The organism is Acinetobacter sp. SwsAc2 (genome assembly GCF_013391465.1).
Lineage (GTDB): Bacteria > Pseudomonadota > Gammaproteobacteria > Pseudomonadales > Moraxellaceae > Acinetobacter > Acinetobacter johnsonii.
In genome coordinates this window covers 1-57671 of sequence record NZ_JACBEZ010000020.1, presented here as the reverse complement: position 1 = coordinate 57671, position 57671 = coordinate 1, and the positions used below count along the sequence as shown (strand labels likewise).

52 protein-coding genes, 5 tRNA genes, 1 other RNA gene and 2 pseudogenes (1 of these 60 running past the window's edge) are annotated in these 57671 nt (G+C 41.8%); 33 read left to right on the top strand and 27 right to left on the bottom strand.

The genetic code is table 11. The features are described from left to right. The 3 genes in view from lldD to lldP are tightly spaced (at most 32 nt apart) and all read right to left on the bottom strand, a layout consistent with a single transcriptional unit that may run on beyond the window. A protein-coding gene (lldD, locus tag HYI04_RS10335; protein WP_005399760.1) for an FMN-dependent L-lactate dehydrogenase LldD crosses the window boundary here: on the bottom strand, positions 1 to 974 show its 5' portion. Its footprint begins 181 nt before the window's first position; 974 of the gene's 1155 nt are visible here — the first part of the coding sequence; it begins with the start codon at positions 972 to 974; its stop codon lies beyond the left edge, outside the window. Between the two features lie 2 nt (positions 975 to 976). Beyond that, entirely contained in the window at positions 977 to 1720 is a 744-nt protein-coding gene (gene lldR, locus HYI04_RS10330; RefSeq protein ID WP_010326372.1) for a transcriptional regulator LldR, read from the bottom strand. 32 nt (positions 1721 to 1752) lie between these two features. Beyond that, a complete protein-coding gene (gene lldP / locus HYI04_RS10325) occupies positions 1753 to 3420 on the bottom strand; it encodes an L-lactate permease (protein ID WP_171056716.1) in 1668 nt (555 codons plus the stop codon). A gap of 626 nt (positions 3421 to 4046) precedes the next feature. Between lldP and argG the strand changes: the two genes are divergently transcribed. Continuing rightward, on the top strand, positions 4047 to 5390 hold the full coding sequence (gene argG, locus HYI04_RS10320) for an argininosuccinate synthase (RefSeq protein ID WP_004694013.1): 1344 nt from the start codon (positions 4047 to 4049) through the stop codon (positions 5388 to 5390). Between the two features lie 56 nt (positions 5391 to 5446). Here the strand turns inward: argG and HYI04_RS10315 are convergent, their stop codons facing one another. Next, complete coding sequence (locus HYI04_RS10315) at positions 5447 to 6709, bottom strand: GGDEF domain-containing protein (protein ID WP_010326369.1); 1263 nt, start codon at positions 6707 to 6709, stop codon at positions 5447 to 5449. Positions 6710 to 6860: 151 nt separating this feature from the next. On the opposite strand from HYI04_RS10315, the gene pyrC reads away from it, so the two are divergent. The 10 genes from pyrC to HYI04_RS10265 all read left to right on the top strand — a co-directional run bounded on the left by pyrC (position 6861) and on the right by HYI04_RS10265 (position 13665). Continuing rightward, a complete protein-coding gene (gene pyrC, locus HYI04_RS10310; protein ID WP_010326368.1) occupies positions 6861 to 7895 on the top strand; it encodes a dihydroorotase in 1035 nt (344 codons plus the stop codon). Then, on the top strand, positions 7880 to 8539 hold the full coding sequence (rnt, locus tag HYI04_RS10305) for a ribonuclease T (protein WP_010326367.1): 660 nt from the start codon (positions 7880 to 7882) through the stop codon (positions 8537 to 8539). Before pyrC ends, rnt begins: the two co-directional genes overlap by 16 nt. A gap of 20 nt (positions 8540 to 8559) precedes the next feature. After that, positions 8560 to 8635, top strand: a tRNA-Glu gene (locus HYI04_RS10300). 409 nt (positions 8636 to 9044) lie between these two features. Further along, positions 9045 to 10475 carry an amino acid permease gene (locus tag HYI04_RS10295; RefSeq protein WP_010326366.1) on the top strand — a complete coding sequence of 477 codons (1431 nt, stop codon included), beginning with the start codon at positions 9045 to 9047 and terminating at the stop codon, positions 10473 to 10475. 175 nt (positions 10476 to 10650) lie between these two features. Beyond that, positions 10651 to 10726 (top strand) — tRNA-Glu (locus tag HYI04_RS10290). Between the two features lie 109 nt (positions 10727 to 10835). Beyond that, positions 10836 to 12248 (top strand): amino acid permease, encoded by a 1413-nt coding sequence (locus HYI04_RS10285; RefSeq protein WP_058952081.1) that lies wholly within the window; start codon positions 10836 to 10838, stop codon positions 12246 to 12248. Between the two features lie 80 nt (positions 12249 to 12328). Then, a complete protein-coding gene (locus tag HYI04_RS10280) occupies positions 12329 to 13234 on the top strand; it encodes an alpha/beta hydrolase (RefSeq protein ID WP_058952526.1) in 906 nt (301 codons plus the stop codon). A 132-nt stretch (positions 13235 to 13366) separates the two neighbouring features. Continuing rightward, a tRNA-Glu gene (locus HYI04_RS10275) sits at positions 13367 to 13442 on the top strand. A gap of 24 nt (positions 13443 to 13466) precedes the next feature. Next, a tRNA-Glu gene (locus HYI04_RS10270) sits at positions 13467 to 13542 on the top strand. A 47-nt stretch (positions 13543 to 13589) separates the two neighbouring features. Continuing rightward, a tRNA-Glu gene (locus HYI04_RS10265) sits at positions 13590 to 13665 on the top strand. A gap of 77 nt (positions 13666 to 13742) precedes the next feature. On the opposite strand, the gene HYI04_RS10260 is transcribed toward HYI04_RS10265, so the two are convergent. Next, positions 13743 to 14351 carry a YiiX family permuted papain-like enzyme gene (locus tag HYI04_RS10260; protein ID WP_010326364.1) on the bottom strand — a complete coding sequence of 203 codons (609 nt, stop codon included), beginning with the start codon at positions 14349 to 14351 and terminating at the stop codon, positions 13743 to 13745. Between the two features lie 61 nt (positions 14352 to 14412). Here HYI04_RS10260 and HYI04_RS10255 point away from each other — a divergent pair, with 61 nt between their 5' ends. Then, positions 14413 to 15078 carry a glutathione binding-like protein gene (locus tag HYI04_RS10255; protein ID WP_010326363.1) on the top strand — a complete coding sequence of 222 codons (666 nt, stop codon included), beginning with the start codon at positions 14413 to 14415 and terminating at the stop codon, positions 15076 to 15078. A gap of 8 nt (positions 15079 to 15086) precedes the next feature. On the opposite strand, the gene HYI04_RS10250 is transcribed toward HYI04_RS10255, so the two are convergent. The 6 genes from HYI04_RS10250 to HYI04_RS10225 form a co-directional block, all read right to left on the bottom strand. Continuing rightward, the gene (locus tag HYI04_RS10250) at positions 15087 to 16331 is read right to left on the bottom strand and encodes an NADH:flavin oxidoreductase/NADH oxidase family protein (protein ID WP_010326362.1); all 1245 of its coding nucleotides are present in this window, start codon (positions 16329 to 16331) and stop codon (positions 15087 to 15089) included. A gap of 118 nt (positions 16332 to 16449) precedes the next feature. Beyond that, a complete protein-coding gene (locus tag HYI04_RS10245) occupies positions 16450 to 18039 on the bottom strand; it encodes an ABC transporter ATP-binding protein (protein ID WP_010326361.1) in 1590 nt (529 codons plus the stop codon). Further along, positions 18014 to 19027 carry an ABC transporter permease gene (locus HYI04_RS10240; protein ID WP_010326360.1) on the bottom strand — a complete coding sequence of 338 codons (1014 nt, stop codon included), beginning with the start codon at positions 19025 to 19027 and terminating at the stop codon, positions 18014 to 18016. The genes HYI04_RS10245 and HYI04_RS10240 overlap by 26 nt, the downstream gene beginning before the upstream one ends. Next, entirely contained in the window at positions 19027 to 20088 is a 1062-nt protein-coding gene (gene yejB / locus HYI04_RS10235; protein ID WP_058952083.1) for a microcin C ABC transporter permease YejB, read from the bottom strand. The genes HYI04_RS10240 and yejB overlap by 1 nt, the downstream gene beginning before the upstream one ends. Positions 20089 to 20109: 21 nt before the next feature. Further along, positions 20110 to 21951 (bottom strand): extracellular solute-binding protein, encoded by a 1842-nt coding sequence (locus HYI04_RS10230; RefSeq protein WP_010326358.1) that lies wholly within the window; start codon positions 21949 to 21951, stop codon positions 20110 to 20112. A 35-nt stretch (positions 21952 to 21986) separates the two neighbouring features. Beyond that, positions 21987 to 25256 carry a LysM peptidoglycan-binding domain-containing protein gene (locus HYI04_RS10225; protein WP_010326357.1) on the bottom strand — a complete coding sequence of 1090 codons (3270 nt, stop codon included), beginning with the start codon at positions 25254 to 25256 and terminating at the stop codon, positions 21987 to 21989. A gap of 209 nt (positions 25257 to 25465) precedes the next feature. Between HYI04_RS10225 and dnaQ the strand changes: the two genes are divergently transcribed. The 3 genes from dnaQ to nudC all read left to right on the top strand — a co-directional run bounded on the left by dnaQ (position 25466) and on the right by nudC (position 29436). Then, the gene (dnaQ, locus tag HYI04_RS10220) at positions 25466 to 26890 is read left to right on the top strand and encodes a DNA polymerase III subunit epsilon (RefSeq protein WP_010326356.1); all 1425 of its coding nucleotides are present in this window, start codon (positions 25466 to 25468) and stop codon (positions 26888 to 26890) included. A 126-nt stretch (positions 26891 to 27016) separates the two neighbouring features. Continuing rightward, positions 27017 to 28660: a chemotaxis protein gene (locus HYI04_RS10215; protein WP_178896129.1), complete on the top strand. Its 1644-nt coding sequence runs from the start codon at positions 27017 to 27019 to the stop codon at positions 28658 to 28660. Then, on the top strand, positions 28660 to 29436 hold the full coding sequence (gene nudC, locus HYI04_RS10210; protein ID WP_178896128.1) for an NAD(+) diphosphatase: 777 nt from the start codon (positions 28660 to 28662) through the stop codon (positions 29434 to 29436). The genes HYI04_RS10215 and nudC overlap by 1 nt, the downstream gene beginning before the upstream one ends. A 42-nt stretch (positions 29437 to 29478) precedes the next feature. Here the strand turns inward: nudC and HYI04_RS10205 are convergent, their stop codons facing one another. Genes HYI04_RS10205 through HYI04_RS10195 form a run of 3 tightly spaced genes read right to left on the bottom strand, consistent with a single transcriptional unit; the run spans position 29479 to position 31504 of the window. Then, positions 29479 to 30363, bottom strand: coding sequence for an alpha/beta hydrolase (locus HYI04_RS10205; RefSeq protein WP_178896127.1), 885 nt, complete (start codon positions 30361 to 30363; stop codon positions 29479 to 29481). Beyond that, the gene (locus HYI04_RS10200; protein WP_005399779.1) at positions 30353 to 31036 is read right to left on the bottom strand and encodes a BON domain-containing protein; all 684 of its coding nucleotides are present in this window, start codon (positions 31034 to 31036) and stop codon (positions 30353 to 30355) included. The genes HYI04_RS10205 and HYI04_RS10200 overlap by 11 nt, the downstream gene beginning before the upstream one ends. 60 nt (positions 31037 to 31096) lie before the next feature. Then, positions 31097 to 31504 (bottom strand): YraN family protein, encoded by a 408-nt coding sequence (locus tag HYI04_RS10195; RefSeq protein ID WP_125281286.1) that lies wholly within the window; start codon positions 31502 to 31504, stop codon positions 31097 to 31099. Positions 31505 to 31838: 334 nt separating this feature from the next. Between HYI04_RS10195 and rsmI the strand changes: the two genes are divergently transcribed. Then, the gene (gene rsmI / locus HYI04_RS10190) at positions 31839 to 32684 is read left to right on the top strand and encodes a 16S rRNA (cytidine(1402)-2'-O)-methyltransferase (protein ID WP_178896126.1); all 846 of its coding nucleotides are present in this window, start codon (positions 31839 to 31841) and stop codon (positions 32682 to 32684) included. A 211-nt stretch (positions 32685 to 32895) separates the two neighbouring features. Here the strand turns inward: rsmI and HYI04_RS10185 are convergent, their stop codons facing one another. From HYI04_RS10185 to HYI04_RS10170, 4 genes and pseudogenes are all read right to left on the bottom strand, one after another. Beyond that, the gene (locus HYI04_RS10185; protein ID WP_178896125.1) at positions 32896 to 33825 is read right to left on the bottom strand and encodes a LysR family transcriptional regulator; all 930 of its coding nucleotides are present in this window, start codon (positions 33823 to 33825) and stop codon (positions 32896 to 32898) included. 95 nt (positions 33826 to 33920) lie between these two features. Next, positions 33921 to 34739, bottom strand: coding sequence for a peptidoglycan DD-metalloendopeptidase family protein (locus HYI04_RS10180; protein WP_178896124.1), 819 nt, complete (start codon positions 34737 to 34739; stop codon positions 33921 to 33923). Between the two features lie 153 nt (positions 34740 to 34892). Beyond that, a complete protein-coding gene (surE, locus tag HYI04_RS10175) occupies positions 34893 to 35663 on the bottom strand; it encodes a 5'/3'-nucleotidase SurE (RefSeq protein ID WP_004694062.1) in 771 nt (256 codons plus the stop codon). 472 nt (positions 35664 to 36135) lie between these two features. After that, a pseudogene (locus HYI04_RS10170) lies at positions 36136 to 36839 on the bottom strand (DUF1003 domain-containing protein). A 247-nt stretch (positions 36840 to 37086) separates the two neighbouring features. On the opposite strand from HYI04_RS10170, the gene HYI04_RS10165 reads away from it, so the two are divergent. Together HYI04_RS10165 and HYI04_RS10160 are read left to right on the top strand one after the other, a co-directional pair. Then, on the top strand, positions 37087 to 38241 hold the full coding sequence (locus tag HYI04_RS10165) for a catalase family protein (RefSeq protein WP_178896122.1): 1155 nt from the start codon (positions 37087 to 37089) through the stop codon (positions 38239 to 38241). An 8-nt stretch (positions 38242 to 38249) separates the two neighbouring features. Further along, the gene (locus HYI04_RS10160; RefSeq protein ID WP_010326346.1) at positions 38250 to 38525 is read left to right on the top strand and encodes a putative quinol monooxygenase; all 276 of its coding nucleotides are present in this window, start codon (positions 38250 to 38252) and stop codon (positions 38523 to 38525) included. 184 nt (positions 38526 to 38709) lie between these two features. Here the strand turns inward: HYI04_RS10160 and HYI04_RS10155 are convergent, their stop codons facing one another. Continuing rightward, a complete protein-coding gene (locus HYI04_RS10155; RefSeq protein WP_010326345.1) occupies positions 38710 to 39474 on the bottom strand; it encodes a membrane protein in 765 nt (254 codons plus the stop codon). 358 nt (positions 39475 to 39832) lie between these two features. On the opposite strand from HYI04_RS10155, the gene HYI04_RS16940 reads away from it, so the two are divergent. The 6 genes from HYI04_RS16940 (at position 39833) to HYI04_RS10130 (ending at position 43515) form a co-directional block, all read left to right on the top strand. Further along, on the top strand, positions 39833 to 40039 hold the full coding sequence (locus HYI04_RS16940) for a MerR family transcriptional regulator (protein WP_228127597.1): 207 nt from the start codon (positions 39833 to 39835) through the stop codon (positions 40037 to 40039). Positions 40040 to 40066: 27 nt separating this feature from the next. Next, positions 40067 to 40342: a hypothetical protein gene (locus tag HYI04_RS16935; RefSeq protein WP_224466827.1), complete on the top strand. Its 276-nt coding sequence runs from the start codon at positions 40067 to 40069 to the stop codon at positions 40340 to 40342. A gap of 321 nt (positions 40343 to 40663) precedes the next feature. Then, positions 40664 to 41038, top strand: a complete 375-nt coding sequence (locus HYI04_RS10145) for an MCR_0457 family protein (protein WP_010326344.1) — start codon at positions 40664 to 40666, stop codon at positions 41036 to 41038. A gap of 192 nt (positions 41039 to 41230) precedes the next feature. Then, positions 41231 to 41617 (top strand): MCR_0457 family protein, encoded by a 387-nt coding sequence (locus HYI04_RS10140; protein WP_010326343.1) that lies wholly within the window; start codon positions 41231 to 41233, stop codon positions 41615 to 41617. A gap of 117 nt (positions 41618 to 41734) precedes the next feature. After that, positions 41735 to 42883 carry a D-alanyl-D-alanine carboxypeptidase PBP5/6 gene (dacC, locus tag HYI04_RS10135; protein WP_010326342.1) on the top strand — a complete coding sequence of 383 codons (1149 nt, stop codon included), beginning with the start codon at positions 41735 to 41737 and terminating at the stop codon, positions 42881 to 42883. Between the two features lie 95 nt (positions 42884 to 42978). Next, positions 42979 to 43515, top strand: coding sequence for a gamma carbonic anhydrase family protein (locus tag HYI04_RS10130; RefSeq protein WP_010326341.1), 537 nt, complete (start codon positions 42979 to 42981; stop codon positions 43513 to 43515). A 78-nt stretch (positions 43516 to 43593) separates the two neighbouring features. Here HYI04_RS10130 and HYI04_RS10125 read toward each other — a convergent pair. After that, a pseudogene (locus tag HYI04_RS10125) lies at positions 43594 to 43776 on the bottom strand (LysR substrate-binding domain-containing protein); the annotation flags it as partial. Between the two features lie 144 nt (positions 43777 to 43920). Between HYI04_RS10125 and HYI04_RS10120 the strand changes: the two are divergent. From HYI04_RS10120 to HYI04_RS10100, 5 genes are all read left to right on the top strand, one after another. Continuing rightward, positions 43921 to 44406, top strand: a complete 486-nt coding sequence (locus tag HYI04_RS10120) for an NUDIX hydrolase (RefSeq protein ID WP_010326339.1) — start codon at positions 43921 to 43923, stop codon at positions 44404 to 44406. A gap of 4 nt (positions 44407 to 44410) precedes the next feature. Next, positions 44411 to 45544, top strand: a complete 1134-nt coding sequence (mnmA, locus tag HYI04_RS10115) for a tRNA 2-thiouridine(34) synthase MnmA (protein WP_010326338.1) — start codon at positions 44411 to 44413, stop codon at positions 45542 to 45544. Between the two features lie 13 nt (positions 45545 to 45557). Further along, positions 45558 to 46289 carry a high frequency lysogenization protein HflD gene (hflD, locus tag HYI04_RS10110; RefSeq protein ID WP_010326337.1) on the top strand — a complete coding sequence of 244 codons (732 nt, stop codon included), beginning with the start codon at positions 45558 to 45560 and terminating at the stop codon, positions 46287 to 46289. Positions 46290 to 46346: 57 nt separating this feature from the next. After that, positions 46347 to 47735, top strand: a complete 1389-nt coding sequence (gene purB / locus HYI04_RS10105) for an adenylosuccinate lyase (protein ID WP_010326336.1) — start codon at positions 46347 to 46349, stop codon at positions 47733 to 47735. Positions 47736 to 47832: 97 nt separating this feature from the next. Continuing rightward, positions 47833 to 48489 (top strand): DUF2238 domain-containing protein, encoded by a 657-nt coding sequence (locus HYI04_RS10100; RefSeq protein WP_010326335.1) that lies wholly within the window; start codon positions 47833 to 47835, stop codon positions 48487 to 48489. A gap of 129 nt (positions 48490 to 48618) precedes the next feature. On the opposite strand, the gene HYI04_RS10095 is transcribed toward HYI04_RS10100, so the two are convergent. From HYI04_RS10095 to HYI04_RS10065, 7 genes are all read right to left on the bottom strand, one after another. Beyond that, positions 48619 to 48870, bottom strand: a complete 252-nt coding sequence (locus tag HYI04_RS10095) for a hypothetical protein (protein WP_010326334.1) — start codon at positions 48868 to 48870, stop codon at positions 48619 to 48621. A gap of 175 nt (positions 48871 to 49045) precedes the next feature. After that, positions 49046 to 50290 carry an FAD-dependent monooxygenase gene (locus HYI04_RS10090; RefSeq protein ID WP_010326333.1) on the bottom strand — a complete coding sequence of 415 codons (1245 nt, stop codon included), beginning with the start codon at positions 50288 to 50290 and terminating at the stop codon, positions 49046 to 49048. Further along, a complete protein-coding gene (gene ubiH, locus HYI04_RS10085) occupies positions 50287 to 51495 on the bottom strand; it encodes a 2-octaprenyl-6-methoxyphenyl hydroxylase (protein WP_010326332.1) in 1209 nt (402 codons plus the stop codon). Before ubiH ends, HYI04_RS10090 begins: the two co-directional genes overlap by 4 nt. A gap of 375 nt (positions 51496 to 51870) precedes the next feature. Then, on the bottom strand, positions 51871 to 52260 hold the full coding sequence (locus HYI04_RS10080; RefSeq protein WP_010326331.1) for a tautomerase family protein: 390 nt from the start codon (positions 52258 to 52260) through the stop codon (positions 51871 to 51873). 92 nt (positions 52261 to 52352) lie between these two features. Further along, positions 52353 to 53279 carry a phosphotransferase family protein gene (locus HYI04_RS10075; protein WP_010326330.1) on the bottom strand — a complete coding sequence of 309 codons (927 nt, stop codon included), beginning with the start codon at positions 53277 to 53279 and terminating at the stop codon, positions 52353 to 52355. A gap of 355 nt (positions 53280 to 53634) precedes the next feature. Continuing rightward, positions 53635 to 54957: a Xaa-Pro aminopeptidase gene (gene pepP / locus HYI04_RS10070; protein WP_010326329.1), complete on the bottom strand. Its 1323-nt coding sequence runs from the start codon at positions 54955 to 54957 to the stop codon at positions 53635 to 53637. 80 nt (positions 54958 to 55037) lie between these two features. Continuing rightward, complete coding sequence (locus HYI04_RS10065; protein WP_010326328.1) at positions 55038 to 55670, bottom strand: UPF0149 family protein; 633 nt, start codon at positions 55668 to 55670, stop codon at positions 55038 to 55040. Positions 55671 to 55734: 64 nt separating this feature from the next. On the opposite strand from HYI04_RS10065, the gene HYI04_RS10060 reads away from it, so the two are divergent. The 4 genes from HYI04_RS10060 (at position 55735) to HYI04_RS10045 (ending at position 57571) form a co-directional block, all read left to right on the top strand. Further along, a complete protein-coding gene (locus HYI04_RS10060) occupies positions 55735 to 56286 on the top strand; it encodes a hypothetical protein (protein ID WP_010326327.1) in 552 nt (183 codons plus the stop codon). 2 nt (positions 56287 to 56288) lie between these two features. After that, entirely contained in the window at positions 56289 to 56573 is a 285-nt protein-coding gene (locus tag HYI04_RS10055) for a cell division protein ZapA (RefSeq protein WP_004694243.1), read from the top strand. Between the two features lie 99 nt (positions 56574 to 56672). Beyond that, positions 56673 to 56856: non-coding RNA, 6S RNA (gene ssrS, locus HYI04_RS10050), on the top strand. A 139-nt stretch (positions 56857 to 56995) separates the two neighbouring features. Further along, a complete protein-coding gene (locus HYI04_RS10045) occupies positions 56996 to 57571 on the top strand; it encodes an integrase arm-type DNA-binding domain-containing protein (RefSeq protein WP_010326325.1) in 576 nt (191 codons plus the stop codon). The last annotated feature ends 100 nt before the right edge of the window (positions 57572 to 57671 follow it).

Here is a 57671-nt window from a genome sequence, read left to right as displayed (position 1 = left end):
GTGTCCGCACCCAACGCCAGCATACGTACCACGTCTAAACCATTACGAATACCCGAATCCGCGAGGATTTTAATATCACCCTTCACTGCATCTGCAATTGGTGGAAGTGCACGTGCAGAAGATAAAACGCCATCCAGCTGACGACCACCATGGTTTGAAACCACAATCCCATCTGCACCGAAACGCACTGCATCTTTGGCATCTTCAGGATCCAAAATTCCTTTAATGACCATTGGCCCATCCCAAAACTCACGAATCCACTCAAGGTCTTTCCACGAAATAGACGGATCAAAGTTAGAACCTAACCAACCAATATAATCTTCTAGACCTGTAGGTTTGCCTAAGTATTTAGAAATATTGCCCAAGTCATGCGGACGTCCCATCATGCCGACATTCCATGCCCAATGTGGATGGAAACACGACTGCATATAACGACGCATTGCTGCATTTGGGCCACTCATACCCGAGTGGGCATCACGGTAACGCGCACCCGGTACAGGCATATCCACGGTAAATACCAAGGTTGAACAGCCTGCCGCTTTAGCACGTTCCAAAGCATTTTTCATGAAACCACGGTCACGCAGCACATAGAGCTGGAACCACATTGGACGCTGAATCGCAGGCGCCACTTCCTCAATTGGACATACTGAAACGGTAGAAAGCGTAAACGGAATACCCTTTTTATCTGCAGCGACCGCAGCTTGAACTTCGCCGCGGCGTGCATACATGCCTGTTAAACCGACAGGAGATAATGCAACAGGCATCGACAAAGTTTCATCAAACAGTTTGGTCTCTAAACTTAACTGTGACATGTCGTTCAGTACACGCTGGCGCAAAGCTATTTTTGATAAATCTTCTACATTACGCTTCAGGGTATATTCTGCATACGCACCACCATCGATGTAATGGAATAAAAATGGCGGTAAACGACGTCGTGCCGCTTCACGGTAGTCATTGGCAGAAGAAATAATCATGCTTATATCCTGTTTAATCGACTGGCGCGCTGACGACGAGCTTCTTCTTCATCAATCATTCGCACCTGTTGTACTACAAACTCAATGTGTCCACAGACTGCTTTACGTGCAGCTTCTGGATCACGACGTTCAATTGCATTCATGACTTGAAAGTGCTGATCATGCAATTGATCAAACCGGTGTGCTTCGCTATAGACTTTTCGGCGTCCCAAAGCGACGTTGAACTGCAACAAATCAAACAGACCACGCATCATCTGAATCAAAACCAAATTATGAGATGCTTCAGCAATCGCTAAATGAAATTTCGCATCTGCACGAGCCGCCTCGTCATCATTTCCCAAAGCCTGAAAATGGTTAATCTGATCATAATGATGTCGGATGTTCACCAGATCTTCTTGGGTTGCGCGTTGTGCTGCATACCAAGTTGTTCCACCTTCTAAAATAATGCGCGCCTCTTGCACATCAAATCGGTAGGCAGGATCTTCACTTATCAAATTACTAATCGGTTGTACGATTTGATAACTGGACCAAGTTGCTGGTAATTGTTTTAAAAAAGTTCCCGCTCCCACTTTGCTGACCAACATACCCATGCTGGTCAACTGCGAAATGGCCTCTCTTAAAGAAGAGCGAGAGACTTGAAGCTGTTCACACAGTTTTCTTTCAGCAGGCAGACGGTCTCCAACTTGCATATTGCTTTGTTCAATCAATACACGCAGGCTTTGTACAGCTTTATCGGAGACTTTCATCTGCTTTCCTTAACGTTGATACACAATTTGTGTTATGGAATCATCCATGGGAACACATAGGCTTGTAGGGTAATCATAATACCCATCATAATTGTGAACGTTATACTGTGTTTTAAGGTAAAACGGAATAAATCAGACTCTTTACCAACCAGTCCTACTGCCGCACACGCAATCGCAATCGATTGCGGTGAAATCATCTTACCGGTCACACCACCGCTGGTATTTGCTGCCACCAGTAAAACTTCTGGCACACCAATTTGCTGAGCTGTAGTAGCCTGAAGTGCTGAAAACAGTGCATTGGCAGAGGTATCTGAACCCGTGAGGAATACACCCAACCAACCCAAGAAAGGCGAGAAGAACGTAAATGCCGAACCTGTATGTGCAAGAGCCAAAGCCAAGGTCGAAGACATACCCGAATAATTTGCGATAAAAGCAAAAGACAACACCATACCAATTGAATAAATGGGAACTTTCAACTCATTCAGAGTTTCACCAAAAGTTACCACAGCATCTTTCGGTTTCATCTTCAAATAGGCAATTGTGATCAATGCTGCAATAAAGATCGCAGTTCCTGTAGCCGAGATCCAATCAAACTTGTAAATCGCGTCATAGTCTTTAATTTCAGCAACCACGGGTGGCATTTTTTGAATCATTTGATGCAAAAATGGCACTTTGATTGAAATCACGAGATCATGCAATGCACCGTCTTTGGCAAATAAATCCTTAAACGGTTTCACACTCCAGATCGTCACCATCACAGTTAAAATCGCGAATGGAGACCATGCTTTTGCAATTTGTCCTACAGTGTATTTTTGCTGTTTTTGTGCAGCCACATCTTCACTCATCGTTGCGTCTTGATCTGCAAAACGGAAAATGTGCTTCGGCTGCCAGTATTTAAACAAAATCGTTAAAGAAACCAAGGATGCAATTGCAGCCGTAATATCAGGTAATTCTGGACCGACAAAGTTAGAAGTTAGGTATTGTGCAATTGCAAAGCTACTTGCACCCACCACAACTGCAGGCCATGTTTCTTTAACACCGCGCCAGCCGTCCATAATTGCCATAATCCAGAACAACACGATTGGCACCATAAATGGTAGCTGACGGCCCACCATTTGGCTGATTTCCATCGTATCAACACCAGAGACTTGTCCAGCAACAATAATTGGAATACCCATTGCACCAAAAGCCACAGGTGCTGTGTTTACGATTAGACAGAGACCTGCTGCATATAACGGTTTAAAGCCTAAACCGACTAATAATGCTGCGGTAATCGCCACAGGAGCACCAAAGCCTGCAGCACCCTCTAAGAAAGTACCGAAAGCAAAACCCACCAACAGCATTTGTAAACGCTGATCTTCAGTAATTGAGAGAATAGAAGAACGAATGATGTCAAACTGGCCTGTCTTCACTGAAATTTTATACAGGAATACCGCACCAATAATGATCCATGCAATTGGCCATAAACCGTAGAGGAAACCATAAGCCATCGATGCGAATGCCATCAGCACCGGCATCTTATAGGTAAATAAAGAGACAAGAAGTGCAAGTACAACAGTGATCGTACCTGCCACACTGCCTTTTAAACGAAATATCGCGAGCGCCAAAAAGAAGAAGATAATCGGAATCAGTGCAATTAGACTTGAAATCCAAATATTCCCCATCGGGTCATACATTTGCTGCCATTGAAGCATTGTCATCTCCTTGAAATGCTTACTAAGATTTAATTTTGAGCATATTATTGGCACTTTTGCCAATATTGGACAGACCAATATGAGCAACCGTAAAGAGAAACAAACCAATAATGACTTATACTTGGCTTATTTTGATTTAAAATGAAGTAAAACTTCAATTAAAAGTTAATATTGGTATGACCAATATCAACTACCTTTATAAACACGATCATATTTCAATCAAATTAATATCATTGTTTTTACTGATATTTTTATGAAAATAATGCTAATTTTAGACTTTAGTCTAATAATATAAAAAATAATCACCGAACTTAAATCCAGCTTAATACTCAAAAAATGGAAAAATCACACAATATTGGTAATACCAATTTAAAACCAAACCAACCTCCCCACTTTTTTGATTAATTTACAGCCTAAACATCTTCTAAAAAGACAAAAATTGAGCACACAATATAGAAACCGATTTTATCCAGATTTTTTTCAACAGTATCGATATGCACATGAGCCTTAATATTTTTAAAGCCCTATGATTTTTTAGAAAAACCATTTGGAAAAGTGCTACAATCGCGGACATATGTATTCTTTCAGGCCACCCATTCTCGGTGCCTATATTTATATCGTTAGGATTAACAATGACTGATAATGCAACTATCTTGCAGAATGTCCCAGTTGGCAAAAAAGTTGGTATTGCCTTCTCTGGTGGTCTAGATACTTCAGCTGCACTTTTGTGGATGAAACAAAAAGGCGCAGAACCTTATGCTTATACAGCAAACTTAGGTCAGCCTGATGAAGACGACTACGATGCGATTCCAAAAAAAGCGGAAGCGTATGGCGCAGTCAAAGCTCGCTTAGTTGACTGCCGTTTACAGCTTGCACTTGAAGGTATTGCTGCAATTCAATGTGGTGCGTTCCACATTTCAACTGGTGGTGTACCGTATTTCAACACGACGCCATTGGGTCGCGCAGTAACAGGGACTATGCTTGTTACCGCAATGAAAGAAGATGATGTCAACATCTGGGGTGATGGTTCAACATATAAAGGAAACGATATTGAACGTTTCTACCGTTATGGTTTGTTGACCAACCCTGCACTTAAAATCTATAAGCCTTGGTTAGACCAAACGTTTATTGATGAATTAGGTGGCCGTGCTGAAATGTCGCAATTCTTGATCGACAACGGCTTTGACTACAAAATGTCAAAAGAAAAAGCGTATTCAACTGACTCAAACATGTTGGGTGCGACCCACGAAGCAAAAGATCTTGAATACCTCAATGCAGGGATCAAAATTGTTGACCCAATCATGGGCGTTGCATTCTGGAAAGACGACGTAGAAGTTAAAGCTGAAGAAGTATCGATTACTTTTGAAGAAGGCTTCCCTGTTGCAATTAATGGTCAACGTATCGAAGACCCTGTTGAGTTCATTCTTGAAGCCAACCGTATTGGTGGTCGTCATGGTCTAGGTATGTCTGACCAAATCGAAAACCGTATTATTGAAGCAAAATCTCGCGGTATTTATGAAGCACCAGGTATGGCACTTCTACATATTGCTTATGAGCGCTTGGTTACTGGTATTCATAACGAAGACACGATTGAACAGTACCGTATTAACGGTCTACGTTTAGGTCGTTTACTTTACCAAGGTCGTTGGTTCGACTCTCAAGCATTAATGCTTCGTGAAACTGCACAGCGTTGGGTTGCCAAAGCCATCACTGGTACTGTGACTTTAGAGCTTCGTCGTGGTAATGACTACACCATCATGAACACTGAGTCTGAAAACCTCACTTATGAAGCTGAGCGTTTGACGATGGAGAAAGGCGATTCAATGTTTACGCCAATGGACCGTATTGGTCAGTTAACTATGCGTAACTTGGACATCACAGATACTCGTGCGAAACTTGGTATTTATACCAATACTGGTTTATTAGCTGTAGGTACTGGTTCTGCTGTTCCACAGTTAAAAGACAAAAACAAATAAGTTTGTTGAATGTCAAAAAAACCGCTCATAAGAGCGGTTTTTTTTATTTTAGCGATTCATTCTATACAAGTCGATGTGGTTAAGGGCTGATAATAAATCTGGTTACGCCCCAATTGCTTGGCGCGGTATAAAGCCTGATCTGCGATACCCAGCAACTCGACTTTACTCAAATCCACCTCACCTTTAAAGACCGTAATTCCTAAACTAATGGTGACAAATGGAGATACTTCAGACATTTGATGCGGAATTTCCAAACGTTCAATCGCTCGGTAAATATTTGAAGCCACCGCATAAGCGCCATGTGCATCAGTTTCAGGTAATAACACCACAAACTCTTCGCCGCCATAACGCGCCACAAAATCCATATGCCGAATCGCATTTTTAATAGATTTTGCAATCGATGAAATCACATCATCGCCCTTTTGGTGACCATAACAGTCGTTATATTTTTTGAAAAAATCAACATCAATAAACAAAATCGACAAGGGTGTTTCATCCTGACGTGATTGCTCATAATAAGTATCCATCATTTCGTCAAAATTACGCCGATTTGATATCTTCGTCAGCTCATCATTCTGACTCAAATGCAGCAATTCTGAAGTATGTATTCGATGTATTTTTTCACTAATTTTAGCGCGACGAATATTTAAAAAAATGATGCGCTCGCGGGCGTAGATCATACGGCTGATGATAAACCCCAGCAAACAGCTACCAAACATTACACGCCCCATCACGATCGCATCAAACTTGACCAGAGTCGAAATCAGGACTAAAAATGAAACCCCAGCGGCTGCCATACCAGTCATAAAAACATATCCTGGTTTTACCCCAGTCAGCAAATACCCCAAGACATAAATCATGCAAATGATCATCATCGCTTGATGACGCAAAGCTTCGGTATGCACCGATATGGTCAACCAAGTCGTCGAGACCACGGCCCAAAACACAGCAAACATGGCTGCATAGGCAAAAAAAGGCTTCAGCTTGACAAAATGTGAAAAAACATAAAGAAATAAAAGACAAACTGCACCATTTAGCAGCCCCAATAAGCAATGAATAAAATCTTGTTTAAAGTGAGACTGTTCAATAATCCAGTAATCCCCCGGAATCGTCAAAATGGCGAAAATAAAATAAGCCAAAACACCAGACCAAAGAAAGTCATTAATATTGCGACGTGCGCGCTCTAAGTTTAATCGCCAAAACTCTTGTTCTAATTTCTGAGGAAAAACCTGACCAATGCGACGGTTGTGTCGTGTAATCAGCTCTTCCATTTTTTCTTTGTCATACTGAAGTTTGGCGAGGTTGTATTTATATTCCATACCAGACCAGATTTAATTCTTGTAGTTGCCTAAAAATAACACAAAATTACAAAGATAAATCATAATAATCAGACAAGATGCCTTTATTTGTCATTACCATTTTTGGCGCATATGCATTATCATCTGTTTTATTTCTTTGACAGAAATCGCCTTGAATACGATTACGATTCTCCAGCCAGATGATTGGCACGCTCACCTTCGTGATGGTCTTGCATTACAACGTACGGTTCCCGATTTAGCCCAACAGTTTTCACGCGCTATTTGTATGCCAAATACCGTACCGCCTGTTAAAACGGTTGAGGAAGCGAATGCGTACCGTGAACGCATCATGGCGCACGTACCAGAAGGTAATGCTTTCGACCCACGTATGGTGTTGTATTTTACTGACACAACTTCACCTGAAGAAGTCAAGAAAATTAAAAACTCTGAGTTTGTAAATGCGATTAAACTCTACCCTGCTGGCGCGACCACCAATTCAGACAATGGTGTAAGCGACATTCGTAAAGTCTATGCCGTTATTGAGCAACTTGAAGAACATCAGGTTCCATTACTGCTGCATGGTGAAGTCACACACAATCATGTCGATATTTTCGACCGTGAAAAGCGATTCTTAGACGAAGTTCTTTCTCCGTTGCTAAAGCAATTTCCAAAACTGAAATTGGTTTTAGAACACATTACCACCAGTGAAGCGGCCAACTTTGTTTTAGAACAAGACCGCAATGTCGCTGCAACCATTACCCCGCAGCATTTACTGTTTAACCGCAATGATATGTTGGTTGGTGGCATTAAACCGCACTTCTATTGCTTACCCATTTTAAAACGTCAAACCCATCAGCAAACTTTGCTCGAAGTTGCGACCAGTGCCAACCCTAAGTTTTTCTTAGGCACAGACAGTGCACCACACTCTAAAAATGCCAAAGAAAATGCATGTGGATGTGCAGGCTGCTACAGCGCACCAACGGCAATTGAACTTTATGCTCAAGCCTTTGATCAAGTGGGTAAACTTGAACGCCTTGAAGGTTTTGCCAGCCACTTTGGTGCAGACTTCTACGGTCTACCGCGCAATACTTCAACAATTACACTGGTAAAAGAAGACCAAGTCATCCCTGAGAGTTTAGACTATTTGGATGGTGAACAGATTATTCCGCTGTATGCGGGTAAAACCATTCAATGGAGAAAAGTGTGACAAATGAAACATTGCCAATAATTGGTCAGCGTTTCCGTGGTTTTCTACCTGTTGTTGTCGATGTCGAAACAGCAGGTTTTAATGCACAGACCGATGCCTTATTGGAAATTGCTGCAATTCCGATTATTTATAATGAAGAAGGTCAATTTGTACCGGGCCCTGCACATCATGCGCATATCAATCCCTTTGAAGGTGCAAATCTAGACCGTCGTTCACTGGACTTTATTGGTATTGATCCCTTTAATCCCATGCGCATGGCCATGGCTGAAGACGAAAAAACAGCATTAAAACGTATTTTTAAAGCCGTCAATGAAGTCCGTCGCCAACAGAACTGTACACATGCGGTCTTGGTCGGTCATAACGCCCACTTTGATTTAGGCTTTGTACAAGCAGCGATTGCACGTACAGGTACTAAAAATCAAAACCCATTTCACAGTTTTTCAGTATTTGACACCGTCACCCTAAGTGCTGTGATGTTTGGTCAGACTGTTCTTGCGAAGTCATGTATTCAAGCTGGGATAGAGTTCGATGGTAAAGAGGCCCACTCGGCTTTATACGATACTCAAAAGACCGCCGAACTGTTCTGTTATATTTTGAACAAACTCGCACCACACCTACTTGACACTCTGATGGCGGATCAATAAGATACCGCCATCCTCGCAACGTCCCTATCGTCTAGAGGCCTAGGACATCGCCCTTTCACGGCGGTAACCGGGGTTCGAATCCCCGTAGGGACGCCATCTTATTCTATTTCTAGAACACATCACTTTTCATTTAATCGGCTATTGACCACCGATGTTTCATTTCAGTTTTAACCATACGCTCGCTATACTATGGTCTGTGTTTTTCAAGGTTGATTGTTATGCTTAAGAAAATTCTAATCTTTTTATTAATTCTATCGCCTTCTATTTTTTATCTATGGTTTGTCCAACAAGGAACCAATAACACTAAACAAGACCCTGTCGCACAAGAAATCCACTCAAGTGTTGAAAACAGCCCTTCTTACCCAACACCTGACCACTAAAAGATAGTCTTTAAGCATTTGTTTTTTAAATTGATACCGATAGTTCATCAGAAAATTTCAATTCACGTGATTTTTCATCTTATTAAAAACTAGAATATAACTTTAAGCCCATTCTTTGATTTTCTATGCAATCTGCAACGCCGCCTTCGCAGTCGTCAACTGATTCACTGCAAAATACCTCATTAAAACGTGCCATGAGCACACGCCACCTGATCATGTTATCGCTTGGTGGTGCCATTGGTACAGGCCTGTTCATGGGCTCAGGCGAAGTGATCTCTCAGGCAGGCCCTCTCGGTGCTGTGCTGGCTTATATTATTGGGGGTTTGATCGCATATATGGTCATGCTTTGCCTTGGAGAGCTTGCAGTACATTTACCTGTTTCTGGTTCATTTGGTGCCTTTGCAACACGTTATATTGGCCCTGGCACAGGTTATATGGTGTCGTGGATGTATTGGCTCGGCTGGTCGGCAACACTTGGCACCGAATTTACCGCAGCAGCCATTTTGGTACAGGAATGGTTCCCACATACGTCGATCTGGTTATGGACGCTAATCTTTGCCAGTGGCGTCCTGATTTCAAACCTTAGTTCAACCCGAGCTTTTGCAGAGTCTGAGTTTTGGCTGTCCATGATTAAAGTCGCAACTGTACTTATTTTCATTCTATTAGGCTTTGCCTGTATTTTCGGTGTTATCCCTTTTCAAGGGTATGAATCTGCCCCCTTATTTAACAGCTTAACCGCACAAGGCTGGCTACCAAATGGCCTTATTCCGTTGTTTACCACCTTATTAATTGTGAACTTTGCCTTTAATGGCACAGAAATGATTGGTATTGCCGCAGGTGAAACTGAAAACCCAGAAAAAAATGTACCCAAAGCCATTCATGCCGCGGTTTGGCGCCTGATTATTTTCTTTGTTGGTACCATCATTGTCATCAGTTCGCTACTTAGCTACACAAACACAGGTTTGCAAGTAGGTGGACATGGCGGCTTAAGCAGCAGCCCGTTTGTGACTGTATTTACCCAGATGGGTATTCCTTACGCCGAAGATTTTATCCGTTTTGTGATTATCACGGCATTATTATCAACCGCAAACTCAGGCTTATATGCTGCATCTCGTATGATGTGGGCCCTGTCCTCACAAAACCAACTCCCCAAGCTTTTTGCCAAAGTAAGTAAATCTGGGGTGCCTTATATTGCCATTTGGGTCACCATGATTGGTGGCTTACCAGGCTTGCTCTCTGAGCAGTTTGGTGCAGATGTCATTTTTAAGAACTTGATGGGTGTTGCAGCATTCACTATGGTGATTGTCTGGATGAGTATTTGCTGGAGTCAGTTTAACTTCCGTCGCCAATGGTTAAAGCAAGGTCATGCTTTATCGGAATTGAAATTCCGTACCCCGTGGTATCCGTTGGTTCCGATCCTAGGCTTTATCTGCTGTACTGCGACAGGTTTAAGTATGGCGGCAGACCCTGAAATGCTTTCAGGTTTTATTGGCTGCTTGCTCTTTATGGCCGCTTGCTATACCAGTTACTATTGGCTCTATCACAATAAAAACTAAGCATCTTCAGCAAAGTGAGCTCAAGCTTATTTTTTGAGCTCACTTTTGCAACAATAAAAAATTCATTCAATTTAATTACTTGTTTTGCCTAATGTTTGAACTTTCAACCATCACAGAGCAAAAACCCTTTTGACAAATAGGCCTTTAATCCTTAATATACGCATCACCTCACAACGTCCCTATCGTCTAGAGGCCTAGGACATCGCCCTTTCACGGCGGTAACCGGGGTTCGAATCCCCGTAGGGACGCCATCTCTTGATCTTATCCGATCAACACTTATTCATAATTACTATTATTTCATTGCAGATTTGCAGTTTTTCACTACAATAGCCCGCTTCATTCCTGAACTTATTAACGCTTATGCACTCATCTCCGAATGATGCTTCGCATCAGGGCAATTCTGCGCCTTTAAAACGCGCTATGAGTACTCGACATCTGGTTATGATTTCGCTTGGTGGCGCAATCGGGACTGGCCTATTTTTAGGATCGGGTGAAGTCATTGCACAAACGGGGCCTGTAGGTGCCATTATTTCTTATTTCCTCGGCGGGATCATTGCATATATGGTCATGCTGTGTTTAGGGGAACTTGCTGTTCATATGCCTGAGTCTGGCTCATTTGGCGCCTATGCCAAACGCTATATCGGACCAGGTACAGGTTATACCATCACATGGCTGTACTGGCTAACGTGGTCAGTCACGCTAGGAACCGAGTTTACAGCTGCCGCACTGCTCATGCAGGAGTGGTTTCCAGATAGTTCAATGTGGATGTGGACTCTAATTTTTGGTGCATTTGTATTTAGTTTAAATATGATTTCGACCAAATGGTTCGCTGAATCTGAGTTTTGGTTGGCTTTAGTCAAAGTTATCACCGTTGTTATTTTTATTTTATTGGGTCTACTCGCTATTTTTGGCGTGATTGGCTACAGAGGCTATGAAGCTGCGCCTTTATTTAGCAACTTAACAGCTCAGGGTTGGTTCCCAGAAGGCTTGTTCCCTATCTTTACCACCATGTTGATCGTGAACTTTGCATTTTCTGGTACAGAGCTGATTGGTGTTGCTGCGGGTGAAACCAAAGATCCTGCTAAGAATGTACCCAAAGCCATCAATACTGCGATTTTCCGCTTATTGATTTTCTTTGTGGGTACCATATTGGTCGTGACTTCACTCCTTCCGCATCAAGAGGCAGGTTTAGCGGCTGAAGGCGTGAGTAGTAGTCCATTTGTAACCGTATTCCAACACATTGGCATTCCTTATGCTGAAGATATCATTCGTTTTGTGATTATCACTGCGTTGCTATCTGCTGCGAACTCGGGACTATTTGCCGCTTCGCGTATGATGTGGTCGTTGTCTTACCAAAAACAGTTGCCAGCAGTCTTCTCAAAAATCAATGCACGTGGTGTCCCTTATGTGGCAGTCATCGTGACCATGATTGGGGGGATGCCGGGTTTACTGTCTGAACAGTTTGCACCTGAAGCCATTTTTACAAACCTTTTAGGTATTGCAGCGTTTACCATGGTCGTCGTTTGGATGAGTATTTGCTTAAGCCAATTTAACTTCCGTCGCCAATGGTATAAACAAGGACGTAAAAAAGAAGAATTAGGTTTTGCAGCACCCCTGTTCCCTATTGTGCCAATCCTTGGCTTTATCTTCTGTTTTATCACCTGCGTCAGTATGGTGTTTGATCCAAGTATGCGTATTAGCTTCTTTGGTTGTTTGCTGTTTATTGCAGTATGTTATGCAAGTTATTACACCTTTTATCACAAGAAATCTTAATCCTTACTGTTAAAAAGAGCGACTTCGGTCGCTCTTTTTTTTATACTGTTTTTATCGAGTACATCATCGGTGCATGCCTGATGAATATTGTATGGATTCATGGGATGAATCAGCAGCACAAGACTGCGCGTACCCTGCTTCAACATTGGCTTATGATCTTACAACAGGTACTGAGCGAACTTGGCCGTGCAAATGACCTTCGCTATCTTCAGCGGCACAGTCGGCTGGCCTTTTACGGAGATCTTCTAACACGTCAGCATTTAGAAAACACCCTCAATGCCAGCACCCTCATGCCACAACATTGGTCTCCTTTTTCTTTTTTACATCCTATTCACCTGACGCACACCGCTGCACCCAATATCGAACATCAAGCTGAAATTTCTAAAAACCCCCAGCTCACCATTTCAGATGAACTCTCATTCAATAATAAAATTAAATACATCAGCCTCCTCAGCAAAGATCTGGCCTTACGCGACTTAGCTAGTTTAATCAACCACTTCCCAGAGCTGCATAGTAGCTTTATTCATCGTTTTTTGATGGAAGCGTATCTATATTTATCCAATCCACACTTCATCCACACCGTGCATACGCGTCTGCATGAGCACTTACACGGTACGAAACCCAATATTGTGATTGCCCACTCTTTAGGCAGCGTGATTGCCTATAATTATTTAATTCGACACCCTGAACTTAAGATTCAAGCACTAATTACCCTCGGTTCACCACTTGCTTTTCGCGTTATCCAGTGCCATTTACAGCAACCTATTCAACGGCCTGCAGCTTTATGTGGCGATTGGATCAATTTTTATTCAGATGCTGATTTTCTGAGTGCTTTTCCACTGAACCAAAAACCGTTTGCTTTTACTCCCGCCATTATCAACAAGCAAATCACCACCGATCTTGCTCATCCTCATCTGATCGAAGGCTATTTACGCCATCCCGAGTTCATCAACAACTTGCTTAAGTTGCTTAAAAAATCGGCTTAAATCATATGATTTTTAATCATTTTATCTAGATTGTTTTAAATTTATGCACTCAACACTTAAAACTAGAATTATTTAGAGAAAAGCGTTTGACACCCCTCTATTTTCGCCCTAATATACGCCCACCTCTGAAACGTCCCTATCGTCTAGAGGCCTAGGACATCGCCCTTTCACGGCGGTAACCGGGGTTCGAATCCCCGTAGGGACGCCAATTTCAGAAGTAAAGTTTTATTAAGTCCCTATCGTCTAGAGGCCTAGGACATCGCCCTTTCACGGCGGTAACCGGGGTTCGAATCCCCGTAGGGACGCCATTACTTAAGATCAAAAGTAATTGGTTTTAAAACATCACTTCTGTACTGTCCCTATCGTCTAGAGGCCTAGGACATCGCCCTTTCACGGCGGTAACCGGGGTTCGAATCCCCGTAGGGACGCCATATTCGAGATTGATTCTTTCTAAAGTCATCTCACAAAAAAGCCCAAGCATTATGACTTGGGCTTTTTTATTGCTTGTCTATTTACGATCAACTTCAATTAAAGCGGTCGAGGCAAAAATAGCCTGTGGCGCAATCACAGTTTCATTCAAGGGAATGTTTTTCCCATATCGCTGTTGCATGAGTTGCTTGACTTCAGGCGAACTTAAATTAAATTGCTTCAGTTTGGATAACGGCGCCAACTCAATGCCTAAAGCATCATGATAGGCCTTCCAGACTATTTCTGAGCAATATAAAGCACGATTGTCCCACTCAAAATAAAGATCATAAGGCTGGCCTAAGTATTGTTCTGCGTTCTTGATCAAGTGCTGCTTTTGCTGAACAGTCAAATTCGTTTTAAAGCGCTTCACCACATAATGCCGTTCAACCCCGCGATCAATCCACTGCTGAAGTGCAGTATATTTCACAGGCTGAACCGCCTCTAAAACCCATGATTTTCCATTTTTATGAACAATTAAACCCATATGGCTATAACGGGACTTGGTCGCTTTTTGTATCCCTAAACTTTGCTGAGACTTCGAAACATGAAAAATAATATCGCCCGTTTGATAGGACATATTCGCCCATAGCAGCTGAGGACTTACCAACAGTAAAACAGCACTTAAAATCGCAACATTTCTATTTTTCATCCTAGATTTCCTTTATTCTTCTTTTATAGATACGATCAATCACTTAAAACTAAAAATATTTATGATCTTACATCATCTTCAAAACTCGCGTTCACAACGTATTCTTTGGCTACTTGAGGAACTTGAGCTATCTTATGAACTCAAGCTGTATGATGCAACACAAGCTAGACAAACGAATCTGAAATTTCCAACGCTCGACATTCCACATTATACTCAGACGATACGACTTACGGAAAGCAGCGCAATCGTAGAATACTTATGCCAACTGTGCCAGAAGTTGATTATTCCTCATAAGCATACACAGTATTGGAACTTCTGTTTTTATAGCCATTATAGCGATGCCAGTCTCATGCCCAATTTGGCATTGAAACAAGTTTTCCAACACATTAAACAACAAACACCTTTGCTTGTACGTTTTGTGAGTTTGGCCTTTCAAAGCGCGTTCAATCGTGCTTATTTAAACCCTGAGCTACATCGGCAACTTAAAGAAATTGATACCCACTTAAGCACGCATTCATACTTTGCAGGCGATGTGTTTAGTTATGTGGATATCTTGATGTGGTTTCCAATCTATGCGGCCAGTTATGCCACTCCGCAGTTTGCCCAGTATCAGTCTATTCAACACTATTTCACCCAAAAACAAAGCAGACCTGCCTTTAATGCTGCAATGGCACGTGGGCAATGGTCTGCTTCTTATTTTGAACACTATTGGTCTATCACACAGTGAGGCTATGCTTAAGCTGACTTTCTAGAGTTGACTTGCCCCTTAATCACGGCTTTCACATTGCCTTTTAAATAATTAAAAAACACTTTGAGCGGTGACAGTTTCGGATTTGGTTGTTTACCTTCTGCGATATCCTTAAATTGTGCGGCATACCAGATCACTTCCATAATCGCCATTTTATCAATCATCGAAATACCTGTTTTGATCTTATCGACTGCATAACGTACATCTTGCCCTGCAATTAAACGATTGGTCACGTCGGGTTCTACCGCAAATGGACGCGCCATCCCAATAAAATCACACGCGCCACTCGCTAAGGCTGCGTTCATACCCGCAGCAGTACGAAAACCGCCTGTCACCATCAGCTTACACTGGACTTGTTCACGAATTTTTTCAGCAAACTCTAAAAAGTAAGCCTCACGTGCAATGGTCGACGCTTTACGTTTTTCTTGCTTCACCCCTGCCATCGCAGGTGCTTCATAGCTGCCCCCTGAAATTTCAATCAAATCAATCCCAGCCGCATCAATAGCTTTAAATGTCGCAATGACATCTTCTTCACTAATCCCGCCACGCTGAAAATCTGCTGAATTAAGTTTGACAGAAATAATAAACTGATCCGAGGTCGCTGCACGTACCGCTTTATAAATTTCCAATAAAAAACGCATGCGGTTTTCAGCAGAGCCACCCCATTGATCTTGGCGTTTATTGGTCAACGGCGATAAAAACTGACTGATAAGATAACCATGCGCACCATGTAATTGCACGCCTTCAAAACCCGCTTTTTCACAGATGGCGGCTGAAGTTGCAAAACGTTGGATAATATCAAGGATTTCATCTTCACGAAGCGCTCGCGGCGTTCCGAAGCTCATTGCTAAAGCAGGGCTAAACGGTACTGCTGAAGGTGCAACCGTTTCCTTATTTAAACCCTTAGGACATTGACGGCCCGGATGTGACAACTGCACCAATTGCACCATGCCATGTTTTTTACCAATCGCAGCCCATTGTTTTAGTGGTTCTAAGTCACGTTCGGTTTCAATCACCACCACGCCTGGTTCATTTTTAGCTCGGAAGTCCACCATCACATTACCTGTAATGGCACAGCCTAGGCCTCCTTTTGCCCAAGCCTCATACAAGCCTAAGTGCAAATGATTCGGCTGGCCAGCATGATTGGCCAGTGCTTCACTCATTGCCCCTTTAATCATCTTATTTTTAAAATGGACCTGCCCAATGTCGATTGCGCTTGCAAGCTGGCTCATGAAAATTCATCCTTTAATATTTTTTAGTGTTTTTACTCTATGTGTTTTTTGGCTACAGTCAAGAGAATTTGACAATTCATTTTGTCAAAATTTCTGATCTTTTATTTAGAAAATGATTTTACTGATACTGACTGGCTTGAATCAATTGACGCGTATAGTCAGACTGCGGTTGCTCAAAAAGTTGTTCAGTGGCTTGCAATTCCACTACTTTGGCATGTCGCAAAACCAAAACCTGTTGGCAGAGTGCACGTACCACTTGTAAGTCATGGCCAATAAACAAATAGCTGATACCCTGCTCGTGTTGTAGACGGCGTAATAACGCCACAATCGAACGCTGCGTACTTCGGTCTAAGGCCGAAGTTGGTTCATCTAAAATCAATAGTTTAGGTTGAAGCACCAAGGCTCGTGCCAAAGCCACACGCTGCCTTTGCCCACCAGATAGCTCATGTGGATAATAGCTTTTAAATGCGACTGGCAACTCCACCTGAGTTAAGACATTCTCAATACGCTGTGTTCGCTCAAACAAAGACAAAGGCTTTAAAGTCAAACCTTCTGCAATGATCTGTTCAACACTCATGCGTGGGTTCAAACTTGCGAACGGGTCTTGAAACACGATTTGAAAATCACGACGTAGCGGACGCAATGCCTTTTGCGAGAGTTGGTTTAAATCATGTTCTCCAAACTGGATCTTTCCTCGACTTTCAATCAGCCTTGCTACGGCCAGTGCCAAAGAACTTTTGCCTGCACCACTTTCCCCAACAATTCCCAAAGAATGCCCTTGAGCCAAGCTCAAGTCCAAAGCTTCAACCGCAGCAAGATACTGTGTCGTGCGATTAAACCAGCCTTTTTTAATCGGAAATTTAACCTCAAGTTGTTTTAAGCGGAGCAAAGATGCTGCATCTTGTACGTTAATGGCTTGACCAAAAGAATGATTGAGTAGGTTTTGAGTATAAGTAGACTGCGACTGCTCAAAAATCTGCGCAACCTCTCCTTGCTCTACAACCTTACCTTGATGGATGACCACGACATCATCAGCATAGTGTTTCACCAAGTTGAGGTCATGGCTAATCAAAATCATGGCCATGTTATGGCGCTGTTGTAAAGACTTCAGCAAGTCTAAAATTTGAACTTGCAGCATGACGTCTAGTGCTGTGGTGGGTTCATCTGCAATCAAAATATCAGGCTCTTGCACCAGTGCCATGGCAATCATGACCCGCTGACGCTGCCCGCCAGACAACTCATAAGGAAAACGCTGTAACACACTTTCAGGATTTGGAATACCCACATCCTCTAGCAAGGTAATTACTCGTTGTCGCGCTTGAGCTTTCGACCAACCCTGTGACCATAAAGTCTCGGCAATGATCTTTTCCACCCGATGCAAAGAATTTAAAGCGGTCATTGGCTCTTGAAAAACCATCGCGATTTTTTGCCCACGAATCGGCCTAAGTTGCGCATCGCTCAGCTTTAAGAGATTTTTTCTGTCTAATAATAGTGAGCCTTGCACTTGTAAATCTTTCGGCAATAAACCCATCAAGGCTAAAGCACTGACCGATTTTCCTGAACCGCTCTCTCCAACCAGCGCCAAAGTCTGCCCAGCACGTAGTTCAAAACTGAGCTGATCGACTAATACCCGTTCTGAACTGTGAATGCTCAGGGCATTCACTTCAAGTATCGGAGCTGTTCTATTGGCGTCTAGGGTCAAATGCATCGCGCAAAGCCTCCCCGATATACATCAGCAACGCAAGCACAATAGCCAAGCTAAAAAAGCCAGACAGAGCTAACCATGGTGCATTTAAATTATTCTTGCCTTGTAACAAAAGCTCACCTAATGATGCCGCATCAGGCGGTAGGCCATAGCCCAAGAAATCCAGTGCGGTTAGCGCTGTAATATTGGCTGTTAAGATAAAAGGCAGTTGTGACAGACTCGAGCTGATTGCGTTAGGTAAAATATGCCGAAAAATAATAGCTCGGTTGGTGACACCTAAACTTCGCGCAGCACGGACATAGTCCAACTGGCGGGCCCTTAAAAACTCAGCACGTACCAGTGGAACTAAAATCGTCCAACTAAATAACAGCATGATTAAAAATAACCAGTAGATATTTGGGCTGAACATGCTGACTAAAATCATCACCATGAATAGCATGGGTAGCCCACCCCACACTTCTAAAATACGCTGTCCGATTAAATCGACCCAACCACCGTAATAACCTTGTAGTGCACCAATCACAATGCCCAGTACAGCTGAGCTGAAAGTCAAAACAAAACCGAACAACAATGAGACACGTAAGCCATATAATATTCGTGCCAAAACATCACGACCTTGGTCATCTGTCCCGAGCCAATTTTGCATCGTGGGTGGTGACGGTACAGGGACAGTCAAATCTACATTGGGAGTTTGATATGAATATTGGATCAACGGCCAAACAACCCAACCTTTTGCTTGAATCAGCTGTTGTACCACTGGATCTTTATATTCAGTTTCAGTTTCGAACACACCGCCAAAAGTCGTTTCAGGATGGTGTTTCAATACAGGGAAATACAAAGCATGATCATACTTAACCAACAGCGGCTTATCATTCGCGATCAATTCTGCAGCTAAAGACAGTACAAAAATACAAAGAAATAAAATACAACAACTAAGACCAAGCTTATTTTGCTTAAATCGCTTGAAACCTGCCTGTAAAATAGGTGACATCAGCCTCTCCCTTGCGAATCAAAATGAATTCGCGGATCAATCAACTGATACAACACATCGCCAATCAGACGCAGCAGCAAGCCCAACAAAGTAAAAATGAACAATGTGCCAAAAATCACAGGATAGTCTCGTTGCACAATCGCCTCAAAGCCCAATAGGCCTAAACCATCCAGATTAAATATGATCTCTATAAATAAATTGCCCACAAAGAAGTAAGCGATTAAAGCTTCAGGTAAGCCTGCCACCACAATTAATATCGCATTACGAAACACATGACCATACAACACTTGAGACTCAGTCAGGCCTTTAGACCGTGCCGTCAGCACATAAGGCTTGCTGAGCTCTTCCATAAACGAATACTTGGTGAGATAAGTCACTGTAGCAAAACCACCAATCACCATCGCTAAAAGCGGTAAAGCCATATGCCAGAAATAATCTTTAATTTTGCCCCATAGTGACAAGTCCGCAAAATTCTCCGAAACCAAACCTTGTAAGGGGAACCATTGGAAGTAAGATCCGCCTGCAAAAAAGACAATCAAGAGAATTGCAAAAATAAACGCAGGAACCGCATAAGCCACTGCCAACAGGAGCGATGTAGACTGATCAAACACTGTGCCGTGGAATCGGGCTTTTTTAATGCCCAAAGGAATCGAAATCAGATAAATCAGCAAAGCACTCCACAGCCCCAAGGACAGCGATACAGGTAATTTATCCTTAATCAATGCTGTAACGGGCTGGTCTTTAAAAAAGCTCGTGCCGAAGTCCAGTTGCGCGTAATTTTTCACCATTTCAAAGAAGCGTATATGCATGGGCTGATCAAAACCATAATGTGCTTTGATCTTTGCGAGCATTTCATCACTTAGTCCTTGCGCGCCTTGGTAGACATTTGAGCCTCCACCTGCACCGCCCAAATTACCCAAAGTTTGCATAGCTTCCGCTTGTTGAATGGCTTGCTCAACAGGCCCACCAGGTGCAATTTGGATCACAGCAAAATTGATCAGCAAAATCAGAAATAAGGTCGGAACGATCAGCAACAGCCTTTTGAATATATACATACGCATCTCAAAACCCCCTATGCCAGCTTATGGCTTGGCTGCCTGACCTAAGTACTGACTCACCTTTTTCGCCTGTTTGGCATCACTCCACCAATAATCCAAACCGACATGCAACTGTGGACTCCGTGCTGGTTTTTGATACATGTTCCAATAGGCATACCATTGATCCGCTTTACCATAGGTCGGTATTTGATAATAACCTGCACGCAACAAGCGATCTAAAATACGCGTTTGCACGACCACTTGCTTACGATCAGGCGCTTGAATCAACTGTTGAATCATCTGATCAATCACCGGATTTTGAATACCCGAATAATTATAATTTCCCACCTGATGGGCTGAAGCACTGCCCCACAGTTGCACCTGTTCTTTACCCGGTGTCAAAGACTGCGGCATCGTTTGTAGGGTCATATCAAAATCTTGAGTACGCATCCGCTCATAGTACTGCGGTGTATCAACCTGTCGAATGTTCAGCTGTATTCCTAGGCGCTTTAGATGGCGAACAAAAGGCGTAATTTCACGTACAGCATCACTCGGCTGAATCAGAAATTCAAACTGAATCGGCTTATTTTTCCGATCCAACAATTGCCCTTTGGCATTATATCTATAGCCGTTTTTTAATAAAATCTGTCGTGCGATAAGCAAATTATTTCGATTATAGCCCGATCCATCTGAAGCTGAATAACGCCAGTTCTTTAAAACGCCATCTCGCTGTACGGGATGCAATTTCGCCAAATAAGGCTTTAAGATTTTGATTTCAGCAGCCGAAGGCACACCCTTCGCCTCTAGTTCACTATTAGAAAAATAACTTTGCAAGCGTTGATATTGCCCATAGAACATCGCTTTGTTTTGCCACTCAAAGTCGTAGGCATAAGTTAAAGCTTGGCGAAAATAAATATCTTGAAAGGGCTGACGACGGGTATTAAACACAAAACTTTGCGTCGGTATCGGATTGAAATGCTTAAAGCGATATTTTTTAACGAGACCTTGTTTTACTGCAGGAAAATTATAAGCAGTCACCCATTGTCGTGCGGACTCTTCCTCATGCAAGGTATATAAACCCGCCTTAAATGCAGTAAAAGCAATATCTTTGCTACGATAATACACATAACTCACGCGGTTAAAATTATAGCGCCCTTGGTTGGCCTTTAAATCTCTGGCCCAATACTTTGGATTACGTTTATAAACAACCCTCTGCCCTGCATTGATTTTCTCTAAGAGATAAGGGCCTGATCCTAAAATCGGTTTGATCGAAGTTTTACTAAAATCTTTGCCTTGCCAGTCTTTTTTGGAATAAATTGGCATTCTGGCCACAATCAAAGGCATTTCCACATTATTCCGGGTTTTAAAATGCATTTTGACGCTGTATTTGGACAACACTTCTGTCTTGGCTAAATCTGACAAATACATCTGTAAGCCAAAATTGGATTTGCTTTGAAAGATATCAAAACTGAACTTTACATCGGCTGCGGTAACAAGACTGCCATCACTAAACCGTGCGTTAGGGTTTAAATGAAAAATGATAGCGTTAAAATTTTTCGGGTCATAGCTGACCTTTTCTGCCAGCAACGGATACATCACCGCAGGCTCATCCAAAGAACTACTCATAAGTGAGTCAAATAAATAGTTGGTTCCCTCAACCGCAGTACCGCGACCATTCATGCTGTTTAAGTTATCAAAACTCCCAATGACTGCACGTGTTAATTCGCCACCCTTCGGTGCCTGCACATTGGCATAAGGCAGATGATCCAATTGGCTGTATTTCGGCGTACCATAAGGTGCAATAAAAGGCATGGTCTGCAGTGCAGACCATGCCTTTAAAGGAATCGTTACAAGGCTGAACAGCAAGAGTGTTGTTCTAACCGTCATCGAAGCTTTCTCTGAAATTGCATTTCAACTCAATATTAGTTCGGCACCTTAATTACATCGCCAATGCGCAACTGCGTATTCGGTTTAATGTCATTGAGCTCAGCCAATTGCGAAGTGTCCATACCATAACGACTTGCCAGTCCAATTAAGGTATCGCCACGTTTTACTGTGTACTGCGTAATCAGTTTCGGGATTTGAATGGTCTGCCCAACTTGTAAGCCTGCACGTGCACTCAGGTTATTTAAACTAGCAAGCTCTGACACCGACATCCCAGCACGGCTTGCAATTGAGTTTAACGACTCGCCTGACTTCACTTTATAAGCTTCAGTTGCTCGACCTGAAGTTGCTTGTGATTTTGCTGCCACAGTTTCTGTTTTGACTGGAGCTGAATCAACATCACCTTCAATTTTCAAACGCTGACCGACACGAACATTCGCCGTCCGACTCAGGTTGTTCAATTCAGCCAAATAGTTCAGTTGCAAATGATATTTACGTGCAATGCTATTTAGGGTTTCACCCGATTTCACAACGTGAATATCGGTTGAGTTATTACTTGCAGTGGTTTGTTTTTCGACTGTTTTCGGCGTTTCAACAGCAGGCACTTCACCGGTTAATTTGAGTTTTTGACCTGCACGTAAGCCTGCTGTACGACTCATGTTGTTGAGGTCAGCAATATAATCCATACCCAAATTATATTTCGAAGCAATCGCAGTTAACGAATCTCCTGACTGAACGGTATAAGTATCTGGCACAGTTGAACCCGCAGGGATCTTAATACTTTGACCCACTTGTAAACCGCTATTGGTTGACAGATTATTGAGATCAGCCAACTCCGACAAGCTCATCTTCGACTGTGATGCAATGCTATATAATGTGTCACCACGTTGTACTTTATAACTTTCAACTTTGAACTGTGGCTCAGCTTTGACTGGAAATGCTTTGGCACTACTTGTCGTTAAGCTTTTGACATCATTGAGTGGCACATTAATTTTTTGTCCCACCAACAGGTTGCTGCCCGCATTTAAACCTGGTGTTAAATCTGCCAATTCTTGATTTGACAGCGCATAGCGGTCTGCAATCAGTTTCAGATATTCGCCACGTTTCACCGTATACGACTGGGTTGCCACTTTGGTTGGGCTGCTAGTTTTTTCATCGTTGGATTTAGTACGGGATTGAGCTGTTTCTTTTAAAGAAAGCTTTTGCCCCACACGTACACCACTCGTTACGCTTAAACCGTTATAATCAGCCAACTGTTTTAAGCTTAAACCGAACTCATCCGCGATACCGGTTAAGGTATCATTGGCACGAACAGTATAACTCTCAGGTTTAGTCTCAGCTTTCACGGTAGAACGTACTTCTACTTTTTCAGCTTGTGGCTTTGCATCATATAAATAAATCGATGTACCGACATAAAGTGTGGCATTGGCATCCATTTGGTTCCACTTCGCCACATCACGCCAGTTCACCCCATTTTTGGCAGCAATCAGCGCCAAAGTATCACCCGGTTGTACGGTATAAGTTGAACGTTTACCTTTTGGCGGAACAATTACAATTTCAGAGTCAGTCTTAACAAAATTTTTGCCTTGATTACGCTTCACTTCATCTGAATCTAAACGAGTATTGTCAGCCACAGATTTTGGATAAGCAAAACCTTTGGTTAACTCTTTACCTTGCAGCTCTGCCACAGACTGACTGGTTTGAATTGCGGTGAGCTTAATTTTACCATCTAAAGGATCCACAATTTCTGTGCCTTGAGGGGCCAAAGCTTGAATTTCAGCTACCACTTCAGCTTGCTCTGCTTTCGTCGCAACTGGTTTCAGAACTTCATCGACAGTTTTGCTTTGACCTTCAGCTTGAATTGCCGCGGTTAACTGCTCACGTTCTGCTACTGAAATTAGTGGTTCAACGGAAACTGGTTTCACTGGGGTCGCTGGCGTCACCGCAACTGGAATACGCGGCGCACTTGGAATATCGCTATTGGCAGCAAAAGCAGCCAGTGCATTAGAACCCTTAGGCGTTGAACCACGAGGCGGCGTAGAGATAGCTGCACCGCTTGACGACGTAACCACAGATGAAGTGGTAGGCTTTCCTGTTGTGGTTTTTGTGGTTGTCGTCGCTAAAACAGGTGGTGTAGTTTTCGACGGTGTGATCGCTTTGGTATTTAACCTCGGTGATTCAATTTTGCTTGGTTGAATCGTTTGGTTATTTTCAGGCAGTTTGGTATTTGCAGATGCCCACAAGCCGCCTGAACCACCCTGTAATTTTTTCAAACGTACATCCACTGAAGGGCTCAAATCCGCAGGAATTAAAATCCGCATTGGACTTGCACCATCAATCCATTCACCACGGTGTCCCGGATTTAACTGATACAGCTCGGCACGACTTAAACCGGTAATCGACGCAACTTCATTTAGACTCACCGCGCCCACAGTGACTTCTCTAAAGTGCGGACGATTGGCAATCGGCGGTAAATTGATGTTATAGGCATTTGGATTTTTAATGATCTGCGCAACCGCCAAGAAACGTGGCACATAGTTCATGGTTTCTTCAGGCAGTTTTAATGACCAATAGTCCGTCGGCAAACCTGCGGCTTTATTACGGTTAATCGCTTGTTGAATACGGCCCGGACCTGCATTATAAGCTGCTAGGGCAAGTTCCCACGAACCGAACTGGTTATATAAACTGCCCAAGAACTCATACGCAGCCCGTGTTGACTCCACCACATCACGGCGTCCGTCATATTGGCTACTTTGTTTTAAGCCATAAATACGTCCCGTACTTGGAATAAACTGCCATAAGCCGGCAGCCGCAGCACTACTGGTTGCAGCAGGATCGTACGAACTTTCAATCACAGGCAGAAGAGCCAACTCTGTTGGTAATCCGCGACGCTCGGCTTCTTTAACGGTGTGATACAAATAACGTGAAGCACGTGCACTTAAACGATCCAAATACGGTTGACGTGAAATGAACCACCCGCGCTGTGCATCAATACGCGGATTCCAATGATCGCTGTTCATTTTAAAGCCCACGGTCATACGCTTCCAAACGTCACCGTGCTTTAACACCAACAGGCGATCCCCTTCCACCGCACGCATGTCGGTTGCAGAAAGTAAATCTTCTAAAGAATCTAGACTATTTGCGTCTAAGTAGTTTGATCCGACTTGTTTGGATTTAGATGTTTGCGTTGCACTTTGCGTCGAGGAGCAACCAGCCAGTCCAAGTGTCGCGAGAGCTGAACCGAGTACTGTAATTTTAAATAATGTCGGTAACATCGGTTGGCCAAAAATGGCAGCTGACTTATACATAAGAAAATCCAAACAACTCGTATAAAATTTATTTTTTAGATCTGCCATTGTAGTAAAGCACGCCGCAGACACAAGGCGTTAATTTAACTTGAAATCAGTATAAATGTTACAAGAAATTAAAAAAGCTGCATCTTATACACTTCTCTAGTGCATTTGCGTTATACAATGGTGCCCGCTTAGTTTTAATTTTCAGTTTACGGAAGTTGTGTATGTCACAAACAATTACCCTGTATGTCGATGGTGCTTGTCGTGGAAACCCTGGTCTTGGGGGATGGGGCGCCTACATTATTACAGAAACTGAAGAACATAAACTGTGTGGCGGTGAAGACAACACCACCAATAACCGTATGGAACTCACCGCGGCCATTGAAGGCATTCTTTTTTGCCCAACCGATGCAAAGTTGGTTGTCTGGACAGATTCAACCTATGTCAAACGCGGCATTACCGAGTGGATTACGGGTTGGAAAAAGAAAAACTGGAAAGATGTTAAAAACCCAGATTTGTGGAAAAAACTCGATGCAGCCTGCCAAGGCCGTGATATCGACTGGCACTGGGTTAAAGGCCATGCAGGTCATGAAGGTAACGAAATGGCAGATCAATTGGCAAACCTTGGTGCCGATCAAACACAGGCTCAACTTCGTCAGTCTAAAACAGCGACAACAGAACCGTCTGTAGATAAAAAAAAAGTTGAACCAGACTGGTTGTTAAACGACCCTTTTGGTTTAGGTTTCGATGACGAAGAAGCCGATGACAGCGAAGATTTAGCCGAAAGTGAAATACACGTTACAGAACAAGAGCCAAGTTTAGTCGCTGAACCAGAACTTGCTACAACAACTCAGTGTTCTATTGAACAAACGCCTGAAGTTGTGGCAAGTGTGGATTTAACACAACTCAAACAACATCCACAAATTGTGATTACTCCACGTAAGGTTGAGGTCTTTGGACCTCGACAGCTCATCCTCGATACAGAGACCACCGGTTTTTATTATCAAGATGGCGATCGCATTATTGAAGTTGGTGCGATTGAAATGGTGAACCGGAAGCTCACAGGCAGCTCTATTCATATCTACATCAACCCGAAAAAACCTGTGGGCGATTCTGAAAATGTCCACGGGATCTCTGATGACTTTTTAAAAGATAAACCGCTGTATCAAGAGATTGCTGACACTTTATTTGCCTATCTCAAAGGTGCGGAAATCATTGCGCATAATGCAAGCTTCGATATGAACTTCTTAGACATGGAGTTCAAGCGTGCAGGATTTGTTGCACTTTCTGAAGTTTGTGCAGTGACAGATACCCTCGCGATGGCAAAATCTAAGCATCCGGGGCAAAAAAACTCACTCGATGCCTTAGTTCGCCGTTACGAAATTCCACAGCGTGACCGTACCTTCCACGGGGCCTTACTGGATGCTGAAATTCTAGCCGACGTTTACTTGGCTATGACAGGTGGTCAGGTTTCCTTTGATATGGATGCCCTGTCACATAGTGAACAACAAAATGGGCAAAGTCAGCGTCAAACACTGGATATTGAACTGGCGGTAATTCACCCTTCAGCCGAAGAACTTGAAGCACATGAGACTTGGGTCAAACAATACCAAGAAAAACATGGCACACCCTGCCTTTTTGCCAAATAAATTCTAAAGTTTTTGTTAACTTTTGTATTACAAGATTTTTCAGTTAGGCTATAGTGATAAACAAGTTGCTATGCCTTCTTTGGGCCGCATATAAACACGATAAAACACTAGGATAGGTGCAGATCAATGTCTTACCAAACCTCTATTCATTTTGATCCAACGGCGCTGCTGATAATAAAAAATGAAGTGGATAACTCCATTAAGCTGGTTGAATCAGCTGTGAGCACCTTAGCGGAAGATCAGACTTTACCTTTTGGAATTGACGATGCATTAAACCAATTTGAGCAATGTGCTCAAGTGCTTGCATTGATTGATATGTCGAGCTTAGCCAAAATTGCTGAATATTCCGCAGAGCTTATGCGCAAGATCATGGGGAATCCTGCACAGATTAATACGCAAGATGTGATTGCACTCAGCGAAGGCACGACCATGCTGAAGCGCTATATTGAATTCATTTGTTTAAGAGAAGTGAAAATTCCACAGTTTTTACTCGACACCTTAAACCGTCTTGAAATTGCATTAGCAAAGCCTTTAACGCAAGAAGGTCAGCACATCGAGTCCTTACTAGACTGTATCACCCCAGATTTCAGCCTCCCTCAAGCACCAAGTCTTGAAAAATCTCAATATGTTCACCGCCTGTACAAGCTGTCTTTAAGTCAAATGTTGAAACAAGAAGAAAGCGAACTTGATTTACAAGCAATGAAATTGGTGGGCACTTATTTAGCGGGTCTAGCAGAACAAACGCCGAGTAAACAATATTGGAACTTGGTCTATGTTGCACTCAATCAAATTGAACAATTGCTCATTAATGAACCACGTTTACGCACTTTGATTAGCATCGAACGTAACATTGCACAGTTCTTTACTGCGCCTGAACGTTTCAAAGCCAGCCTCACCGATCTTGCCAACATTCTCAGCCTATGTATCAGCCAAGAAGACGAAGTTTCTCAACACATCCGTGGCAAACTCAATATTGGCGATGACTTACTCACAGATACGCAGCTGCAAGTTTTCAGTCGTCATCTGTATGGCCCAGATTTCGACACGATGCATACCATTAGTGATTTGGTAACCACCGAAATGTCGCAAATCCGCAATGACATTGAGTACAACTACCAAAACATGACCCCTGAAAAGACCCAAGAGCTCCAAGCAAAACTGGTCGATTTGGCGAACATCTTCAAAGTATTGAACTTAAATGAAGCGCATAATGACTTAAACCGTCAAGCAGAATCACTTAGTCAAGCAGATATGCTGAAAGATGAAGGTTTTGCGCAACAATTGATGAACGTGATCTTGTCGGCAATGAACTCCATTGGCGTGCTAGAACGTCACCATACTTCAAGCCGCCTACAGCTTCGTGTGAACAACATGAATATTTCACTAGACCGTTTAGATGAAGCCCATGCTGCGTTATTGTCAGAGGCTAAAACGTCTATCGACTTAAGTAGTCAAGCGTTGGCGCAATATCGGCAAGAACAAGATTTAACTGCTCTTGAGAATATCCCTGCGCAACTACGTGAAGTTGCCGGCGCAATGTTGTTCTTAGGCGCAGAAAATGGTCAAACCGCCCTGAATATTTCAGCAGATTTTGTGCAACAACAAATCACGGCTGAAACTGCGCTCACTGCTGCTCAGGTGAATCATGTACTTGATGCACTCGCAAGTGCAGATATGCTGATTGATAACTTAAAAAACAAACAGCCTGTATTACACAGTATGTTTGATGTAGCATTGAACAGTAGCCAAAAACTAAAGACTGTTGCCTAATGTCAGAACTTTCACTTGCTTATATTTTCCACCAACAACAATTGTTGGTGGACCATAATTTTCAATTGCCTCGTGTAGAAAAGCTAGCAAGTGATTTAAGTTTTCACTCGGGTGATCAAGTGATTGCCCGAGACCTGCTAGACAATGAGCCAATCCCTGAAGGCTTAGAACTCATCCCAATTCGCCAGTTGCTTCCACTTTGGAGCACCGCACAATTCGAACAGGCCAGCCGGGCTATTCAACTGCTAGAATGGCGTCGCAATCATAAATTTTGTAGTCATTGTGGCCACACCACAGAAGCACATGCTAGCGAATATGCCATGATCTGTCCTGCCTGTGGTTATCATCAGTATCCACGGGTACAACCCTGTGTTATCACCGTCATTACACGAGGTGAAGATGAAATCCTGTTGGCAAAAAATGCGCGTAATACCCGTAGCAATATGTATGGGTTGATTGCAGGCTTTGTTGAAGTCGGTGAAACCTTAGAAGAAGCTGTACGCCGCGAAACCTTGGAAGAAGTCGGCATTTGTGTTAAAAATGTTCAATACTTAGCGAGTCAGCCTTGGCCTTTCCCAAGTAACTTAATGATTGCGTTTAAAGCAGAATACGCATCGGGTGAGCTTTGCTTACAAGAAGAAGAAATCAGCGATGCCCAATTCTTTAAGTTTGATCAATTGCCTGAAATTCCGTTCAAAGGCAGTATTGCACATGCCATGATCATGCATGCGACAGAAGGCACAACAGCCGCAGATGATACACGTGAGTGGCTCTAAGCTCACTCGCTATCTCTACAATAATAGACTTTAAAACCCAATTTAGTGCCTAAGCGCATCCTCGAGCGCCTGCATAATTTTTTTCTTGGTCGTGAAGTAACGACTAAACAAACTCGATACTGAACCAATCATTGAAATATGACCGATGCGCGGCACCGTCCAAAGTTGACTGTAGTTGCCTTTTTCTTTCAATCTACGATCCAAATCAACGGCATTGCTCAACCCGACGACATCATCATTCTCTGCAACCAACAGATAATGTTTAACCGTATTCGACTCGACGAAATAATACGGCATCACTTCCTGATAAGGTCTGTTCTGATCAAAAGCATCCGCACAAATTGGATCACCTTTATAGTCGAAATGATAAGGGCCTGCCAAACCAATAATAGCGGTAATTTGGCTGCGGCATTGTATTTCATATGGCTTCGGATGATAGAGCGCAGACATCACATTAAACGCGCCCGCAGAGTGTCCCATCAACACCACTTTTTCAGTCGAAATTTGATATTTAAGCTTATGTACATTGAGATAATTTAAAGCCAAGCTGAGATCATCAATAGAGGCAGGAAAAATATGCTCAGGCGCCAAGTGATAGTTAATCACCGCCACATCAAAGCCTTCTTTGGCAAAGGCTTCGCCAATAAAACGATAATCTTTTTTATCGCCATGCATCCATGCACCGCCATGCACAAATACAATCAGAGGCCGATGTTCGCGCGGTGTTAGTGTACGAAACAAATCTAAACGATGTCGCGCGCGTAGCCCATAGGCCACATTTTCTTGGACCGAATAACCCTTACGCGGTGTTAAACGGTTTAGGGCATAACTACCGACATCATAAATACGAAACTCACGATAGAGTAATCTTGCATACTCTACCGAACGATTCAGTCTTTGAACAAAAGGCTGAAGCTTATTGAACATTATTTGGCTCAACTTGGTCTGGGTCTATCGCAACAGGCGTTTGCTCTGTCGGTGTTGAATTGATCATTGGTGATGCAAACGCACTGGTCGTTTGGGACTGTTGTTCTATATTATCCACCAGTGTGATAATTTTAGTCACATTCCCCACTTGCTGTAAAACTTGGTTTAAATCGGTAATTTCAGCACCATTTAAACGTCCCATCACATATAAGACGCCATCTTCGGTGTGAATACGCACTTTCGCATCTGAAACAACAGCAGCTTTCATGATCAAGCCACGTGTATTTGCCGTAACTGAGGTGTCTTGCATGATGGTGCTATAACTAATTTGGTTTCCAACTGTAATGTAGTTATGCACGGTTTTGACATCCGACATCGCACGTACATTGTCTTCAGCCAACTGACGTAAGTGTTGATCGGGTACTTGTCCTGTTAATAAGACATTGCCATGAAAACTTTCGATATTGACACGTGACTGTTTAAAACGACTGTCCAATTTATATAAGTTAATTTTTGCAGTACGCTCAATTGAAGAGTCAATAAAGACCTGCCCTAATGAACGTGCACCGCTTTCTGTTCCTACAGCGGCTGTTCCTGTACCACCCGAAATGAAACTTGCACATCCAGATAAACTTGCGACGCATAATACGGTCATTGCAATACGATTGAACACTCAGCAAGACTCCTCAACTTTTCAAACTATTTTAATTCAGCATTTCAGCTTTGATTTTGTTCAAAGATTAATAAAGTCTTGATCAAAAGTAAAAGCATTTTCTATCCATTGCTGATCATAAGTGAATTTTGAAAAATCTTGCTGTATGGTTTTTGCAATTTCTTTAAAAAAATCAAAACAAATCACATCAAAGCGGCAATAATATTGCTGGAAATGTGGATGATCTTGTAAAAATAACATGGCCGTTTTTGCTATTTTGCGTTGTTTTGAATAGGAAATTGTTTCAACAGCCTGTGCAAAACGCGTTTTTGAGCGTGCTTTGACCTCAACAAAAACCAATTCCTGCCCTTTTTGTACAATCAGATCAATTTCGCCAAAGCGCGAGTGATAATTGGACTGCACATGAACATAACCCTGTTCTTCTAGCACAGTCAAAGCTTGTTGCTCTGCCCATTGTCCCAGCTTCATCTCTTTATCTTCCCCCATTTCGTTTTTTATTTTTTTTAATCATCACATTTCGAAAAACTCAATATCGATCAAAAATCTCACGTCTTGATGTTTAAACCCACTGTTGTGAGTCTCTCGAACGAAACAATTCATTTCATTCTACGTTTTAAAGCCTTCTTGGCGTTTAGATTTCAATCGAATATCTTCCCGACTCCTGCAAATCCATCGCCGATAATATTCTAACTCACGCCACGACGGACAATTCAGGTAGAATGCTTATCGCGGTATCGGTTGAATGCATCAAAGCACTCAAACCAACCTATCATTTTATTATTTTGCAGCGCGGAGAAAACCCATGAGTGCCCAGTTATTTGTAGTCGCAACCCCTATTGGGCACTTAGATGACATGACTTACCGCGCAATTGATGTACTAAAATCAGTCAAAGTGATTGCTGCTGAGGATACACGAACTTCAGCACAATTACTGAAACACTTTAATATTCAAACTCCACTTACTGCATGCCATGATCATAATGAAAGCAACAAAATTGACATCCTTATTCAGCGTTTGTTGAAAGGTGAAGATATGGCGCTTATCAGTGATGCAGGAACGCCTCTTATCAGTGATCCAGGTTTTAAATTGGTTCGTGCAGCACAAGAGCATAATATCCGCGTAATCCCTGTTCCTGGCGCTTGTGCTGCCATTGCCGCTTTAAGCTCAGTGGGCTTACCAAGTGATCGTTTCAGCTTTGAAGGTTTTTTGTCTTCTAAACAAACCCAACGACTGGCAAGTTTGGAAAAACTCAAAGACGAAACGCAAACCCTGATTTTTTATGAGGCACCACATCGTATTTTAGACAGTGTCAGTGACATGGCTAAAGTCTTTGGTGCTGACCGCCCTGTCGGTTTTGCTCGTGAAATTACCAAAACCTTTGAAACCATTAAGAAGATGACATTAGGTGAGTTGGTTGAATTTATTGCAAACGATCATCATCAACAAAAAGGTGAGATTGTATTGGTTGTTGGTGGCGCGACCACTGAAAAAGATATGGCACAAGAAAAACTCGACCAGCTTTTAACGCGTCTCTTACAAGATTTGTCAGTGAAAGCTGCATCACAGTTAGCGGCTGATTTGACCGGCATCAAAAAGAAAATTGCTTACCAACGTGCTTTAGAATTAACACAAGATCAGGCTGAATAAGCTTCGATAGCTTGAGCTTGAAATAAAAGTATTGCTTTTTTTGAAGGAAAAAATAAAGAGCAACAGACGCAAGTGCTTTGGCCTTTCTCTGCTGCTCTCCATGTTAAGCGGTTCCATGCGAACCGCTTAACTCAAATTATGTAGTTATGTCATTTAAAATTTATAAGCATGTGTATGGGTTGACTGATCGTCAGTTACAATCTCTATCGAATTAGCTCGCGTCTTGGTAAATACGACCGCCGGGTAGTTGGCAAAAGTATTGTTTCAATGCATCCAAACAACGATGGATCTTCATCGGCTGTTGTTCATGCTTTGAAATGATGGCATATAGCGTAAAGTTAGGGAGCTTCCATTCTGGAAGAACTTCCACTAAAGAACCGTTAACCAATTCTTTTTGCACATCTAAATATAAAATACGTGCAACTCCATGCCCATGTTGGCATAAAGTCTTTGTTACTAAAATATTATTACTGGCTACTCTTGATTTCATCTCAAGTTTAACCGCATCACCTGTCACCACATTTTTAAAATCAAAATCATGATTGTTCTTCATAATCGTGATCGGAATAAGATCATGATTTTTCAAATCTTCAGGTCGTGAAATTGGTGCAGACTGATTCAAATAGCTCGGTGAAGCAACCAAAATCTGTTCCACGCGCGCCAATGGCACGACATGTACGCTTTGATCGTCAACCGTTGGACTCATTCTTAACGCAATATCAATTCGCCCATTCATCAAATCCACATAATGATTATCTGCTTCAATATGAATAGATAATCCACGATGTGCAGACATCCAATGCGACAAGGCAGGAATCACGTGATTGGCACCTAACTCTGGCGTAGTGGCTATTCGCAGCTCACCCACAAGATCATCGCGCAATTCATTGATACGTATTTTGCCACGTTCAGCAGCGGCGAGCATTTCTTGACAGCTGTGGAAAAAAGCCTGGCCTGCTTCAGTTAAATTCAACTTTCTTGTTGAGCGATGTAAAAGAACAACTTCCATCTCTTGCTCTAAAGAACGAATTTGCTGACTCACAGCACTTGTAGTGATGCCTAACTCACGCGCAGCACCACTAAATGAACTCTTTTCGACAACACAAGCAAAAACACCCATTGCCCGTAGTTGATCTAACATAAAATTCTCTCTGGATTCATGAGAAGTTTTCATCTATTTGATAAAAACAACTCATTGTATTATACGGTGAATTTTTTGCGTTGCATCCAGATTTTTTAATTTAATGGTAAAACTATAGTCGGATTGATTGGCTTGCCATCTAAGCGTACTTGGAACTCTAACATGGTGCGCGTTGCACCTGTGGATCCCATTTCAGCAATTTTCTGTCCGGCCGTCACATTTTGACCGCTCTTCACATTCATCGCACTGTTGTGTGCATATGCTGTGATATAACCATCAATATGCTTAATCAAAATTAAGTTTCCATATTCTTTCAATCCGTCTGCTGCATACACCACTTGGCCATCTGCTGCTGCATAAATTGGATCACCTTGGTTACCAGCATAGCGAATACCTTTTACATTATTTGCTAAATTATAACCTTGCAAAACAGCGCCATTACTTGGTTTTACCCAGCGTAAAGTTGAACTTTTCGAGCTCGCAACAGGTGCGGTCGGTACTTTAGCAGGAGTTGTTGTGGTTGTGGTGGTCGTATTTTGACTCGGGAGACCAACATTTTGACGTTGAATTGGAGCGGTTTGTGTAATAGGTTGCGTCGTGGTTGTACGTGGGCTACCCGAACCTTTTAAACGTAATGACTGCCCCACATAAATACGATACGGCGCAGCAATATCATTCATGTCTGCAACAGAGGTATAACTCAGCCCATAACGAGTTGCAATACCGCTCAACGTGTCGCCTGAACGAACTGTATAATAGTCTGGTGCTTTCGCAAAACGTGTTGCATTGTTAACCTGTGGTTTAGAAGCGCAACCACTCAAAATAACAATTGAAACTACAGCTGTGGATAACACGACAGTTTTCAACAGTACTGTAGGAATTGCAATAAAACGAATTTGAGACAACACAGACATTTATCTTACTCTCTAAAAATACAAAAAATAATCAGTTTAATTTGCGCTAAGATTAGCAAAAAAGTATGTGAAAATAGTATCTCTGCGCGTATTTTCACAAAGTTATAACAAACAGCTGAATACATTCCTTGTATTGCTCAACTGTAGTGACTTTTAAGAACTTATTTGCCCTTGTAATGCATGCAAAACTTCATAGTTGGTTGCATCCATCTGAATAGGCGTAATACTGACAAAACCATTTGCCACAGCGAAAAAATCTGACTCCACCTCATCATAGCCTCTTTTCGGTTCCGCCACAGCTTCACCTGCAAGCCCAATCCAGTACACTTGACGACCACGTGGGTCAACATGACTGGTAATCGGCTTAGACTGACGACGACGTCCTTGATAGGTAATTTTAGCGCCTTGTAACTCAGCTACATCTGGAATATTAATATTTAAAATATGGCGTGGTGGCAGTGCTGGCAAACCTTGTTTCACAAAGTCATGCACCCACTGTGCAGCATGATGATAATCTTCTGGGCGATTGTACGAACGCACTTCAGGGCCCGCAAGTGATACCGCAATGGCTGGCTGTTTCATTAGACGCCCTTCAAAGGCTGCTCCCACAGTACCTGAGTAGAGTACATCATCACCCAAGTTTGCCCCGCTATTAATGCCACTAACAACCAGATCAAACTCAAAGTCAAATAAGCCATTCATGGACAAATAGACACAGTCCGCGGGTGTACCATTGACTGCCCACATGTCGGGTGCAATTTCGATTGGGCGTAAGGGGCGATCTAAAGTCAAAGCACTGGAAAAACCACTGCGTTCACTTTCAGGTGCTACAATCACCACGCGACCTAATGGACGTAAAGCATGTGCGAGCGCTTGAATACCTGGTGCAAAAACACCATCGTCATTGGCTATTAAAATATTCACTGATGGATCTTCTTCAATCTATATGAGTCGGTAAAAGCCTTATACATCTATTTTGCACTCGTCTTCGTCTTTTTAATCTGCAATTCAAACAGGTAGATTTATGGGTAGCTTGAAAAAACTAAATTTTTAAAGCGAAAAGAAAAGCTATAGAGTCCTCGATGCAGAAAGACTATACATTGAGATCAGGCAATCTGAAAAGATGAAATCATTGATCTGGGTGAGTACTTTACTCTTGCATGGGCAGAACAAAAGAGAGAGCTTAAAAATAGAAGAATAAGCATACGTTTAAAGTGTTTACTGGTGAGTACGCCTTCAAAAAGATAACATATAGATCTCTTGATTTTGTAAAACCACTCTTCTCTTACATAGAAAAATAAATATAAAGCAATGAGTTAAAAAATTTAAGAGAGCGAGTCTAGCTATGACTCACTATTACAGAACATGCTTTTAAGTGTTTGGATATTGAGCCAAGTTATTCGCGTTTTTTACTCATTTCGGATAACAAATCCAGTTGTATTTCTTGTATTTGGGCTAACCTATTCCACTGATGCATCAACAGATGATCTAGTTTTTCATTTAAATGTTGAATTTCCAACTCCGCCTTTAAATTAATTTTATAATCGTTTTGCGAGCGCAATCTGTCTTTGGCTTCCTGTCTATTTTGGCTCATCATAATCACAGGAGCTTGAACCGCAGCAAGACAGGATAAAATTAAATTTAATAAAATAAAGGGATACGGATCGGCAGGATGCGTGACCATGACCACTGTATTGACAATAATCCAAATGGCTAGGAAAGTCGCAATGCACATAAGAAAAGCCCAACTACCGCCAAAGGTCGCAATTTTATCTGCCAGCCTTTCCCCTAAAGTCCAATTTTGATCCAACTGATTTTCAACATTTTTGGTGATCACTTCATGTTGTTGCAAACTTTTAATCACCTCATATTCAAGATCAGTCACTTCCCCCTTTTCAGACTTTAACAGTGAATGAACATACTGAATTCGATACTTAGTTAAATCTGCTTGGTAAATATAACTTTGAGGCGACCATTCTGGAAAATCATGTGAAATTTCTTCGGTAATAGATTTTCGTATTGCCCCCATAGGAATGAGGTTTTTAATGAGGAATTTCTGCCCACAGACAAACATTCATGACTTTGATTTTTTTCGCTCATGCTCGTTCTCTTTTATAATCATTATTGGTTTTGGGGAGATAAACATCATCGAACAAATTTTAAACCAATGTCAAATTTTCGCCACCACTCAGAGTAGCACTTCATTAACATTTTTCTAGACAGTAGCCATGAATAAAAAAATGCCACAGATATAATCATGATTCTGTGCCTTAAATAAGGCTAAACAAGTTCATATCATCAGGCTAAAAATTAAAAAAAATCCAGCTTTAGAGCAAGGAGACAATCAATGCCTAACACCGCAAGACCTATACACTTGGGTCTACTTTTTCATACCATATTGCTCACAGGTATCACCGCTAACGTAGAAGCGAATACACCACCTGTAATGTTGACTTCTCCTAAAAATTTTATATACCCAGATGTAGATCATGGTCTAAATGAAAGTCTTTATCCGAATGAGGCCGCCACGGCTAAAGAAATCGCGAACATCATTGAAATGACAATTCGAAAACAATATGCCACGGATATCGCGCTACGTGACGCACACCCTAAAGCCCATGGTTGCGTACGTGCGGAATTTAAGATAAACAAAACATTGCCTCAAAACATGGCTTATGGTGTTTTTATTCCAGGAAAAACTTACCAAGCGTGGATTCGTTTTTCGAATGGATCGAGTAATGCAAAACAGGTGGATATAAAAAAAGATGCACGTGGCATGGCGATCAAACTTTTAACCGTGCCAGAGAAAAACCTTTTAGATGAACCTGCGGCTACGCAAGACTTCATTATGATCAATCACCCTGTATTCTTTGCCAATGACCCTGCTCGTTATTTGTCATTTATGCAAGATATTAATAGCGATCGATTTCTAAAAAAACTGCATGTCCCTTTTGCATTAGGAGCTAAAGGAACTTGGATTGCCTTAAACGCTAGAAATAAAATTTCAAATCCTTTGCAAACCAGATACTGGTCTATGGTGCCCTATCAGTTAGGAGTTGGCGATCATCGTCAAGCAGTAAAGTACTCTGCTCGTGCATGTTCAAGCGTTGTTAGCCCGATTCCAGTTACTCCTCAAAAGGACTTTTTAAGAGAGGCACTTCGAACGACCTTACAAGACCGTGATGCCTGCATGGAGTTTTTAGTACAACCTCGAACATCCAACTCAATGTCTGTTGAAGACTCGATGACGGAATGGAAAGAAGACCAAGCCCCTTTCTATAAGGTGGCCACTATTCGTATTCCTCAGCAAGTTTTTGATACCCCTGAGCAAAATAAGTTTTGTGAAAATCTATCCTTTACACCATGGCATGCATTAGCTGAACATAAACCACTGGGTGCGATAAACCGAATGCGCAAAGTCATATATGACCAGATTAGTCGCGTCAGACATGAGATGAATTCGGCTAAACAAACAAACGCTAACAATGTCGAAGATCAATAAGGAGTCCTATGGTTAAACTCAATGGCCTGTTAATCTGTGTGTCTAAAGAAGAAGTCTGTATGGTGATAGAACTCCTTCCAGCGCATATTGAATTAACTCATCAAGAAGAAGGCTGCATTTCTTTTGAGGTCAAGCAAAGCCTCGACCCTTTTATCTGGGAGGTGCAGGAAGTGTTTGATAGCATGAAAAGTTTTAAGCATCACCAAAGTAGAACGGCCTCGTCCATTTGGGGAGTGAAAACGCAAAATATTAAACGGCAGTACAAAATATCTGAGGGTGAATAAGGTTTAAGTTTCTAGCTATAAAATGACAGGTCTATGACTAAAACTTGAAATAGCCCTCAAATGAAAGCTCTCTCTATTCAGATCATAAAATTTAAAAATGTTCTGCACTAAAAAACACAATGAAGAATAGCGGTTTTTGTATGGATCATCATGCATTGATCAGGTGTTAAAGCTAAGAGCTTTTTTAGTGAGCAATCGCTGCTGCTTTGGGTTTAAAAGCCACCAAACAAAAGACGATAAAAGCACATAGAACAAAGGATGCGCCAAATCGACTCAGATCCAACCCTCCGTGACTAATGGGCTTATCTAGGAAATCCCCCAGTACGGCACCTAATGGTCGCGTGAGTACAAATGCAGCCCCAAATAAGAAAGTTCTAGAGATTTTGGTCCACATATAAAGCATGGTCAGCAATAAAAGTAAACCGCCAAAGATAAGTGCTGCACTGGTATAGCCCAGCCCTTGTGTATCTGCTGTCCAATCCCCTAGCGCTGTGCCCAATGTTTGGGAAAACATGATGGTCAGCCAATAAAACGCTTCACTTTTGGAAGATTGAATACTTTGTACCGCAATTGACCCGCTGCTGTAGTACCACGCCAATAAAGATAAAATAAGTAAGCCGAATAAGATTAAGCTGCCACCTAAATAGCCCAGTCCTAAGGTACGATCAACATAGTCCGCTATAGTTGTCCCTAGAGTTGTTGTTGCAATAATTGTAGACCAATAAAAAAATGCATTATATTTTTTGGCCTTAATCTGTGCCGCAACGAATATTGCAAAAATAATGGCGAAGATGCCCGTACTTACGATATATCCCAGATTAAGCGACATGGATAAGGCATCCCCCGCTGTTTCACCCAGTGTTGTTGCCGCAATTTTAATGATCCAAAACAACAAAGTGACTTCAGGCACCTTGCTCAACAACTCATGCAGTGTTTTTTCCTCAGTCATGATACGTACCCAAACCTTATTCTTTTGTCTATGCTGAATAATAGTGCTCACAACTGAAACCAATCTTAAATTTCAAAGACCTCGCCCATAGAGGCTGTTTATGGCTTTCAACACCACAACATCTATAGACTTTTCATTCGCTTTATAAATCGTATATTGACCATGAAACCAAGCTGAGTTGCGTTAAACAGCTAAGCTCATGTTGTCGCTCGCTACGCGTAAAGACAGCTGTAAAATAAGTCATGACAAATGTTCTGTTCGCATCAATTTAATTTGCGATATTTTTGAATTTACCTGATTGACCCGTCTATAAGTAAAGGGTTTAGCTTAATGGAACAATGAACGAATGATGGAAACTATGCTTACTGTATCTCGCTTAGCGAAAAAACTCGGTTTATCCAGAACGACTATTCTCTATTATGAGCAACAGGGTTTATTAAAACCAAGCTTAATCGCTGAAAATGGATACCGGTGGTACGGTGAAAGTGAAATTGAGCGTCTTAAAAGCATCATCTCCTACCGTTCTTACGGACTATCCATTTCAGATATTCGTTTTCTTTTATAACCACTTAGCATATCCCAAGGGCAGATCTTGGAAAATCATTTTCGGGCATTGGAACAAGAGATCAATAACTTAAGAGCTCATCAAAAAGCCATCATTGAGTTATTGAAAAAGTCCATTTTATTAAAGGAAAAGTTCGTGAATAAAGCTAAATGGGTAGAGATTATGATCGCAGCAGGTTTATCAAAAGAAGATATGATGAAGTGGCATCAAAAATTTGAAGAGATGGAACCTGAGGAGCATCAAAAATTCTTAGAGTCACTCGACATGACACAAGATGAAATTACAGCTATTCGAAGCTTATAGTGCTTTTTAGCTCTCCAATCTTGAACATGGTGACTATCAAACTCAAGACTCAGTAGCTCTCATCTAAGGGCTATTGTGGATTCACTGCTTACCTATCGTCAGTATTTTTTATCCCTAAATATGATTCCTGCACCAACAAGCAGCTCATCCTAAAGACCGCCAAAACAGAAGATTAGAAGTCGTTAGGATGATCATTGGCGATTAAAAGGTCCAAAACAAAAAACTTTATTAAAAAATGACTGGTCAGAACTTTTCATTGAATTCTAACTGAAAATATATATATTGAGTCTCCGCATCCACCATAAATATGTGATTTTAGAAATGATTAAAAGCTTAACATTACGTAATTTCTTCGGATTAGGCATGGCTATCATGATTTCTCAATCTGCTTTTGCACTAGAGGGATTAAGCACAGAAGAAGCCAACACCATCGTGAAAGAAGATATTGCAGCAGCGCAAGTCATGACCGAATTTTGCCCTGCTTTGGTGGGTCAAGGCCCTAAAATTGAAAGCAACATTCAAACTTTAATTCAAACCTATTTACAAGACTACTCAGATAAGTCGATGACCTATGCAAAATTACAGTCAGACAGCGAATACCAGTCGATTCTGAAAGAAGCTCGTACAGATGCAAAGGGTACTGACAAAGCAGAACAAAAGTCAGTATGTGATGACGTTGTAAACTTTGAAGGTTAATTCAAGTTCTACATCTATATCGCAAAAAAGGATGAATAATGGGGTTATTCATCCTTTTTTTATTGGACGGAAAAATGTAAAAACAATGAAGCGACTTCAACAGCTTCTATACATTTTTGCGCTTACATTTACTTAAAATTTGTTTAAGCTCATCCTATTATGGCAACAACATGTATGCACTTAGGGTTTAGAATGAATTTAAATGTAATGAAAAAAGTGATTTTGGCAGTTTGTGGTTCTTCTTTGATTGCCATCGGTTCGGCTCATGCGGCCAATAAAGACGAAAATATTGAAGTGACTCCACTGCAACAAGTGACGCAGCAAGAGTTGGCTGCAATTTATGTCCTATCAGAAGTTTGTCCAAGTCTCGTTTCAGACCAGAGTCAGTTTGAAAATGGCTACAACGCTTTGGCTAAAGAGTATCTACCGCAACAGAAAAATCCGACTGAATACCTTAAAAGCCTTAGCAAAGAGAAAAAATTCAAGCCTATTTTAGCCGAAGCTCAATCCGATGCGAAAAAAGCAGGCAAAGCAAAAAACCAAGAAATTTGTAAAGAATTGAGCACTTACAGCAAATAATACCAATTGGTTACAATATCTTTGAAATAAGCCGATTTCTACCGTAGAAGTCGGCAGAACTTTGTCCTAAAATGCAAAGCTCTCGTGCTTATACTAAAGAAATCGGAACCCCTTAGAATGATTCAAAAAAGCGCCCTTGCTGCGGCATTACTCGTACCAAGCATTTCATTTGCAGCAACTGTCTTATCCTCACCACCAGAACTAAATAATAAATCATATGTGCTGATGGATTATGAGACTGGGCAAATCCTCGCATCTAAAAATGAAAATGAAAAATTAGCACCAGCATCAATGACAAAAATGATGACGAGTTTCATTATTGAGCAAAAGTTGTTGGCGGGTGAGCTAACCGAAGATGAAAAAGTTCGGATGAACGAGTCTGCTTGGTGTCGTGGTAGTAGTTCAGAATCATGTATGTATGTGCCATTAAATGGTACTGCGACTGCATTAGAGATGTTACGCGGCATTATCATTCAATCGGGTAATGATGCATCTAAAGCTATGGCTGAGCACATTGCTGGGAACGAAGGCACTTTCGTTCACATGATGAACACTGAAGCAAAACGTATCGGCATGACCAATACCAGCTTCATGAACTCAACAGGCATGCCTGCTGAAGGTCACTACTCGACCGCTAAAGACATGGCAACGCTTGCACAGCACATCATTCACGACAGTTCAAAATATTATCCGATTTATTCTGAAAAAGAATTTACCTTTAACGGTATCAAACAAGGCAACCGTAATGCCCTGCTTTATACTGACCCAAGTGTCGATGGTTTAAAAACTGGTCATACTGACGAAGCGGGTTATTGCTTAACAACTTCGGCTAAACGTGGCCCAATGCGTTTGATTTCTGTGATTTTTGGTGCGCCAAGCATTCAAGAACGCGCAACGCAAACACGTGAAATTTTAGCGTGGGGTTATGCAAACTTTGAAACCAAAAATGTTCAAGCTGCGAACCAAGTTTTAGCAAAATCAAAAGTATGGTTTGGTAAAGAAAATGACGTACAAATTGGTTTAGCTGAAACCTTCAACGTAACGATGCCGAAAGGCCAGGCCAACGCAATCAAAACACAACTGGTGGTTCAACCAAAACTGACTGCACCGTTGAAAAAAGGACAAGTGGTTGGTAAATATGTAGCAAGCCTTGATGGTAAAGTGATTGCTGAAAAACCACTTGTGGCGCTAAAAGATGTTGAAGAAGCAGGTTTCTTTGCACGTATGCTTGACCACATCAAACAATTCTTCTCAAACTTATTCTAAGCAGCAACATTTAGACTTAAGTTAAAGCATCCACACCTCGGTCTGGGTGCTTTTTTATTTTATAATGGACACCTACATAAAAGCAGAACACCAACATGGCTAAAAATATTCGCCCTTATTTGAACAGCACGCCACAGCTTGGCAACAACTGCTATATCGATGAAATGTCGGTAGTGATTGGTGATGTCATCTTGGCTGAAAATGTTTCTGTATGGCCTTTTGCCGTAATTCGGGGTGATGTAAACCATATTCGGATTGGTAAAAACTCGAATGTACAAGACCATGCAATGCTGCATGTTAGTCATAAAAAAGCGGACAAACCAAATGGCTCGCCTTTAATCATTGGTGAAGATGTCACCATTGGTCACCATGTCACCTTACATGGCTGTACCATCGGCAACCGTGTTTTGATTGGTATCAATAGCATTGTTTTGGACGATGTCATCATTCCTGACGATGTTATGATTGGTGCAGGAACACTGGTTCCCCCAGGTAAAGTGCTTGAAAGTGGCTATTTATATGTCGGTAGTCCTGCCAAAAAAGTTCGCCTTCTGACAGAAACAGAATTAGCATTCTTACCATATTCAGCACAAAACTATGTCAAAGTATCGGGACATTATTTAGAGCCATGATCATTGGGAGCATTTTGCTCCCCTTTTCATATCAGATCAAATAACAAGCATCACCTTCAAAAATGCTGAATCTGCGGATTAATACTTCTCAAACTCAGTCACTAAAAAATCAATTAGTGCTTTTACCGATGGTAATAAACCACGTCGAGAGGTATAAGCCAGATGAATCAGTTCGGGTTTTGGCTCCCAGTTTGGAATCACTTTGACCAAACGGCCTTCTTTTAAATCATTATGAATAATCAGCTCTGGTAACTTGGCAATCCACGCCTACCACAATACCTGTATAGCCTAGCGGATGAAGAAGATACCAAAAGCGTGGAACTAAGCTACTAATTTTATATCCATAACATAGCCACCACCGCCTAAATTTTGTAGAATACTCCTTTTACCCCATGGTGCTTTTACATGACCGCTTGGACAGCTCACGTCACCGTCGCAACTGTTGTTGAAAAAGACGGAAAATTTCTATTTGTAGAAGAGCATACTGCGGGTGTGACACACACTGTATTTAACCAACCTGCAGGCCATGTTGAATCAGGTGAAACACTCATCGAAGCTGCCATTCGTGAAACTATGGAAGAAACTGGACATGAAGTGTCTATAGATGCGTTATTGGGCATTTATACCTATACACCACCTATGTTTCCAGATCGCACGTATTATCGTTTCTGCTTTTTAGCGCAGTCACTTCATCACAATCCAACGGCCGAACTCGATACAGGTATCGTGGGTGCAGTATGGATGACTTTAGATGAGCTGCTCGAAACGGCTCGTGCACGTAGTCCATTGGTGATTAAAGCGGTTCAAGACGCACTCGCGGGGCAAAAATATCCTTTATCGCTCGTTTATGAGCACCAAAATTCTCCCCTTATTTCAAGTTTGGATGCCTAGTCCTATGCAACAACGTGTCATCGTCGGTATGTCGGGTGGTGTAGATTCATCTGTTTCTGCTGCTCTTCTTCTTCAACAAGGTTATCAAGTTGAAGGTCTTTTCATGAAGAACTGGGAAGAAGACGACGGCACGGAATACTGCACGGCGATGGAAGACTTAGCCGATGCTCAAGCCGTCTGTGACAAACTAGGGATTAAACTACACACCGCCAACTTTGCTATGGAATATTGGGATCGTGTATTTGAGCATTTCTTAGCGGAATATGCTGCAGGCCGTACTCCAAACCCAGATATTTTATGTAATAAAGAAATCAAATTCCGTGCGTTCTTAGATCATGCTATGCAACTGGGCGCAGACTTTATTGCGACTGGTCACTATGCACGTCGCGGCGAAACTATGACCAACTCTAAAGGTGAGGAATACGCACCTTTACTGCGTGGTTTAGATAAAAACAAAGACCAGACCTATTTCTTACATGCTGTGCATGGCCGTGAAATTAATAAGACGTTGTTCCCTGTAGGGGAAATTGAAAAGCCTGAAGTACGTAAAATTGCGGAACAATACGACTTAGTCACAGCGAAGAAAAAAGACTCAACGGGCATCTGTTTTATTGGTGAACGTCGTTTTAATGACTTCTTAAAACAATACTTACCTGCACAAGCTGGAAAAATCGTCTTAGATGATGGCAAAGAGGTTGGTGAACATCACGGCTTAATGTACTATACGCTCGGTCAACGCGGTGGTATTGGTATTGGTGGTTTGAAAGGTGTAGCTGAAGGCGCATGGTTCGTTCTACATAAAGATATTGAAAACAACCGTTTGGTGATTGGTCAAGGTCATGAACATCCACTGATGCAAAGCACTGCGCTTTGGAGTGAAACGATTGACTGGGTCGCAGGTGAAATGCAGATTCCTGAAACAGGTTTCCGTTGTACCTCACGGACGCGCTATCGCCAAGATGACCAAGATTGTGTGATCTTTAATGATCCGACTACCCAAGGTGGCGTACGTGTTGAGTTCGATGAACCCCAACGTGCCGTGACGCCGGGTCAGAGTGTCGTATTCTACTCAGGTGAAGTTTGTTTAGGCGGTGGCGTGATTCATCATACCAATGCTCCTAAACCTGATTTTATTTAAAGGATTTTAAGACATGGCTGAGTTACCGTTTCAACAGCCTCAAACTTTGAACGAACGCCAAAACCGAGCTTTAGCGTTGGCGGCTGTTTTTCAGTCCGCGCAACTGACGCATATGACCGCCTTGAGCGGTCAGCAAAGTATTGGGGAAAGCGGTAACTTCTATTTAGAGCAGTTGATTAAAGCCAGTTTAAATATCCGACCAAAGGGCAACCAAAGCGGACAAACTTTAGACTTCTTTCATCAGCTGGCGGACATCTCCTTAGGACTAAAAACCTTAGAAAGTAGCATTACCCAACCCTTTAATACCTCACCCAAAACTCGAATTCCCAAATTATCCACTGCTAAACTTCCCATTACTTATGCCATGGCGCTCTTACAACTCGAAAAGAAAGTGTATAGCAACCCCAAATTCGTTGAAATTATTGAACAGTCCCAACAAAAAATCTTAAGACAGCTTTCTTTTTTCGATAATAACTATTTACATCCAAGCATCATTGCCAACCTCGCACAAACCTACGTCGACACCGCAGGACAAATTAACCCACGCATTATGGTGCGAGGTAATGCAGAAGCATTTAAAGATTCATCGCATACCAACCGCATTCGAGCTTCCCTCTTCACTGGCTTACAAATGGCACATTTATGGCGTCAGCTCGGTGGAAGTTCATGGGGCATGGTGTTTAGCAAACGCAAATTGCTTAAAGATATTCAAGATCTCGCTCGTTTACAGTATCAGGTGATTTAACACATGATCGACGGGCTTTTTAGTTTTACGTTTAATTCCAAAGTTTAAGGAATCGCTATGAACGCTTTAACCGCACTTTCTCCATTAGATGGACGCTACGCTAGCAAATGTGATGCGCTTCGTCCTTTCCTCTCTGAGTTTGGTTTAATCCATGCTCGTGTGACTGTTGAAGTGCGTTGGTTACAAGCGCTTGCAAACCGTCCAGAAATCACTGAAGTGCCTGCTTTCAGTGCTGCGACCAATGCTGCACTTGATGCAATTGTTGCTGACTTTTCTGAAAACGACGCCAACCGTATTAAAGACATCGAACGTACTACAAACCATGACGTCAAAGCGGTTGAGTACTTCCTGAAAGAAAAAATTGAAGGCATCGAAGAGCTTAAAAATGCGGGTGAATTCATTCACTTTGCATGTACGTCTGAAGACATCAACAACTTGTCGCATGCATTAATGCTGAAAAGTGGTCGTGATGTATTGGTTGCATCTATGCAGCAAATCATTGACTCAATGGTGGCATTGTCTGAAAAGCATGCTGACCAACCTATGTTATCTCGTACACATGGTCAGACGGCAAGCCCAACCACTTTGGGTAAAGAAATGGCAAACGTAGCTTATCGTCTTGCGCGCCAAATTAAACAGTTCAAACAAGTTGAGCTTTTAGGCAAAATTAACGGTGCGGTAGGTAACTATAATGCTCACCTTTCTGCTTACCCAGACATCAACTGGCCTGCACACTCACAAGCATTCGTTGAGTCTTTAGGCCTAAGCTTTAACCCATACACCACTCAAATTGAGCCGCATGACTATATGGCAGAACTGTTTGATGCTTTACGTCGTTTCAATACGATTTTGATCGACTTTAACCGTGACGTTTGGGGTTATATCTCGCTTGGTTTCTTCAAGCAAAAACTCAAAGATGGTGAAGTGGGTTCTTCAACGATGCCACACAAAGTAAACCCTATTGACTTCGAAAACTCAGAAGGCAACTTAGGCTTAGCCAATGCTGTACTGGCGCACCTTGGCGAAAAACTTCCAATTTCTCGCTGGCAGCGTGACCTAACGGACTCAACTGTACTACGTAACATGGGTGTTGGTTTTGCACAAAGCTTGATCGCTTTTGAAGCCTGTTTAAAAGGTATTGGTAAACTTGAACTGAATGCTGCACGTATTGATGAAGACTTGAACAATGCGCAAGAAGTTCTAGCTGAACCAATTCAAACGGTAATGCGTCGTTACAACGTTGAAAAACCATATGAAAAACTAAAAGCATTAACTCGTGGTCAAGCCATGACACGTGACATGATGGTTGACTTCGTCAATGGTAATGAACTTGAAGCTGTCCCTGCTGCTGACCGCGCACGTTTAGCGGAAATGACACCTGCAACCTATACAGGTAACGCAGCTGAACAAGCAAAACAAGTTGCTGACTTAATTTCTAAAATCTAATTTTTAGAAATTGAAAAAAAGCGGAGCTTAGGCTTCGCTTTTTTATCTATAATTCAAACAAGAATCTCCTATACGCATAATTGAAAAACCAATAAAAATGATGACAATCCTGAAAAGTAAAACAACGAAAGCTCACATTGACTATCAACTGAAAAAGCCGCATTGGATTGCGCTCATTGTACTCGCTGTCGCCATTGCTTTCGCATCGATCCACCCCCTTGAACTCAGCTCTTATATTTTGCATCAGGTCGGAACCGTATTCATGTTGGTGACGCTGATCATTTGTCTTTATAAAATGGGGCTCAGCTTAATCAGTTTTATGCTTTATATTGGATTTTTGCTGATTCATATACTCGGTGCGCATTATCTATATTCTTATGTACCCTATAATGAATGGTCAATTCAATATTTAAACCTCGACCTCAACCAAAGTTTAGGTTGGACGCGGAATATGTATGATCGCTTTGTACATTTAGCATATGGTCTGCTGCTCTACCCGTTTTTCTACCGTCTGTTTCAAGTGTGGCTGCCTCAACTTTCTAAACTCACCCTATTCTTGCTGGTCATTCAATTTGTGATGGCAAGTAGCCTCATTTACGAATGGATTGAATGGTTTATTGCGATGGGCTTATCGCCTGAAGATGCTGAAAACTACAATGGGCAACAAGGTGATATTTGGGACGCACACCAAGACATGCTTTTAGCCACAGTTGGTGCAATCATCACAGGCATAGCCTGTCTATTGAAAAAGTAATCATTTTGCCTACGATTCGTCTAGCACAACAATTAACGACGATACAGGACTCATTCAAGCGCAAGTGATTTGTACATCAGTTTTAAAAAACAAAAAAACACCACGTCAGGCGTGGTGTTTTTAACTCTCTTAGTCTTTCGCAGACTCATCTGTTGGCACTTCAGTAATTCGGCCACCGCGAGCAAGGAATGCCGCAACTTCGTCTTCAAGTGCTTGGCGTTGTTTTAATTTTGCAGTCACCGTAAGTGTTTCAGCTTCGGCAACATCACCATCACTTGCAGCATTATCAGAAGAATCTGATGCGCCTTTTTCCGCTGCTTGAGCTTCGTCTTCGTCGACTGTTGAGTCTTCTACATCATCATAATCATTTGAATCAGTCATCTTAATCTCCCCACAAATGACATTTTAGGTTCCCATGAATTACTGGTTTCCAATTATGTTGAAATTTAACAAGCTCTCAGCCTTTCGCATAGTCTTATTCAACGGAAAATCGTATCTTTTTTAATCAAAATCGTAATCTTATTTTACGACTGGCTAAAAAATAACACTTCCTTTCTTACACAGCATAACGCGTCTCTTTGAGCAACCCTAAACCATTGGCCTGTGCCATAAAAGCATCTTTTAATACAGGCAATTTTTCAACCTGTTTCAAACCAAAGTTTCGCGCCCATACCACAGGAAAGAGTTGTGTGGTTTCCATCCAACCGATGGCAGACATACTATGCATCATGGCATCATTTTGTCCTTTACGGCGGTGTTCATAACGCTTCAGTGTTTGCTCATGTGCCCACACGCCACGTGCTAGATCATGTAGTAATACATCACACAGTACAGCCGCATCAAGACAACCAATATTCACCCCCTGTCCTGCTAAGGGATGAATCACATGAGCCGCATCACCAATTAAAGCCAAGCCCGCTTTAACATATTGCTGTGCAGCACGTGCTTTGAGTGGGAAAGTGGCACGCGGTGTTGCTTCCAACACTTCGCCTAACATATGATGACTTTCTCGCGTTAACAGCTGGGTAAATTCAGCATCTGAAAGTGCAGCATATTCTTCTGCATAATCATCGGGGAGCGTCCATACGATAGACTGCCAATGCCCTGCTTGCTCTGGTTTTAAACTCGCCATTGGTAAAAATGCCAAAGGCCCCGTTTCTAAAAAAATCTGACGTGCAACGTGTTGATGAGGCTGTGCAGTGCGAATGGCACAGCTTAAACCAGCCTGTTTGTAGTCCAGCACATCGATATCGATAAACGCTTGTTCCCGTACAAAAGAGTTTGCACCATCTGCACCAATCACCAGTTTGGTTTTCAACACCGTACCATCGGCCAAATGGATATACCATAGCCCAACACCTTCTTCGACACGCGTAACTTTAACTTGGGTGCGGTAATCGTTGAGTACAGCAAGCATCTGCTGTTGAATCGCTAAATTAAGCAAACTTGGCTCAACCATAGAACCGAGGGCTTGTTCGCCATGTGGTTCCTGCTTGGACGCATGACCAAAGTTAATTTCACCATAGCCATTTTTATTCCACACCTGCATGCCACTATACGGCATCTGGCGGGCAATTTTATCCCAAACATCAACGGTTTTAAGTAGGTGTATCGTCGCTTGACTGAGTGCCAAGACACGTGGGTTTGCAACACTTAAGGTCTTGTGCTCATCTAAAATAGGTGCAGCATCCAATACGGTAGCTTGCACACCGCCTTGTGCCAAAAGCAAGGCGGTCAGTCCACCAACCAAACCACCGCCAATAATCACCACATCTAAAACATCAGTTTGAACATGACTCATGCTTTTAGCCCCATGGCATAGTTGGCAACGAGTGGTTTAATGCCTGGAATCGTATCAAATGCGACCAGACCAGTATTCCGAATAAACTTTAAGATTGGATTGCTATTGCTAAAGCCTCGTACCACCGAATCACAGAACTTAATTACGCGTTGTTGATCGGTCAAACGTGAAGCCTCATAGGCTTGCAGCATTACGGCATCGCCCAAGTCGGCATTTTGCGCAATTTGCTCCGTTAAATAACGTACTAAGACGTGCGCATCTCGCATACACAAGTTAAAACCTTGCCCCGCAACGGGGTGAATGGTATGCGCAGCATTGCCCATTAAGACCACTCGTCCTACGGCCTGCTTTTCTGCTAGTACTTGTGATAATGGAAAGCTAAAACGCTTACCTGTTTTTTGAAACTTTCCTGCACGGTCGCCATAAGTGTCTTGTAAGGCATCTAAGAAATGTTGGTCATTTTCATCGCCCAACCATTCACCTTCAGTACCTTTTTTCACAGGCCAAACCACGGAGCGACGGTATTCACCTGGAAGCGGCAACAGTGCCAATGGCCCTAAGCTACTAAAACGCTCAAAACCCACATGGTTATGCGGTTTTGAAGTTTGTACCGTGGTCACAATAGCGACTTGATCATAGTCATGCTCCGAAGCACCTATTCCTAAGGCTTTACGGCAGAATGAATCACGTCCATCTGCGGCAATGACAAGTTTTGCTTGCAATGACAGTTGTTCTTCTCCACGACTCGCTTCTATGTAGGCCATATCAGCATCTTGGGTCAGTTGGGTGACTTGTACACCATCAATCAGTTCAATGAATGGTTTCTTCTGAACTTCCGTCAGTAGTACACGACCGAGCCATGCGTTTTCTATGACCTGTCCGAAGCTTTCGACTTTTTCTTGTTCTGCTTTGAGTCGCGCCTTCCCAAAGCTACCTTGTTCGGTGATATTCACTTCTAAAATAGGTGTTGCATGTTCTTGTAAAGCGCTCCACAAACCCAGTTCTTGGTAAATTTGAACTGTCCGACGTGACAAGGCGCTGTTTCTTGCATCAAAGCTAGAGTGGTATGGTGCAAGGTTTACATCATCATAATTTGGGTATTTGATCGCCTCTAAAAGCTTCACCGCAATGTTTTGTTTGGCTAACATCAACGCCAGACTGAGTCCGACCATACCACCACCGACTATGATGACTTCTTGTTGCATGCTTCTATCCTTTTTATGGCGTACCTAAAGTCAAAAACTTCAAATACCTATAAGTTTTAATGGATTTATATTACATCAAAGATTTTCTTTTTTATAATGAAATGGATGTTTTTACGTACTTTCACCGTAAAGTGTCATGTCATGATTTCTGAAAAGACAGTCTTTTAAAGTTCCCTCAAAACTTCTTCAGGACACTGTTTAAACAGACTTATAAGAAATGTGCAACTTTAAACAAATAATGATCATGAAAAATGAATAATACATAAAAAAGCCCAACCACTTCAGATTGAGCTCTTCAATAAAACATAAGCAATTGAATTTAAAATGTAATTTAAAGGATTACTAATAAGGTGTATTATGTTATTTTTAGCAAATTTAAACATTTACCTTATAATTCAACTGTAGTTCATCCGCATTTCTCCCTCTAATGCCCCAGTTTTCTTTAGGAGTTTCAAATATAGTTATCTCAACATCATTTGAATCAATACCGCATAGATTGTTTATATTTTCGAATAGAGACCTAATAAATGCTTTTTTAGTCTCTTTTGTTCGTCCATCGAACATAGAAATTTCAATAATTATATAAGATTTACTGCGATCTACTGGATATACAAAATTCTTGGATTCTAGTGCGATAAAACGTTGAAACCTTTTCTCTTCAGGGTATTTTAATTCTTTAACTAAAGCCTGATGGATAGCTTTACTTAAATTATCACGATGTAATTCTATTGTTTCATTTAAAGCATAAATTTTTATCTGAGACATTACTTTCTCTAAATTAAAATCCTAATTTTAGCTTAGTTTCTCCCCTATTTAACATAATAGTGCTTATTCGAAACAAGAGTCTTAGAATCTAATCAAAGTATCTCTAATTCCTTTAATGCAATTCTCAGCGTCCGAATTGCGGAAGCACGAAAAAGAGGATTTGTCCCATCAGCGGAAGGATTTTTATCTGTCCAAGCGATTGCGGCAAGACATTGAATACCCACATAGAATAGAAATTTCATTTTAGGCACTGTCTGCTTATATGTACACTCCCAACCTTCTAAAAAAGCATTCCGTAATTCTAAATCAGAGAAATCTATATCCACCCAAATAATTTTGGCTAAATCATAAACCGCATCTCCAATACGAGCAGCGTCAAAGTCTATAATACCCGAAATCCGATTTTCACTGTCTGCAAGGATATTTCGACCAATATAGTCACAATGCAGTAAATGAAGCTGTGTCGGCTCACATATCGCTTTAGCGTATTTTCGTAACTCATTCAATTGGTCACAAAACTCATGATAATCAGATGACAATGGATTTATACGAGACATCCATTTTGAGATCATCAATTCTAATTGTTGCTTCCACAATACCCAATGTGTTGATAAGCCGTCTCGATCTTGCCAGAACCTCATATTCAATATGCGCGTTTGTGGAAGCGCACGATGAAGTTCGCCCAAAGCTCGTCCTACATTCCAAAGCAAAGAGATTTTCTGTACCCGCGTACAATTCTTTAATGCTTGATCGACTTGAGTACCTTGTATGGCACTCATGACAAGGATAGAAGAACCTTCCCATTCAAACTTATTTAATACATTTGGCGTTAGTGGAAATTCTTTGAGAGCTTCTAAGATTTCACAGTAACGATCATTAGCCGTTTGATTATTTGCTATTTTGATAAAGACTTCTCCTTGAAAGGATTGCCCTTGATACACTGAAACCCCATTTCTCTGTGTAACTAAATCTAACGTCTTTGCCTGAATTCTATGCTTTAAATCAGATAAATCTTTCATGCTGTCTAATTTCTGTTGTTAATAAAAATGATGATGAAATAACTAAAATTTTTTATTTATAAATATTAGAACTATTGCAAAAGTCAAAAAAACGATCATTTATTGGCAATATAATGAGTGTTGAATGTCACTTTCTCTTGGTGAGAACGTCAGGATGAGGGATGATTCTTCATATAAATCCTCTCCCTAGCCCTCTCCTTTGAAAAGGAAAGGGAACTTTCATTGTGATTTCAATACAGTTCAAAAAACGACTTATGCAAGAACACTATTCTACTTGTCTATTTAACAACTCCATAAACACCTTATAAAAAATAAAAGCCGATCTCATGATCGGCTTTTATACAGTAAATTATATTTATCGCGCCATTAACGCTTCAATCTCTTCTACCGACTTCACCACTTTCGCAGTCAAATTCAGTGGACCGTTTTTGGTTGCTACGATGTCATCTTCAATACGAATACCAATGCCACGCCATTTCACATCAACCGTTTCATCATCAGGTGCAATATACAAGCCTGGTTCAACCGTCACCACCATGCCTTCTTCATAGGTACGCCACACACCTTCTTGCTTATATGAACCAACATCATGCACATCCATACCGAGCCAATGTCCTGTACCATGCATATAAAACTGACGGAAACTTTCCTTTTGGATAATCTCTTCAATATCACCTTGCATAATCCCCAGATCAAGTAGGCCTTGGACTAGAATGCGCACAGCAACATTATGTGGTTCTTTATACGAGTTGCCTACACGCACTGCGTCAATTGCAGCAAGTTGTGCATCGAGAATTACATTATAAAGAGCTTTTTGCTCAGGGCTGAACTTTCCATTGACGGGGAAAGTACGGGTGATGTCTGAAGCATAATATTCATATTCACACGCTGCGTCGATCAGCACCAAATCGCCATCTTTTAGCTCTTTGTTATTCTCTACATAGTGCAAAATGCAAGCGTTTTCACCACCACCGACAATGCTGTTATACGACGGTACACAGCCATTTTGACCAAATACATAATTCAGCTCAGCTTCTAGAGCATATTCCATCATGCCTGGCTTAACAGTTTGCATGGCACGAGTATGCGCTTGTGCGGAAATATCTGAAGCTGTTTGCATCAATGCAATTTCTTGTTCTGACTTAAACAAACGCATTTCATCTAAAATACGATCGAGCTGTATCACTTGTGCAGGTGCAGCAGTCCCACGACGTGACTCACCATTGGCCGTCGTGATCCATTTTGCTACACGCGCATCAAATTCGGGCTGTTGCCCAATACGATAAAATAATTTTTCTTTGCTTAAGAGTTTTTCAATGATTTCTTCATCTAACAAATCTATCGCATACGCTTCGTCAGCTTCATAGTCGTCTACCGCACCATCCACACCTGCGCGGTAACCATTCCAGATTTCCATCTCGCGGTCACGTTCACGGCAGAACAAACTGTAGCTGTACCCGTCTTCATCGTCTTCGGCAAAGGTTTCAATAACCGCTACGGCTTCGGGCTCAGCAAAACCAGTCAGATAAAAGAAGCTGCTATCGGTACGGTATTTATAGTCTGCATCACGATTACGCATCGCCACTGGACTGGTTGCGATAATGGCAATACTGTTCGGACCCATTTGTGCAGCTAAACGGTCACGGCGTTCCTGAAAATCCACTTGCGTTAGTTTCATGTTTGATCTGTCTTTTTTATACCAAAGAATAAAAATGCCACGCGCACCCTATCATGTACGCGCAGCAAGTCTTATGCCAATCAGCTTGGGCGATGCGGCGTAAACATTTCTACAACATTGTTCGCTTCTGTTACAGAACGATCAATTTTTTGCTTGTTATGAAAGTGTTTAAGCAGCGAACTTTCATCAACTGCAATCTTTTTGCGGCCTACAGATAAGCTCACAGGAATTAAACGTACAAACTCGTATAACTCTTGATAGCTCTCTTCACCCTCTTCATCATCATCAGTTTCTTCAAACTCAACTGCCGCCACATCTTGTAAATGTTCGATAAGTTCCATTTCATCTGGGCGAATATGACCCGACGCCAAACCAAAGCCCAGCACTACGCCTGCGCACCAATCCGCCAAAGCTTGTACACGATCTGCTAGCGTATGAGTGTCATCGGGAAGTAACGGTAAATAGTCCAATTCATCGTCAGAAAGTGCATGTGCGACATCTTCTGCTTCATCGGCTAACAAAGCCAAAGCTTCTTCGCTTAACTCAGGAATTTCCAAAGTCGTGAGGATGTGTTGCCACTCTTCACGGCTCGGTGCCTGAGTTACACAAATGATACCCGTGAGTAAACCATGTAACTCACTTGGGCTAGAAATCTCTTCAATTTTAGAAAAATTTGGCTGCCATTCTGACCAACCTGAAATATCGTCTTGCATTCGTTTATCCAATCTCTATACTTCTTATATATTACCTTTGTTTGCAGCACTGTGCGACCACGATATGTTAGAAGAATTACAGCGTCTACAGGCGCATATTGGCGTTTTAAAAACGCGACTTGCTCATTTTGAAAGTGAAAATAGCACTTTAAATGCAGCTAAACTGGATGCTGAAGAACAGCACCGTTCTCAAGTTGTGCAAAAAAATGGCTTAATTACCCAGAAGCAAGAACAAATTGATGATTTAACTGAGCAATTAAGCAGCGCTCAGACCCAATATCAACACTTAAACACTGATGCGACTGCTTTGGCCGATCGTTATAGTCGTTTGGAAAAAAGTTGTACGGATTTAAAAAATCGCTTTCAGGAAATCTTGGCTGAACGTAATGAATTACGTGCAATTAAAGAAAAAATGAACAATGATCAGCGGCAAGCTCAGCAAGAAATCCAAGCACTTCAGCAAGAACGTGAAAGATTGTTACAAAAAAATGAGCATGCCAAAGCTAAAGTCGAAGCCATCATCCAACGTTTGGCTGTTTTAGGCACAGAGCAAGATCATCACGCGCAAGAAATTCAACAACTTGCCCACCCTACTGAAGCTGGCGAGGAAGTTTAATCATGAGCGAACCAATTACCGTTGAATTACGTGTCTTAGGTCATAGCTTTCGTTTAGTCACAACGGAAAAAGAAAAAGCCGACCTTGAACGTGCAGCTCTGCTTTTAAATGATAAATATGATGAGTTTCGCCGTAAAGCGCCACGGGTAGAACCCAGTAAAATTATCATTATGGTGGCACTAGAGTTAATGCAAGAAGTATTGTCGATGAATAAAACACTGCAAGAGTATGCACACGCAGAACGATTACTGGCAAATATTATCGATGACGTTGCGGAACTTGTTTAAACTCGACTGAATTGAATAAAGTATCAACACTTACTCCAGTTGTTTACAGTTCGTAGCGGTGTATGAGTTGCCATCAGCGTGAGATTCGTTATACTTAAGGCAACTCTGAGGTGTTCGCCAGCGGGTCTATTCCCCTGCCGATACTTAAACTTATGGATGTGTTCTGTATATTTAGAGTGTATGCCCACTTTCATGTGGGAAACCCAGCAAGTATACGTCGCGTCCACCTTGAACTCATCGGGTTCAGGGTAACGACACATGCAGCGGCATCTTCGGAGTACTTTAAGTGATTGTTTTTTAATAATCATGAACAAAATTTCTAAATTCTCTATCAAATTAATTTTCATTTTCTAGCCCTTTGTATACTCCATGTATACCAAAGATCTAATCACTAATTCAGCTAGTGCTGTTAGGAAATGAAAATGTCTAATAAGAAAGTAATTATTACCCTCTCGTTTGTTAAAAACCTGATTAAACAACTGTCAGATCCAAACGCGGAAGATTCATTAAAAGAATCAAAATCATATTGTTTTGATATTCCCACGGGTAAACAAATCTTCTTTCGTGACCTTAAACTTATTGGCTTTGCTATCAGGGCCACTCGCCATTCTCTGGTATATACCGTTGAGAAAAAGATGCCAAGTGGCGCTCCTTGTCGTGTAACCATCGGTGATCATGGTCTTTATACACCTGAAACAGCAAGGCAAAAAGCTACCGAGTACCTTCTAGAGATGTCCCAAGGGATAAACCCTAATGACAAAAAAGAACAGCTACGTCAAAAAGCTTCTCAGGAACGTCATAATCATCGGCAAATTCCGACTGTGTTAAATGCTCATAAACACTATATTGAATCTAAATCAGAGCTAAAACCCAATACAGTCGCTGTATATGACAGAGATATGAATCTGTATTTAAAAGATTGGCATCATTTAAAAATTACAGATATAACCATGGAAATGGTAGTTGAAAAGGGCTTTGTTGCACAAACCTATCTCTAAAGGCTTATTCCACAATATAATTCTCAAATGAATAAGCCCACACCTAAAATCTATCATACAACCAATTGGTCTTCTTATAACAGTGCATTAATAAATCGAG

Excerpts from the sequence above, each read along its gene's own strand:
- HYI04_RS10280 (WP_058952526.1), top strand. The coding sequence starts at position 12,329 with ATGAATATTGTATGGATTCATGGGATGAATCAGCAGCACAAGACTGCG.
- yejB (WP_058952083.1), bottom strand. The coding sequence starts at position 20,088 with ATGCGTATGTATATATTCAAAAGGCTGTTGCTGATCGTTCCGACCTTA.
- HYI04_RS10180 (WP_178896124.1), bottom strand. The coding sequence starts at position 34,739 with ATGTCTGTGTTGTCTCAAATTCGTTTTATTGCAATTCCTACAGTACTG.
- HYI04_RS10285 (WP_058952081.1), top strand. The coding sequence starts at position 10,836 with ATGCACTCATCTCCGAATGATGCTTCGCATCAGGGCAATTCTGCGCCT.
- HYI04_RS10155 (WP_010326345.1), bottom strand. The coding sequence starts at position 39,474 with ATGACTGAGGAAAAAACACTGCATGAGTTGTTGAGCAAGGTGCCTGAA.
- HYI04_RS10255 (WP_010326363.1), top strand. The coding sequence starts at position 14,413 with ATGATCTTACATCATCTTCAAAACTCGCGTTCACAACGTATTCTTTGG.
- HYI04_RS10060 (WP_010326327.1), top strand. The coding sequence starts at position 55,735 with ATGTTAGAAGAATTACAGCGTCTACAGGCGCATATTGGCGTTTTAAAA.
- HYI04_RS10250 (WP_010326362.1), bottom strand. The coding sequence starts at position 16,331 with ATGAGCCAGCTTGCAAGCGCAATCGACATTGGGCAGGTCCATTTTAAA.
- HYI04_RS10140 (WP_010326343.1), top strand. The coding sequence starts at position 41,231 with ATGAATTTAAATGTAATGAAAAAAGTGATTTTGGCAGTTTGTGGTTCT.
- HYI04_RS10130 (WP_010326341.1), top strand. The coding sequence starts at position 42,979 with ATGGCTAAAAATATTCGCCCTTATTTGAACAGCACGCCACAGCTTGGC.
- HYI04_RS10045 (WP_010326325.1), top strand. The coding sequence starts at position 56,996 with ATGTCTAATAAGAAAGTAATTATTACCCTCTCGTTTGTTAAAAACCTG.
- mnmA (WP_010326338.1), top strand. The coding sequence starts at position 44,411 with ATGCAACAACGTGTCATCGTCGGTATGTCGGGTGGTGTAGATTCATCT.
- HYI04_RS10230 (WP_010326358.1), bottom strand. The coding sequence starts at position 21,951 with ATGACGGTTAGAACAACACTCTTGCTGTTCAGCCTTGTAACGATTCCT.
- HYI04_RS10120 (WP_010326339.1), top strand. The coding sequence starts at position 43,921 with ATGACCGCTTGGACAGCTCACGTCACCGTCGCAACTGTTGTTGAAAAA.
- HYI04_RS10100 (WP_010326335.1), top strand. The coding sequence starts at position 47,833 with ATGATGACAATCCTGAAAAGTAAAACAACGAAAGCTCACATTGACTAT.
- HYI04_RS10165 (WP_178896122.1), top strand. The coding sequence starts at position 37,087 with ATGCCTAACACCGCAAGACCTATACACTTGGGTCTACTTTTTCATACC.
- argG (WP_004694013.1), top strand. The coding sequence starts at position 4,047 with ATGACTGATAATGCAACTATCTTGCAGAATGTCCCAGTTGGCAAAAAA.
- lldP (WP_171056716.1), bottom strand. The coding sequence starts at position 3,420 with ATGACAATGCTTCAATGGCAGCAAATGTATGACCCGATGGGGAATATT.
- lldR (WP_010326372.1), bottom strand. The coding sequence starts at position 1,720 with ATGAAAGTCTCCGATAAAGCTGTACAAAGCCTGCGTGTATTGATTGAA.
- rnt (WP_010326367.1), top strand. The coding sequence starts at position 7,880 with ATGGAGAAAAGTGTGACAAATGAAACATTGCCAATAATTGGTCAGCGT.
- HYI04_RS10195 (WP_125281286.1), bottom strand. The coding sequence starts at position 31,504 with ATGAAGCTGGGACAATGGGCAGAGCAACAAGCTTTGACTGTGCTAGAA.
- HYI04_RS10205 (WP_178896127.1), bottom strand. The coding sequence starts at position 30,363 with ATGTTCAATAAGCTTCAGCCTTTTGTTCAAAGACTGAATCGTTCGGTA.
- dnaQ (WP_010326356.1), top strand. The coding sequence starts at position 25,466 with ATGTCACAAACAATTACCCTGTATGTCGATGGTGCTTGTCGTGGAAAC.
- HYI04_RS16940 (WP_228127597.1), top strand. The coding sequence starts at position 39,833 with ATGCTTACTGTATCTCGCTTAGCGAAAAAACTCGGTTTATCCAGAACG.
- HYI04_RS10260 (WP_010326364.1), bottom strand. The coding sequence starts at position 14,351 with ATGAAAAATAGAAATGTTGCGATTTTAAGTGCTGTTTTACTGTTGGTA.
- HYI04_RS10080 (WP_010326331.1), bottom strand. The coding sequence starts at position 52,260 with ATGTCTCAGATAAAAATTTATGCTTTAAATGAAACAATAGAATTACAT.
- rsmI (WP_178896126.1), top strand. The coding sequence starts at position 31,839 with ATGAGTGCCCAGTTATTTGTAGTCGCAACCCCTATTGGGCACTTAGAT.
- HYI04_RS10185 (WP_178896125.1), bottom strand. The coding sequence starts at position 33,825 with ATGTTAGATCAACTACGGGCAATGGGTGTTTTTGCTTGTGTTGTCGAA.
- HYI04_RS10075 (WP_010326330.1), bottom strand. The coding sequence starts at position 53,279 with ATGAAAGATTTATCTGATTTAAAGCATAGAATTCAGGCAAAGACGTTA.
- HYI04_RS10225 (WP_010326357.1), bottom strand. The coding sequence starts at position 25,256 with ATGTATAAGTCAGCTGCCATTTTTGGCCAACCGATGTTACCGACATTA.
- HYI04_RS10315 (WP_010326369.1), bottom strand. The coding sequence starts at position 6,709 with ATGGAATATAAATACAACCTCGCCAAACTTCAGTATGACAAAGAAAAA.
- ubiH (WP_010326332.1), bottom strand. The coding sequence starts at position 51,495 with ATGCAACAAGAAGTCATCATAGTCGGTGGTGGTATGGTCGGACTCAGT.
- HYI04_RS10055 (WP_004694243.1), top strand. The coding sequence starts at position 56,289 with ATGAGCGAACCAATTACCGTTGAATTACGTGTCTTAGGTCATAGCTTT.
- hflD (WP_010326337.1), top strand. The coding sequence starts at position 45,558 with ATGGCTGAGTTACCGTTTCAACAGCCTCAAACTTTGAACGAACGCCAA.
- HYI04_RS10090 (WP_010326333.1), bottom strand. The coding sequence starts at position 50,290 with ATGAGTCATGTTCAAACTGATGTTTTAGATGTGGTGATTATTGGCGGT.
- HYI04_RS10215 (WP_178896129.1), top strand. The coding sequence starts at position 27,017 with ATGTCTTACCAAACCTCTATTCATTTTGATCCAACGGCGCTGCTGATA.
- HYI04_RS10245 (WP_010326361.1), bottom strand. The coding sequence starts at position 18,039 with ATGCATTTGACCCTAGACGCCAATAGAACAGCTCCGATACTTGAAGTG.
- dacC (WP_010326342.1), top strand. The coding sequence starts at position 41,735 with ATGATTCAAAAAAGCGCCCTTGCTGCGGCATTACTCGTACCAAGCATT.
- HYI04_RS10095 (WP_010326334.1), bottom strand. The coding sequence starts at position 48,870 with ATGACTGATTCAAATGATTATGATGATGTAGAAGACTCAACAGTCGAC.
- HYI04_RS10065 (WP_010326328.1), bottom strand. The coding sequence starts at position 55,670 with ATGCAAGACGATATTTCAGGTTGGTCAGAATGGCAGCCAAATTTTTCT.
- HYI04_RS10295 (WP_010326366.1), top strand. The coding sequence starts at position 9,045 with ATGCAATCTGCAACGCCGCCTTCGCAGTCGTCAACTGATTCACTGCAA.
- purB (WP_010326336.1), top strand. The coding sequence starts at position 46,347 with ATGAACGCTTTAACCGCACTTTCTCCATTAGATGGACGCTACGCTAGC.
- HYI04_RS10160 (WP_010326346.1), top strand. The coding sequence starts at position 38,250 with ATGGTTAAACTCAATGGCCTGTTAATCTGTGTGTCTAAAGAAGAAGTC.
- nudC (WP_178896128.1), top strand. The coding sequence starts at position 28,660 with ATGTCAGAACTTTCACTTGCTTATATTTTCCACCAACAACAATTGTTG.
- pepP (WP_010326329.1), bottom strand. The coding sequence starts at position 54,957 with ATGAAACTAACGCAAGTGGATTTTCAGGAACGCCGTGACCGTTTAGCT.
- HYI04_RS10145 (WP_010326344.1), top strand. The coding sequence starts at position 40,664 with ATGATTAAAAGCTTAACATTACGTAATTTCTTCGGATTAGGCATGGCT.
- HYI04_RS10240 (WP_010326360.1), bottom strand. The coding sequence starts at position 19,027 with ATGTCACCTATTTTACAGGCAGGTTTCAAGCGATTTAAGCAAAATAAG.